The sequence below is a fragment of the Rhodanobacter koreensis genome (genome assembly GCF_054782855.1).
Genome location: NZ_BAAGRR010000001.1, coordinates 55,269 through 110,618 on the forward strand (window position 1 = coordinate 55,269; position 55,350 = coordinate 110,618).

The following is a 55,350-nucleotide window of genomic DNA, read 5'->3' on the forward strand; positions in this document are numbered from 1 at the left end:
AGCACGGCGGACTGCAGCAGGGCCAACAGCAGCAATATGCCGACCGTGATCTCAAGCGCCATCGCCACCCTCCTGTTGCAAGCGGCACAGTCGACGTATATCGAGCAAGGCGGCGAATTCACCCTTCCAGGCCAGCACGCCGCTCACCGGGTCATCGGGCCGGCTGGCACGTCCCGGCGGTGGCGGCGCGATTTCGCCACCGTCGATCCGCAGCAACTCGCCAATATCGTCTACCTGCAAACCAACCAGGTGACTGCCGTGCGACAGCATCACCACGCGAATCCGCTCCGGATCAGCGGCCGGCAATACCGGCAGTCCCAGGCGCAGGCAACCGTCCAGTACCGGCACGATGCGTCCACGCAACAGACGGATGCCCAGCAGGTCGGCGGCGGCACCCGGCACTGGCGTCAGTTCGCCGGGGCGGATGACTTCACTGACATCGGCCAACGGCGCCGCATACAGCTGGGCGCCGATGTGGAACGACAGCCAGTGCTGGTCCTTCGACACGGTCACTCCGGCAACGGCACTCATGCATCCGCTCCACGATCACTTGATATCGTCATGGGGTCCGCCCGGCGGGCGTGCTGCGTTGCGGCACATCGCCTGCATCCGAAACCGGTGCAGCGCGTGTGGCTGAGGCCGCCGCCTCCACGTCGGGCGAGGTGGCTGGCGACGCGACCGCCGTGATCACCGGCACGCTCGGCAAGCTTGCCGCTGCATCCACCCCGGCAGCACGTGGCGCGGTGACATGCACGGTCGGCATCTCGGGGGCGGTCGCGGCGGGCTCCTTGTCGGTTTCCGCTGTCGCATCGATGTGATCGGCATCCGTATAGAAGCGGCTCGGTGCCGTGCGATCGCTCAGCACGACGACCAGTACCCGGCGGTTGCGGTTACGACCTTCCGCGGTGGCATTGTCGGCAACCGGCCGCATCTCGCCCCACCCGATGATGCCAAGCCGGTCGGCGCTCACGCCATGTTCGGAAAAAAGCCGTGCCACGGTCGCTGCCCGTGCTGCCGAGAGCTCCCAGTTGGATGGGTATACCAGGGTGTTGATCGGCACATCGTCCGTATAACCCTCCACCCGCAGCGGGTTCGCGAACGGCGTGAGGATCGATGCCAGATTGCGCAGCACCGAGTCGGCAGGCGGAGCCAGCTGGGCCACGCCGCTGGGAAACAGGATGTCGGTGCGGATCTCGATTTCCAGCCAGTCCTTGGTACGCCGCACGACGACCTGCTGCTTGTCGATCAGCGGCTGCAACGCCTTGCGCACCTGACTTTCGATGCTTTTCAGGTTCTCCAGCTGGCTGGAGGGGTGGCCCGCATCACGCCCACGGCCTCCCTGCATCGGTACCGGGTGCGGCGGGATCGGTATGGCGATCGGCACGACCGACGAGCCGGGCTGGCCGGCCGGCGCAGCAATCGCCGGCTCGATGTTGTGTGGCCGTACCTTGGTCGGCGGCATCGGCGCAATCACATGGCTGGAACCGTTGAATGCCTCGATGATCGATTCGGACATCACCCGGAACTTGCCTTCGTTGACTACCGATACGGCATACATCACCACGAAGAACGCCAGCAGCAGCGTCATCAGATCGGCATAGGGAATCGCCCATGCCTCGTGGTTGAGATGTTCCTCGTGACGTTTCTTTCTCACGGCAGATAACCCTGCAACCGTGCCTCGATCTGCCGCGGGTTGTCGCCTTGGGCGATCGATACCAGTCCCTCGATCAGGATCTCGCGCATCTGCGACTGCTTGCCGATCAAGCCTTTCAGGCGCGCTGCCATCGGCAGCATGAACATGTTGGCCAGCGCCACGCCATAGATGGTCGCCACGAACGCCGCCGCGATGCCGTGACCGAGCTTGCTCGGATCGGCCAGGTTCTGCATCACCGCCATCAGCCCCATCACCGCGCCGATGATGCCCAGCGTGGGCGAGTAGATGCCGGCGTTCTCGTACACCTTGGCACCGGCCAGGTCGACCGCCTCGCGGGTGTCGAGATCGACTTCCAGCACGCTGCGGATTGCGTCCGGTTCGCCGCCGTCGACCAGCAGCTGCAGCCCCTTGCTGATGAACGTATCGGACTCGGACTCGATCTGCGGCTCCAGCCCGAGCAGGCCCTGGCGCCGCGAGATTTCGCTCCAGCCGACGATGCGGCTGATCAGGTCGGCGGGCTGGTGCCGGGGCGGCTTGTAGATCATCCCCAGCATCTTCAATGCATGCTTGAGCACCTTGCCCTGGTTCTGCACCAGCAAGGCAGCGGTCGTGCCGAAGAAAACGATCACGAACGCGGCCGGATTCCACAGCGCGCCGACCGTGGACCCCTTGAGTACGGTACCGAGGATGATGACCACGAAGGCCATGATGGTGCCGATGATGCTTATCCGATCCATACGTTCAGCCGGTTATCTGCAGTGAAGGAAGAAGTTGCCCGTCGCCATCGGCGAGGCCGGCCAGATCCAGCACCAGCGCCAGACGGCCGTCGCCGGTCACGGTGGCACCGGCAATCCCGGCGGCACCCTCGAACAGCGGACCGAGCGGCTTGACGATGACGTCCTCTCGACCAAGCACGGCATGCACCAGGCAGCCCAGTCGCATGTGGCCGATGTGCAGCACCACCACATGCCGTCCGGCGGCCATCGCCGCGCCGGCCCAGCCGGCCAGGTTGGCCAGCGGCAGCGCACGACCGCGGTGGCCGGCGACCAGCCGCCCGTCCAGCAGGCGGTCCTGGCCATCGGCCAGTTCGAACACCTCCTCGACATTGCTCAACGGCAACGCGAACAGACGCGCTCCGACACGCACCATCAGCACGCGCTGAATCGCCAGCGTCAGCGGCACGGTCAGCTCCAGCTCGCTGCCATGGCCGAGCTTCGAACGCACCTGCAAAGTGCCACCGAGCTCCGCCACGCGCGTCTTCACCACATCCATGCCGACACCGCGACCGGAGATATCGGAGATCGTCGCGGCGGTACTGAAACCCGGGCGGAAGATCAGTTCGTAGCATTCGGTTTCAGTCAGGTGCGCAGCCTGTGCCTGATCGATCACACCTTTCTCCAGCGCCTTGCGGCGCAGGATTTCCGGATCCATGCCGCGGCCATCGTCACTCACCGAGATCACGATGCGCTCGCCACGCTGACTGGCCGACAGACACACCCGCCCCTTGCGCGGTTTGTCGTTACGCTCGCGCTCGGCCGGCATCTCCACGCCATGGTCGATCGCGTTGCGCAGCAGGTGAACCAGCGGATCGGCCAGCGACTCGACCAGACTGCGATCGAGAGCGGTGCCCTCACCTTCCAGCACCAGCTCCACCTCCTTGCCGAGCTGGCGGGCCAGGTCGCGCACGATTCGCGGAAAGCGCTGGAACAACCGTCCCACCGGCTGCATGCGCATACCCAGCACAGCCGCCTGCAATTCGTCGGCGACCCGATCCAGTTCGCTGGCAGCGGTTAGCAGTGCCTCGTCACCATGACGTGCGGCCAGGCTGAGCAGGCGGTTGCGCACCAGCACCAGTTCGCCAGCGCGGTTGACCAGCACATCGAGCCGCGAGGTATCCACCCGCACGGTGGCCTCTGCCGTCGCCGGAGCGGCTGCCTGGCGTGCCGGTGCCGACACGGCAGGAACGATGGGCATGGCCGGAGCCGTGGCCGTACCGGGCTGGCCGCCCTTGCCATGCAAGGTATCCAGCAGTGCCTCGAACTCGTCGTCGATGGCGCTCGCCGCCAACGGCACGGCAACCGGCGTCGACACAGCCTCGACCAGGCCGGGTGCCCCCGCGCCGTAAAGGTTGTCGAGCAAGGCCTCGAATTCACTGTCATCGATGGCTGCGCCATCACCCGGCGCAACCATCGACGGCGGCGTGACCGACACTGCGGTGGCGGATGTGCCTGCAGCAACCGGCAACAAGCGTTGCAGCAACGCAGCCGGTGGCATCGCCAACGGCGCATCGTCTTCCAGCGCGGCCATCATCCCGCTGAGCAGGTCGAGCGCCTCGAGCAGCGCATCCATCTGCGCCGCGCCCAGCACCACGCTGCCGCTGCGCGCCTCGTTGAGCAGATCCTCGGCGTGATGGCACAGCAGCACCATCGGCTCGACTGCCAGAAAACCGGCGCCGCCCTTGACGGTGTGGAATGCGCGGAATACCGCATTCAACAACTCGCTGTCGTCCGGCGCAGCTTCCAGCCCGACCAGCTGCTCGCCCAGGCGCTCCACCAGTTCACCGGCCTCGACCAGGAAATCCTGGCGCAGTTCGTTGTCGAACTCCGCATTCACGGCAAATCCGCCCTCAAAACCCGAATTCGCTGAGCAGACGATCAGCGTCGTCCTGGCTTGATACCTTGACCACACTGGCCGGAGTCTCGCTGCCAGCCAGTGCACCGGTCAGCCGCACCAGCTCCAGCAGCGACGACTCCACACTCTCGATGAAGTTGACCACTTTCTTGATGCGCTGACCGGACAGGTCCTGCCACGATTGCGCCATCACCATGTCGGCAAGGCCGTCGCGGCAACTGATCGCGAAATCGCTGGCCTGATGCGCCAGCACGGCGGCCGGGTCGCTCTTGCTGTCGGTGAACGCCAGCACTTCGCCGGCGTTGTGCGCCAGCAGCTCGGCAGCGGGCCGCATGCGTTCGGCGAAATCGATACTGCGATGGGCCGCCTGCGAGCTCATCTCCAGCACATCGTTGAGATGCTTGCGCGCATCGGCAACGCTGTCCGGCACACCCTCGCTGGCCAGTTCACCGCCCAGCCGGCGCATCGCGTCATGCAGGTCGCGCGCAAGCTGGCCAAGGGCACGGAACAGGCGCTGTTCGCGGTCGCGCACCATCACGTCCAGCGCATGCTCGAAGGCCGGACCATCCGGGCTGTTCAGCAGGTCGCGCAACTCGGACGGCAGATGCTCTTCGTTGACGAGAGGCAGAATGGCGTTCATGCGCTGGCTCCACTGGCGGCAATCCGTTCGAATATCTTCCCGAGTTTTTCCTTCAGCGTGATCGCGGTGAATGGCTTGACGATGTAGCCGTTCACGCCGGCCTGGGCCGCGGCAATGATCTGGTCGCGGTTGTTCTCGGCCGTCACCATCAACACCGGCAGGCCCTTCAACGAGGGTTCGGCGCGGATTGCGCGCAACAGGTCGATGCCGGTCATGTTCGGCATGTTCCAGTCGGTCACGACCAGGTCGAACGGCAGATTCCGCAGCATCGTGATGGCACTCTCGCCATCATCGGCCTCCTGGATCAGCGGATTGCTGAAACCCAGCTCGACCAGCAGGTTGCGGACGATCCGCCGCATGGTGGAAAAGTCGTCCACCACCAGGATTTTCATGTTCTTGTCCAAACACCTTCTCCATTTGCACTGTACGGGCCAGTGCACAAAGCCCCGGGAACTCGAGGTACCGCTTCGTCAACCGCGCCAGTCGGCCAGTCGCGCGCGCAACCGGATGATCGCCTGCCCGTGGATCTGGCAGATCCGCGACTCGCTCACGCCAAGCACGGCGCCGATCTCCTTCAGATTCAACTCCTGCTCGTAGTACAGCGACATCACCAGCTGCTCTCGCTCCGGCAAGCCGCCAATCGCCTCGGCCAGCGCCTCGCGCATGCCGTCGCGCTCGATGCTGTCGTGCGGATTCGGGGCGCCCTCGTCCACGACATCCAGCACCGCACCATCCTCGTTGTCGTCCGACGCGGTCAGGCTGAGCAGGCGCACGCAGGCCGCATCGGCGAGTATCTGGTGATATTCCTCGGCACTGATGCCGAGCCGCCGGATGACTTCGGTATCGTCCGCCTCGGCACCGGTTTCGGTTTCGATCTGACGCACCACCTCGGCCACTTCGCGTGTCTTGCGATGTACCGAGCGCGGAGTCCAGTCCGTGCGGCGCAGTTCGTCCAGCATCGCGCCACGAATGCGGATCCCCGCATACGTTTCGAAACTGGCCCCTCGATCGAGGGTGTAATGGCGCGCCGCCTCCAGCAAACCGATCATCCCAGCCTGTACCAGATCGCCCACGTCGACACTGGCCGGCAATCGCCCCATCAGGTGATAGGCGATCCGCCGCACCAGCGGTGCATGCCGACGTACCAGTTCGTCGGCACTTTCGCGGGAATGTTGTAGATATTCCGAAGCCGCACTCATCTCAGTACCCTGCCGCCGGTGTCGCCCGGCCACCAAAGAAGGCGATCCGGTCGCGGCCCGCGCGTTCGGGTTCTGCCCATGTATCGACCACACCGGCCAATTGCTTGAATGCCAGCGCCGAACGGCTGGATGGCCACAGATCCACCACCGCGTTCTGCCTGCGAATGGCCTGGCGCAGCCGCTCGTCGTGCGGTACCCAGCCAGCGAAATCGATCACCACGTCGAGGAAACGGTCGCTGACACGCGAGAGTTTCCGGTGCAATTGCCGGGCCTCGCCCTCGTTTTGTGTCATGTTCGCGACCATGCGGAAGCGACGTACGCCAAAGTCGCGACTGAGCACCTTGGTCAAGGCATAGGCATCGGTCAGCGATGCCGGCTCGTCGCACACCATCAGCACCACGTCATCGGCGGCGGCGGCGAACATCGCCACGTTGTCGGACAGCCCGGCCGCGGTGTCGACCAGCAGGTATTGCGGCGGCTGTGCCAGTTCGTCGAACGCGCGGATGATCGCCGCATGCTCGCCGTTCTTCAGCTGCGCCAGCCGGCGCGCGCCGGAACCGGCGGGGATCACCCGCAACCCGCGCGGCGCGGTCAGCAGAAGGTCATCCAGTGTGCAGTCGCCATCGAGCAGGTGACCGATGTGACGCGACGGCGTAAGTCCGAGCAACACGTCGACGTTGGCCATGCCCAGGTCGGCATCCAGCAGGATCACGTCATGGCCGGCGACCGACAGCGCCATGCCGAGATTCACCGCGACCGTGCTTTTGCCGACACCACCCTTGCCGCCGGCTACCGCGATCGTGCGGCAACGACGCCGCGGCGCTGCAAAACCCGATAACAGGCTGCTGGCCTGATGGCTCGATGACGCGACCTCCGATTCGCCGTGGCCGACGATTGCCGAGAACATGCGCGTCAGACCCCAGGCCTGGTCCATGGCGAGTGCTCCATTCATGCGCTGGCCACCGCAAGACCGAAGCGCTCGGCCATCAGACTGTCATCCGGCGCATGGCCTTTCAGCGACTGCGCGGCACGGCACACCAGTACCCGCGCATCTGCCGTGGCAATATCCTCGGGCACGCGCTGGCCGTCGGTGGTGTAGTCCAGCGGCAGGCGATGGCGGATCAGCACCGACAGCGCACCGCCCAGGTTCGGCGCCTCGTCCAGCTTGGTCAGGATGCATGCGTTCGGCTGCAACGGCAGATAGGCGCGTACCGCTTCATCCAGCGATTGCGATTGCGCGTTCGCCGCCAGTACCAGGCACGCACGCAGCTCACCGGCATCGGACAGGATCTCCATCTGCTGTGCCAGCCGCGGATCATTGCCGGCCACGCCGGCCGTATCGATCAGCACGGTATGCCGGCCGCGCAGCAGCTCCAGTACCTTGCGCAGGCTTTCCGTGTCATAGGCCGGATACACCCGCACACCGAGCAGCCGGCCGTAATGCTCCAGCTGCGCAGCTGCGCCGATGCGGTAATGGTCGGTGCTGACCAGCGCAACCTGCCCGGCCCCGTGATGCAACACCGCGCGCGCAGCAAGCTTGGCGATGGTGGTGGTCTTGCCTACGCCGGTGGGACCGACCAGCGCGGTGATACCCCGGCCGTCGGACAGGCCGCGACCACTCACCGCCAGGCTGCGGCTGAGCATGCCAAGCGGCAGGTAGCGCGCCTGTTCGGCATTGATCTGCTCGGGTAGATCGACCATCAGCTGACGGGCGACATCGGCCTCGATACCCAACCGGGTCATCTCGCGCAGCACGCGTGCACGCAGCGGCTGGCGTCGCTCCAGGTCATTCCAGGCCAGGCTCGACAACTGCACTTCCAGCATCTCGCGCAGGTTGCCCAGTTCGGTGCGCATGCGTGCCGTATCCTGCACGGCACGTTCCATCAGCGGATGCATGACCGGCGGCTCGTTGGCCACCGGTGCAATCGGGGCAGGTACCGCGGCCAGCGGTGGCGGCATCGCCAGCGTGGTCCGGGGCGGCCGTGCCGATGGTGGCGTGGGCGCAACGACAGGTTCTGCCGCTGACGGTGTCTCGGTACCCGTCAGCGGAGCGCCATGTCGTGCGGCTTCACGCACCAGTGCCTCGTCGTAGTCGATCGCGGCAATCACCTCGATCCCTTCCGCAAGCCGGCGAGTGGACAGGATCACCGCCTCGGGTCCCTGCTCCTCGCGCACCTCGCGCATGGCCTGGCGCATGTCCGCTGCCACGAATCGCTTGATCTTCATGCCTGTCTGCTCCCGCAAGGAGTGCAGGCCCCGGCAACGAAAGCAAAGATACGGCCTGCTTTCGGGAGATGCCGCCACGCCGTCGGTTCAAGCTGACGCCGTCCCTGTTTGCCGCTTCCGATTTTCGACTTCCCATCCACCAGACCCACCTCGCTCATCGCCCCAGTGCCTGCACCAGACGCACCCGACGGTTGTCGGGCACCTCGTTGTAGGCAAGCACGTGCAGGTTCTGTGCCACATGGCGGGTGAAGCGCGCGAGCCATGGCCGCAACTGCGGCGCGACCAGCAAGACCGCCGGCTCGCCACTGACTTCCTGCCTGCGCGCGGCATCGGCCACACTCTGCTGCAGGCGCTCGGCCAGGCCCGGTTCCACCGCAGCGCCAGCCACGCCGCCGCCGGACAGCGAGTTCATCAGGATCTGCTCGAGCTCCGGCGCCAGCGTGATCACCGGCACCTCGGTACCCAGTCCGGTAATCTCCTGCACGATCTGGCGACCCAGCGCGACGCGCACGGCGGCGGTCAGAACGCCGGGATCCTGACTCTGCCCGGCGTGCTCCGCCAAGGATTCGACGATGCTGCGGATGTTGCGGATCGGCACGCGCTCGGCCAGCAGGTTCTGCAGCACCTTCACCACCACGCCCAGCGACAGCCGCTTGGGCACCAGGTCCTCGACCAGCTTCGGTGCGCCGGAAGCGAGCCGGTCGAGCAGCTGCTGCACATCCTGGTGGCTGAGCAGTTCGTGTGCGTGGTTCTGCAGGATGTTCGAAAGATGGGTGGCGATCACCGTGGCCGGATCGACCACGGTATAGCCGTAGCTTTGCGCCAGTTCACGCTGACCGCTCTCGATCCACACCGCTTCCAGACCGAAGGCCGGATCCTGCGTGGCGATGCCCTGCAAGGCGCCGTGTACCTGGCCGGGGTTGATCGCCATCAGCCGCTCGTTGTGCACCTCGGCCTCGCCCATCGGCACGCCCATCAGGGTGATGCGATAGGCGTTGGGCGCCAGATCGAGGTTGTCGCGGATATGCACCGCCGGCACCAGAAAGCCCAGCTCCTGCGAAAGCTTGCGGCGCACCGATTTGATGCGTCCCATCAGCTCGCCGCCCTGATGGGTGTCCACCAGCGGGATCAGCCGGTAGCCCACTTCCAGCCCCAGCGGATCGACACTGGCGACATCCTCCCAGCCGAGCTCCAGCCGCTCGGCCGGCACGGTGGTAGCCGGTGCTTCGACAGCCGCTTCGGCCAGCTTTGCGCGGGTTTCGTGGCTGCGCTTGTGCATCAGCCACGCAGCACCGCCGCAAATGCCACCCAGCAGCAGGAAGGCGATGTTCGGCATGCCGGGAATCACGCCCATCACGCCGAGCACGACACCAGCCACGGCCAGCGCCTTCGGCTGTCCGAACACCTGGGCGACGAGTTGCTGTCCCATGTCCTGCCGGCGCGTGGCACGGGTGACGATCACCGCCGCGGCAATGGACAGCATCAAGGCCGGCACCTGTGCCACCAGACCGTCGCCGATGGTCAGCAAGGTATAGGTCTTGGCGGCATCACTGGCCGACAGGCCGTGCTGCATCACGCCGACAAAAAAGCCGCCGACGATGTTGATGATCAGGATCAGGATGCCGGCGGTGGCGTCGCCGCGCACGAATTTTGACGCGCCGTCCATCGAGCCGTAGAAGTCCGCCTCCTCGCGCACTTCCTGGCGGCGGTCGCGGGCCTGTTCCTGCGTCAGCAATCCGGCGTTGAGGTCTGCGTCGATCGCCATCTGCTTGCCGGGCATCGCGTCCAGCGTGAAGCGCGCGGTCACTTCCGACACACGGGTGGCGCCCTTGGTGACCACCACGAAATTGATGATGGTGAGGATCGCGAACACCACCAGGCCCACGGCGAAGTTGCCGCCGATGACGAACTCGCCGAACGCCTCGATCACCTTGCCGGCCGCGCCGGGGCCATCGTGTCCGTGCAGCAGCACCACGCGGGTGGAGGCGATGTTCAACGCCAGCCGCAGCAGCGTCGCCATCAGCACCACCGTCGGGAAGGCGGCGAACTCCAGCGGCCGCATCACGTACACCACGGCCAGCAGGATCACCAGCGACAGCGCGATGTTGAAGCTGAAAAGCATGTCCAGCAGGAACGGCGGCAAGGGCAGCATCAGCATCGCCAGCATCACCAGCATGATCACTGGTGCACCTGCGCCGCGCCGGGCCATCTGGCCGACATTGCCGAATATGCTGGTGCCTGTCATCTGCATGGGTCCGTCATCGCTCGCGGTAAGGTCCCATCAGGTCAGGATCGACCTCGGGAGTGGGTACTGCCGGCGGTGTCTCGCCCTGCGCAGTCGCTTTTTTCAATTGGTAGACGTAGGCCAGTACCTGGGCCACCGCGACATACAGCGCGGCAGGAATTTCCCGACCTATCTCGGTGGTTGCATACAAGGCGCGTGCCAACGGCGGCGCCTCCACCAGCGGTATGCGGTGGCTGCCGGCAACCATGCGGATCTGCTGGGCCAGCAAGTCGACACCCTTGGCGATCACCCGCGGCGCACCCATGCGCCCGTCGTCGTAACGCAACGCCACCGCAAAGTGGGAGGGGTTGACCACCACCACGTCGGCCTTGGGCAGATCCTCCATCATGCGGCGACGCGCCTGCTGCTGTTGCACCTGACGGATACGCCCCTTCATCTCGGGATTGCCGTCGCTTTCCTTCATCTCGTCGCGGATTTCCTGCTTGCTCATGCGCAGGCGCTTGGCGTGATCGAACTTCTGGTAGAGGGCATCAATGCCGCCTATCAGAGCCAGGATGGAGCCGAACCACAGCGCCGCACGACCCAGCAGGCCGATCGATTGCGCAATCCCGGCCATCACCGAGCCACGCCCGGTCGCCTGCAGCTCGCCCTGCCAGTGACGCAACAACAACGCCAGCACGGCACCGATGAAAAGCAGCTTGAGCAAGGCCTTGCCGAGCTCGACCAGCCCACGCATGGCGAAGATGCGTCCCAGCCCCTTGATCGGGTCGAGCCGCTCGAACTTCGGTTGCAGCGCCTCCGCGCTGAAATTCAGGCCGCCCAGCAACAGCGGTGCAGCCAGCGTGGCCAGCATGGTCGACAGCGCCACCGGCCCGAACAGGCCCAGCGCCTCGTGCGTGGCCGCCTGCAGCACACGCCCCGGCAACGCATCGGAAGGCAGCGCCTCGCGCGGATAGGCCAGGCCCAGCGAAAAAATCCGCCGCGCATGCAGAAATGCCGCTTCGCCGCCGCTCATCAGCGCCGCTACGCCGGCCAGCACCACCATCGCCCCGGACAGATCGCGCGAACGGGGTAGTTCACCCTTCTCGCGTGATTCGCGCAGGCGTTTTTCGGTAGGTTGTTCGGTTTTTTCCTGCTCGCTTTCTTCCGACATCGCGTCAGCCCCCGACCAGATCGCGCATCAGCGACCAGGCATCGCCCTGCAGCGCTTCGAACGCGCCCGGCAGGCTGCGCAGCGACAACCACAGCGCAATGAAACCCAGCGAAATGGTGATCGGAAACCCCACCGCGAACAGATTCATCGATGGCGCCGCGCGGCTGATCGCGGCAAAACCGATATTCACCACCAGCAGGGACGTCATCGCCGGCAGCGCCACCCTGACCGCACCGGAAAACAGCTCCGCACCAAAGCTGACCACGGCGTGCAGACCATTCACATCGATCGCCACCGGACCCGGTGGCAGACTGTGGAAGCTGTCGGCGAGCAAGGCGATCAGACGCAGATGGCCGTCCATCACCAGAAACAGCAGGGTCACCAGCAACAGATAAAACTGGCTCAGCACGGTCGAACTGCCGCCTGCCTGCGGATTGACCGTCTCCGCAAAACCCAGGCTCATGCTCTGCGCCACCAGCTGGCCGCCAAACGACACCGCCTCGAACACCAGCCGCAACACAAACCCTATCGCTGCACCAATCAGTACCTGGCCGGCCATCGTCGCCACACCCTCGGCGGTCGACGGATCGATCGTCGTCGGCGCCAGCGGCGCCAGTACCAGCGTCAATACCATCACCAGGTTGATCCGCATCCGCGCCGACAGCACCATGTCGCTGAACACCGGTGCCACCAGGCACATGCCGCCTACCCGGCCCATCGCCCAGAACAGGCTGCCCAGCCACGTCGGCAGTTGCGCCAGATCAAGTGCCATCGCCGGCCCGCTCGTCATCTGACGGCACCGGGCAGGCTCTCGATCAGCTGGCGGGTGAACTGCACCAGCACACGCAGCATCCACGGCCCCGCTATCAAGGCCACCAGCGCCATCGCGATCAGCTTCGGGATGAAGCTCAAGGTCATCTCGTTGATCTGCGTGGCGGCCTGGATCACGCCGATGAGCAGACCGACCGCCAACGCGGTCAGCAGCAACGGCGCCGCGACCAGCATCGCCACATACAGCGCATGCTGGCCGAACTCCATGATGGATTCAGGCGTCATGCGAGCCTCCCGGTCGCACGCAGATTTGCAGTGCACTGCTTTTGATCTGGCTTTTCCGGAAGTGCGCGCAGGAAGCGCGCTGCTCTACCCGGGGCCCCTGTGCGGCGGTGGGGCGGGGACGACAGGCCCGCAGGGGGATCGACATGGATGTCGATCCTTTTTCGTCAGGACAGGAGTCCTGTCGAAAAACCCGGCCCCGCCTCACGCACTCGCCGGGCAGGATGCCCGGCGAGCGCCAAGCGGGGTGGCCTTTCTCTTTGGTTACTTTCTCTTTGGCCACGCAAAGAGAAAGTAACTCGGTCGCCAAAGGCGATCGAACGCTTTTCGCTTCGAACCACCCATCAATAGCAGCGAGCATCGCGACTGCAGTCGCTCCCGCGCGAGTGGTGCGCGGCGAGCCGCGGTGCACGAACGTGGGCGCCGCGTTCACGTGTAGAAACTCCCTGCCAGCGTGCCGAGCAGCAAGGTCCAGCCATCCACCAGCACGAACAGCATGATCTTGAACGGCAGCGAGATGATTGTCGGCGAGACCATCATCATGCCCATCGACATCAGCACGCTGGCCACGACCAGATCGATGATCAGGAACGGGATGAACAACAGGAAGCCCATCTGGAACGCCGTCTTCAGCTCGCTGGTGAGGAACGCCGGCATCGCCACCTGGAACGGAACGTCGGCCTTGCTGGCATAGGGCTTGTCTTTCGCCAAGCGGGTGAACAGCTGCAGATCGGCTTCACGCGTCTGGTCCAGCATGAAGCGCTTGAATGGTGCCGTGGCTGCAGGCAAGGCCTGCTCGGCTGCGATCTGGCCATCCATGTACGGCTTTACGCCATCGCTGTAGGCACGATTGAGCACCGGCGACATCACGAACAGGGTAAGAAACATCGCCAGCCCCAGCAGCACCTGATTCGGCGGTGTCGATTGCGTGCCGAGCGCCTGACGCAGGAACCCGAGCACGATGATGATGCGGGTGAACGAGGTCATCATCAGCGCGATCGCCGGCAACAGCGTCAACGCCGTCATCAGCGCCAGCACCTGCAGCGACAGCGTCCAGCTCTGACCGCCACCCGGCGCGCTCTGCACGTTCACCAGCGGAATGCCCGGGGGTGCCGCGAACGCTGCCAGCGGCAGCAACATCAGCAGTACGGCAAATATCCAGCGCCCGGTCTTCATGAACTGCGCTTCCAGCGCGCCAGCAGCTCGCCGAACGCGGGCAACGGTGACCTGACCGGCTCAACGGCAGCCACTGTTTCCACCGGCACGTCGTCATACACATGCAGGGTGCGCATACCGCCAGGGCCCATGCCGATCAGCAGTCGCTTGCCATCGGCATCCAGCAGCAGCAGGCGTTCGCGCGCACCCATGGCAAACGTTTCCACACAACGGATCCGGCGCCCCGCCATACCCGGGCGGTGTTGCAGCCGGCGGCTGAGCCAGCCGGCGACAAGGATCAACGCAATGATGCCGAGCAGGCTGAGCACGACCCGCACCAGTTCACCGCCGACATCGATGTCGGGTGTGGCAGCCGGTGCTGCCAGCATGAGGGCCAGCGTGATCATCAGCGCAACTTGCGCACGCGTTCGGCCGGGCTGATCACGTCAGTCAGGCGGATGCCGAACTTCTCGTTGATCACCACCACTTCGCCATGCGCCACCAGGGTTCCGTTGACGAAGACATCGAGCGGTTCGCCGGCGGCACGATCCAGTTCCACCACCGAGCCCTGGTTGAGCTGCAGCAGGTTGCGGATGCTGATGCGGGTACGTCCCACCTCCATCGCCAGGGTCACCGGCACATCCAGGATCATGTCGAGGTTGACCTCGCCACCCTCCGCGGCGGCACCCTGCAGGGAATCGAATTCGACGCGCTCGCCCGTATCGGCGAAAGCACCATTGGCAGACTGGTTCATGCTGGGTTCTTCTCTGTGGAATGATCGCCCGCCGAACGCCTTTCGCGTCGGCCGGCCTGGGCATGGAAGCGCACGGCGTTGCGCCCGTTGGACTGGCCGTAACGGCCACGGAACACCGGTACGTCCTCGGCATAGACCGTGGTCAGTTCAGGCAACTGCACCGGGATCACGTCGCCCGGGCGCAAATGCAGGAATTCACCGATGCTGACCCGCGCTTCGAGCAGCAGGGAGCTGAGTCCGACTTCGGCATCCAGCACTTCCTCATGCAGGAATTCGGCCCAGCGGTCATCGCGGTCGACGCGGTCGCTCTGCACACCGGCATCGAGCAGGGTGCGGATCGGCTCGACCATCGCATACGGCATCGTCAGATGGATCTCGCCGCCGCCGCCGTCGAGTTCGACATGGAAGCGCGACACCACCACGGTTTCCGTGGGGCTGACGATATTGGCGAACTGCGGGTTGATCTCCGAGTTCATGTATTCGAACTGCAGGCCCAGCACCGGTGCCCACGCCTCGGCCATCGCGCTGAAGAACTCGGCCAGCATGATCTGGATCACGCGGTTCTCGGTCGCGGTGAAATCGCGCCCCTCGATGCGTGCGTGATAGCGGCCGTCACCGCCGAAGAAATTGTCGATCACGGTGAACACCAGCCGCGGCTCGAACACCACCAGCGCGCTGCCACGCAGCGGCTTGATGCGCACCAGGTTCAGATTGCTTGGCACTGCCAGCCCATGCACGTACTCGGCAAACTTGACCATCTTCACGCCCAGCACCGAGACCTCGCAGGTCTTGCGCAGCACGCTGAAGACACCCGTGCGAAAGAACCGCGCGAAACGGTCGTTGACCATTTCCAGTGTCGGCAATCGCCCTCGCACGATGCGGTCCTGCTGCGTGAAGTCGTACGCAATCACCGCATCGGACGGCAACGGCTCGTCGTTGCCGGTCGCTACCGCACCGGCCTCGACGCCATTCAGCAGCGCATCGATTTCGTCCTGGGAAAGCAGATCACTCATGAACGCGATCTCCCCGTCACTGCATCACGAAGCTGGTGAAATACAAGGCGTCGATGCCGGGACGGCCAAGCCGCTTCTGGACGATCTCGCGCACCGCCGCCAGCGCCTGCTGCTGCAGCTTCTGACGACCGGCCGGATCGCTGATGATCGAGTAGTCCTTGCTGCTGAACAGCGAAACCAGCGCATCGCGGATCACCGGATCGGCATTCTTGGCCGCGGCGATCGCGTCGGGGTCATGCGACATCAAGGTGACGCCCACCTGCAGGTAGCGCAGCGAATCGTCGTCACGAAAATTCACCACAAAGGCCGGGTCCATCGGCAAGTAGAGCTCGTCCTTGACCAGCTTGACCGACTCAACCTTGGCCGCACTCTTGGCGCTGGCATGCCATGCCAGCCACGCATAAACAGACGCACCCAGCGCCAGCATCAGTGCCACGGCCAGACCGATCAGCAACCCCGGGCGACCCTGCCGGGCCACGGGAGTATTGGCGACTTCAACTTGCGCGGCCTCAGCCATGAAAACCTCAAATCTTGGATTGAATGGATTGCCCCGGGGCGGGGCCCAAGCCAGTCAAAGCAAGCTGCATGCCATCGTTTCAAGGCATTGTTTCAACGGGGCTCGCGGGCTATATGCCGGCTGCGCGCCGCTTTCTTGACGCCCGCCATGATCACGGCGCGACGTGATCTCGCCGGCACCAGGCAACGTTCCATTTAATGGCGGCATGAAACCGGCCTCACCCCGATCCGGGTGCGACATGGCGGACGAGACTGCATGCTCCGGTGTCGCCGACAAGCCGTGAAAATCCAGCCGGAATGCGGCTGGTGCGGATCTCAGGCAAATGCGTCGAGCAAGCCGACCGCACCTATCGACGTCTGCAGACCGGTGCCGTGAATCTCGGCGACGTCATCCTGGTCGGCAACGGCCGCCATGGCGCCGTTGCCCTGGTGGGTGCCCCGATCGTGCTGGCCGACCTCGGCATGCCCCAGTGACAATCCTTGCTGATTCAGCATCTGGCCCAGCTGGGACAGGCTTTGCTGCACAGCCGTGACCGCCGCCGGGTGCTGGGCATTGAACACCACGTCGACCCGGCCATGCATCACGCTGACTTTGACGTCGAGCGGGCCAAGATCTTCCGGGTTCAATCGAATGCGCGCCTGCTTGACGTCCTGACCACCGAGCCAGGCCACCTGCTGGCCCAGCTCGCTGGCAAAGTCCTGGCTGCCTACCGGCGGTTGCACCTGCAGTAGATGCGTTGTCGCCGGCAGAGCCGTGGTCGCCGGCATCGGCAACGCGAGTACCGATGTCAGATCACTGGAGGCGCCGCCCGCCTTGTCGACAGAAGGTGGTTTCACGTCGTTGCCCGTCGGCACCACGCCGATGTTCACCAGACTCGTCATAACCGTCGTGGTGGCAGTGCCTCCGTCCACGCCGTTTGCCTGCAAACCTGCGACGACACTGGCATCGGAAGTCACGCTCTTGCCGCCGTCGCTGCCTGCACGTGCCGATGAGCCCGCATCCGTCGCAGCGGCGGACGCACTCGTCGCAACGCCGGCAGATTGTTCGAGCAGCGCCAGCATGCTCCCGGCCAATCCCGAGGCGGCCTGGGTGCCGTCATCGTCGCCATCGCTATCCGTATCGGTCTGATTGCCGGTCGGCATCGATGCACCGTCCGGTCCCGGGCTCGTCAGCAATAACGGCGTGGCCAATGGCGTGCCTGACACGGTACCGTTGGAAGCAGCCGGCAGCGCATGCAACGGATCGCCTGCCTGCTTGCCCTTCGACTCACGCGACGACTTGTCCGTTGACCCATTCGCCGATTCGCGCACCGGCTTGTCGACCGGTGCATCCGAACGCCCCCGCGCTGATTGGCGCGACGCATGGCTCGATCCGTTCGTCGACTGCTGCTGCCGCGCGGCATGCAGCTGGCGATCGAACAGACCCGGGTCTGTCGACGGCTCGCGCGAACCCGATGTGGCCGTGGGAGCTGATGGGGCTGGCGCGGCGTTGGTGGGTACAACAGCAATGGCAGTCATCGCGGGAAGCCTCCGGCATGGTGTCGCGCGCATGCAGAACAGCGCAGAAAGATTCGGTCGTGCATTCGCGGGCTCATCATCGTTGGCGCCGGTATTGCGTGCGCTCGTCGCTGTCGGCCTGCTCGCGGCGGTCCTCGGCCTGGCGCTCCTGCTCGCGATAACGTTCGACCACGCTGCCCAGCGCACTTTCGCGGGCGTGTGCCTGATGCCAGCGTCCACGAACCTGTTCGAACTGGCGCTGTGCGCGGGCGGCCTCGACAACCTGTTGCGCGATAGCCTGGTCGATGCGCTCGACAAATTTCTGGCGGTTGAGCAGCGCTCCGACGCTCAAGGCGCCATCACCGGCCGCCGCATACTCCTGCCGATAGCGACGCAACTCATCCAGCTGCTGTTCGACCTTGGCCAGCCGCTGCTGCTGCTCGGCCAGTCGCACCAGTGCATCCTGGGTGTGCTGGCGTGCCTGCTCGACGGCCGGCTGCAATTGTTTTGCGCGCGAGTTCATTCGGTCACCTGGTCAGCGAGTCTGCCAAGCAGGTTGACTGCCTCGTCCAGCGGCATCGGCTCGTCCACCTCCTGCTGCAGGAATCCCCGCAACTGCGGCCACAGCTGGATTGCCTGGTCCACCTGCGGATCGGAGCCTTTCTGGTATGCGCCCACCGCAATCAGGTCGCGCTGCTGGCGATAGGCCGAATAGACCTGACGGAAACGCTGGGCCGCACGCAGATGTTCGCGCGCCACCACGGCCGGCATCACGCGGCTGATCGATGCCTCGATGTCGATCGCCGGATAATGCCCGGCCTCGGCGAGATCGCGCGACAGCACGATATGGCCGTCCAGGATCGCCCGCGCCGCATCGGCGATCGGGTCGTGCCGGTAATCATCGCCTTCGGTCAGCACGGTATAGAACGCCGTGATCGAACCGCGCCCGTCGGCATCGTTGCCGGCACGTTCGACCAGCGCCGGCATCATGGCGAACACCGATGGCGGATAGCCCTTGGTCGCCGGCGGTTCGCCGATCGCCAGCGCAATCTCGCGCTGCGCCTGGGCGTAGCGGGTCAACGAATCCATCAGCAGCAACACGCGCAGGCCGCGATCGCGGAACCACTCGGCGATCGCGGTGGCGTACTGTGCGCCACGCAATCGCTTCAGCGGCGGCGCATCGGCCGGTGCGGCAACGATCACCGCCCGGCGGCGTCCCTCTTCGCCCAGCGTGTGCTCGACGAACTCCTTCACCTCGCGACCGCGCTCGCCGATCAGCCCGACCACCACCACGTCGGCATTCGTATAGCGGGTCATCATGCCAAGCAGGGTCGACTTGCCGACGCCGGAACCGGCGAACAGGCCCAGGCGCTGGCCGCGCCCGACCGTAAGCAGGGCATTGATGGCGCGTACACCGACATCCAGTGGCGCATCGATCGGCTTGCGCGCCATCGGATTGATCGGCTCGCGCTTGAGCGCGGCATGATCGTCCACTTCCAGCGGACCCATATCGTCCAGCGGTACGCCATCGGCACCGATCACCCGACCCAGCAGGGCATTGCCGACCGGCAGTCCGCCGCTGCGTGCGCAAGGCCGTACCCGCGCATTGGGCAACACGCCATGCATGTCACCCACCGGCATCAGCAGCAGGCGTTCATCGGCAAAGCCAACCACCTCGGTATCCAGCTGTGCGCCGTCGGCGGTATCGACCAGACAGCGCGATCCCAATGCAGCCTCGCAACCCTCGGCCTCCAGCGTCAGTCCGACGACCCGACGCAGGCAACCTTCCACGACCAGCGTACGCACTGTTTCTGCGCGTGCACGGCGACGTGCCAGCTTCTGTCGCCAGAGTGCCTGACGCGCGGCGATGGCGACTTCGGCGCTCATGCACCGTCGGCCTTGCCGCTATCGGCATCGTCACCGAGTACGGCATCGATCACGGCAGCCAGACGGGTTTCCACTCGTGCATCCAGCCGCGAGCGCTCGCTTTCCAGCCGGCAGTCGCCGCGGACCAGGGCAGGATCGGCAAACAGTTGCCAATGGCTTTCGGCCGTGCCCAGTTCGCGCAGCAGGGCCAGATCATCCGGATGCACGTGCACACGCAATTCGCGAGCGGCGGCAGGGAGCGCCGTGGCCGCCTGACGCACGACCTGTGCGATCAGTCCGGGCGACGATTGCAGCTCGTGGGCGACTACCCGACTGGCGATCACCGTTGCCAGCCGCGCCAGCTCCTGTTCGGTCTGCTCGTCGAGTATCTGCAGCGGGCGTGCCGCCGCATCGTACAAGGCATCGAGTCGCGCCATGTGTTCGCGCAGCTGCTGCTGCGCCACGGCCAGCCCTTCGGCACGACCAGCGGCGTAACCCTCTTCGCGGGCCTGCTGTTCAAGCGCCTCGAGTTCGCGCACGGTCGGCTGCGCCGGGGCATTCACGGCCTTCGCAGACGACTGCTGCGTACCCACGTTCGGCAGTTCCCAACGCTGTACGTCCGGTGCCGCATGCGTGATCGCGGCCATCATCAGACGAACTCTTCACCGCCGGAGGAAAGATTCAGCTGTCCGGCATCGGCAAGCTTGCGAGCCGTCGCCAGCACCTCCTTCTGCGCCGCATCGACGTCGCTCAGGCGCACCGGACCCTTCACTTCGAGGTCGTCGCGCATCATGTCGGCAGCGCGCTTGGACATGTTGGCGAAGATCTTTTCGCGCACCTCCGGCTCGGCACCCTTGAGCGCGGTGACCAGAGTGCCCGACGGCACTTCGCGCAACAGCGTCTGCATGCCGCGATCGTCCAGATCGGCCAGATCCTCGAACACGAACATCAGATCCTCGATGCGTCCGCCCAGGGCCTCGTCCTGGCCACGGATCGCCGTCATCAGCTCGGCCTCGCGGCTGCTGTCCATGGCATTGAGAATGTCCGCCGCGGCCTTCAGGCCGCCGACGTTGGCGGATTTGAGTTTCTTGGTATTGCCGGAAAACTGGCGCTCCATGATCTCGTCCAGCTCGTTCAGCGCATGCGGCTGTACGCCATCGAGCGTGGCAATGCGCATCACCGCATCACTGCGTACGCGTGGCGGCAGATAGCCGATGACTTCGGCCGCCTGATCCGCGTCCAGGTGCGCCAGCACCAGCGCAATGATCTGCGGATGCTCCTGATGGATCATCTCGGCGATCGCCCGGCTTTCCATCCACTTGAGCGACTCCAGCCCCTTGCTGCTGCGGCCGAGCAGGATACGGTCGATCAGGCCACCGGCCTTGTTCTCGCCCAGTGCGTTGACCAGGATCTTGCGGATGTACTCCTCGGTACCCACGCCCAGTGACGTCTGCCGCGTCATGTCGTCGTTGAGCCTGTCGAGCACCGTCTCGACCTGCTCGCGCGACACGCCGGACAGCGCCGCCATGGCCGTGCCCACCGCTTGTACGTCACGCGCGCTGAGGTGCTTGAGCACTTCGGCCGCATCCTGCTCGCCCAATGTCAGCAGCAGGATGGCCGCGCGCTGCGCGCCGTTTATCTGCGAGTGATCAACCGCCATCTTCGCCCACCCAATTCTTCACGACCTGTGCCACCTGTTTGGAGTTGTCGCCGACCATTCGCCTGGCCAAACCGACGCGTTGTTCGTATGCAAGTATTGGCCCGGCGGCATTGAGTCGGGCCGGCTCTGCCGGCTGCGGGTCGTCGACCCGCACGGAAATCGTCGGCATTGGCGACGGCAACGCCTTGGCTTCGCTGCGCAACAGCCCCTTCAGCAGCGGCCGCAGCAGGCCGAACGCCACCAGCAGCGCGAGCAAGGCGCCCAGCCCCTGCTTGATCAGGTCCATGGCACCGGGACGCTGCCACAACGGTGTTTCGGGAAGTGCCTCGATACCGGGACCGCGCTGGAACGGCTGGTTGACCACACTGACGCTGTCACCACGTGCCGCATTGAAGCCCACCGCATTCTTGGTCAGGTCGGTCAGGTGCTCCAGCTCCTGAGCCGTGAACGGCACACTCTTGTCCGGCGTGGTGTCGCCAGCCGTGCCGCCGACCAGCTTGTTGTCCAGCGCCACCGCCACCGTCAGCCGGACCAGTCGGCCGGCCGGATCGCTGACGTGACTGATCGTGCGATCCAGCTCGTAGTTGCGGGTGGCACTGCTTGAATTTTCGCCGGGACTGGTTGCCGTCGCCGCGGTGGCGCCTGCAGCAGCGGTACCCGGCTGGCCGGCATTGGGCTTGGCTGCCGTAGGCTGTGCCACCACCGTCGGCGGCTGATTGCTGAGCGCGCCAGGCACCCCGCCGGAGGAAGCCGCAGAGCCATGCTGTTCGCTGCTGGTCTGCTCGCTGCGCAGCGCCGGATGTTCATGGTCGAAGGTTTCGGTGGCTTTCTCGGTCTGGCTGAAATCCAGATCGGCGTAGACCTGGGCACGCACCCTGCCGGCGCCAACCAGCGGCGTCAGCAGTTCCTCGATGCGCTGCGCATACGTATTCTCGATCCGGGTGGCCAGGCGCAGGCGGTTGTCGCCGATGGCCCCCGGGCTGTCCGGATCGGTGGTCAGCAACTGGCCTTGCTGGTCGATCACCGAAACCTGGCGCGGATCCAGATCCGGCACGCTGGCCGCCACCAGATGCACGATCGCCGCCACCTGGCCGGCATCCAGCTGGCGGCCCGGATAGAGCGTGACCAGTACCGATGCGCTGGCCGGCCGATTGTCGCGAATGAACGCCGACGGCTTCTGCAACGCCAGGTGCACCCGCGCGGCACGCACCGACTGCAGGCCGCCGATGGTATTGCCCAGGTCGGTCTCCAGCATCTGCTGGTAACGCGTGCGCTCGGCCAGATCGCTCATGCCGAAGGGCGAATCGCCGGCAGGGGCCAAGCTGCTGGCTGCACTTCCCTGCGGCAGTCCACGCGCAGCGAGCTTCAGCCGCAACGCTGCCAGATCCGCGGCCGGCGCCATGATCGACGAGCCGTCGCTGCTGAGCTGGTAAGGGGTCTGGGTCGACTGCAGCTCCTGCGTTATCGCGGCGGCGTCCTTCTGCTCCAGTCCGGCATACAGCAGCCCGTAGTTCGGGCCACGCGACCACAACACGACCGCCACACCCAGCGCCACTGCAGCCGCCACCGCGACCAGCAGCAGCATTTGCCGGGCCGCCGGATTGCGGGTGAGCTGCTTGAGGGGATCCAGGCGCGAACCGTTGTTCTCGGTGTTCGCGATGGCGTTGTCGGCCATGCTGCTGCTCGTTATCTAGGTGATGGAGGTGAAGATCGATGCAGGAAGCATCAGACCGGCATGTTCATGATGTCTTTGTAGGCATCCACCAGCTTGCTCTGCACGGCGACCATCGTGCGCAGTGACAAATCGGCCTTCTGCACCGCAACCATCGTGCGTCCCAGGTCCGCACCGGCATCGCCGCGCTCGAAACTCGCCGCCATGCGACCGGCTTCCAGCTGGGTCTGGCCCACCGCGGAAATCGACTGCTTGAGCAAGCTGGAGAAATCGCCCTGTCCGCCAGCCGGTGCTGCCGTGAATGCGGTTTCCGGCGGCCGCACCTGGGCGGTCATCTGGCGCATCTGGGAAAGCAGGTTGTTGACGTCGATCTGACTCATGACGGTTTTCCAGCACATGACGGGTCTGAAGGGAGTAGAAGCACGAGCCGTGCCATGCCTGATCAGCCGAAACTCGCCACTCCGCTGTCGATGGTTTCAGGCGGCCAGACTGTTCTGCAGTCCGTACTTGCGCAGCTTCTCCACTAGGGTGGTGCGCTGCATGCGCAGCAGCTTGGCGGCATGCGCCACCACGCCGCCGGTGGCGTCGAGCGCCTGACGGATCAGCCCCACTTCGATGTCGGCCAGATGGTCCTTCAGGTCCAGCCCTTCCTCGGGCAGCAAACCCAGCATGTCGCCGCCGGTGACCGGACCGGCACCGCCGTCCTGCACGGAGGCCTGTCCCTCCATCAATGCAAGCAGCGCCGCACCGCGCATTTCGTCGCCAACCTGATGGCCGCGATATTTTTCCGGCAGGTCGCTGCTGCGCACCTCGCCATGCGGAAAGAGAATGGCCATGCGTTCGACCAGGTTTGACAGTTCGCGCACGTTGCCCGGCCATGCATAGCCGCGCAACGCGTTCATCGCGCCGACACTGAAACGCACGACGCTCAGCCCGCGCCGGGCCAGTCGCTGGTTGAATTCGGCCATCAGCACCGGCAGATCGTCCAGCCGCTCGCGCAGCGACGGCAGCTCCAGCGGAAACACGCTGAGGCGGTAATAGAGATCTTCGCGGAACTGATCGTTGGCGATCGACTGCTCCAGGTTGCGGTGCGTTGCGGCGATGATGCGTACATCGCAACGCTGGGTGCGATTGCCGCCAACGCGCTCGTAGACGCGCTCCTGCAGCACGCGCAGCAACTTCACCTGCATCGGCAGGCTCATGTCGCCGATTTCGTCGAGAAACAGCGTGCCGCCCTCGGCCATCTCGAAACGGCCCTTGCGTGCGCTGATCGCGCCGGTGAACGCACCCTTTTCATGACCGAACAATTCGCTTTCCAGCAGCTCGGCGGGAATGGCACCGCAGTTGATCGCAATGAACGGCTTGTCGCGGCGCGGCGAGCTCTCGTGGATCGCGCGGGCCACCATTTCCTTGCCGGTACCCGATTCGCCAAGCACCAGCACGCTCGAATCGAACGGCGCCACCTGACGGATCAGGGCATTCACATGGGTCATGGATGTCGAATTGCCGACGAAGCGCAGTTTGCCGGACTGGCTTCCGAGCAGTCGTGCGTAGACACCACGCAGGGCTTCTGCCACCTGCTCGTAACGCAGCGGCACGTCCACGGCAACCACCCGGGCGGCAAACGGTGAAGACGAAACGCTGAAACGTTCGACCCACGCCGAGTCGCTGGCCAGCAGCACCGGGACATGTGCCGCCGCCGCACCGAGCAGGGCCAATTGCCGCTCTGCATCGGCGACATCGCCGACGCTGCCGATGTACACCGCACGCCATGCATGGGTGGATTCATCAACCGCGCGACAGGCTGCGCCGTGCTGCGGCCGATAGCCCAGAAAGTGCAGTGCTGAAAGAACCGAGTCTGTCCGCGCCGGATCGGACTCAATCACCAGGAAATCGAATTTTTGCATCACTTGCCCCTGTTACTTACTGCACTTCGACCAACACCCGCGTCCGTGGCGGGCTCGTTTTCATCGCGCCGACTTTCCGTCGCCGGCTCGATGAACAGTGAGCAATAAAGGGGCCAGATTTTTGCGGTCCGGGCGGCGGCAAATCGTCACCCAAGGGTTCGCCACCCGTAAAACACGTACATTCAAACCTTGAACATACGCAAAAGTCCGTCATAAGTTCATGACACTGCTTATTTTTGCCACAAAATATTGCGTGGCAGCCGGGTCGGGTGCCAGATGCGATACACGTCAAAAATTTTTCGTACAAAGTTGCGGTAATGTGAGACCTATCACATAAGCGGCGCTGACCCGCGCACGGATTCAGATCGTCAAATGCCGCGCCTCTGCCACTTTACGTCGGTGGTAACGAAAAACGAGTCGCTCAATTGCGTCACCCAGTGCCTCGCTCTGCCGCACAAACACCACAAAGACTCGACCATCGTCCAATTGACGCTCCACTCGCGCAGCCAGTTCCAGCGGCAGGCTGCGACATACGTCGAAACGCAGGCGCAGCAGCAACGATATGTCGTCCGCAGGCACCAACGCCGCAGGCAACACCGCACCGATCGCATTGAAACGAAGCAATTGGCGCGGCGGCAGATCACTGAGCGGCACCAGCAGGTGATTGACGACATCGACAAGCGCGGTGAGCTTCGCATCGATGCGCTGCAACTCCTGCATCACCGGGCTGTCGTCCTCGGTGTTGTCGGCATGGCGCTCTGAAAGTGCGGCGATGGTGGCCAGCGTGGCCGTATTGCGCTCGGCCAGGCGCTGCGCCATGGTATCAGGCAACGGCCACACCAAGGGCTCGCTGTCGACATGCCAACTGTCTTCGCAGCTCACCCGTTCCGAAAAAGCCTGCCAGGCATCGTCTTGCATGGAATATCCGTCCTGTATGGGGTCAACGCACCATCGGGGCAGACATCAGTTGCCGCGCCGATGCAGGCACGATAATGCGAATCACTGATACGGCCTATCCCTGCCCGATGTCCGCTCATCACCCGTCGCAGGAGATCAGGTAGGCGTTCAAGGCACGGTGATTGTGCCGGTGGCGACCCAGCTCGATGGCGATCGCTTCGCGCGCCTGGCCCGCCAATCCGGTCACGCTCACGTAATGTCGCTGCAGCTCCAGCAAGGCCGTACGCGTTGCGTCGTTCGCCGCATGATTGCACCTGAGCAACGCATCGCATTCCACCTGCAAGGCGGATACCTTCGTCCAGTCGCCGGCCTGCGCTGACAGGAACATCTGCGAGCTCAGCTCCAGAGCCTGCTCGAGGCTTCCATTGCGAATATCGTCCATCAACGTTCCCCGGCAGCCTGCCGGGTCGACAGATAGTCGTTGCGGATCGCCTGCCAGCCATCGCGGATCGGCGTAAGCAGGCGCACGGATTCGTCCAGCGCAGCCGTATCGTTGTTCAACTGCGCATAGAGCAGACGCCGCGTGACATATTCGTAGAGCGAGTCCAGCCGCTGGCTGAGGGTCGGATCCACCTTGTGGTCGAGCCCTTCGCGCAATTCACCGACGATGGCCACGGCACGCGAGATGCTGCTGCCCTTGGCTGCCACGTCGCCATGGATCATGCAGCCACGCGCCTGGCTGATGCGGTCGATGGCACCGTCGAGCAGCATGCCGATCAACTGGTGTGCATCGGCATCCTCGACACCGCCGCGGACGCTGTTCTGCTGATAGATCGCACTGGCATTGCGCATGTGTCCGTAGCTCATGGGGCTCCCCGGAATCAATTACTGGTCTTGGTGTAGGTAGCTTCCAACTGCGCCAGGGCACTGGTCAGATAGCTGCTGGTGTTGTTGAGCGAGGACATCAGCGTGTCGAGCGCCGTGTACTGGCTGCGCAGCTGGGTCTCGTACACGGTCATCCGCGCATCCAGCTGGGTCTGCTGCGTGTTGAGCTTGGTCAGGCTGTCGTTGAGGCTCTGCTGGCGGGTGGCGATCACGCCGCTGCTGGAGGTGAACGCATCCAGTGACGTGTTCAGCCGCGTGGCATAGCCGTTGGGACCGGCGAAAAGATCCTGCACCGCGGTGGGATTGCTCTGCAGCGTGGAGGCCAGCTTGCCGCTGTCCAGCGACATCGTGCCGTCGGCGGCACGCGTGATGCCCAGCGCGGCCAGCGAGCCGATGCTGTTGCCAGGCACCTTGCTGCTCAGCAGGCTGGATATCTGCCGCTGCACCGAGGTCAGCGTGGTGTCGCCCAGCAGGATGCCCGCCGTGCCCGTGGAGACATCGTAGCTGGACAGCGTGGCAACCGAGCTGGCATAGCTGTTGTAGGCATCGACGAAACCCTGGATCGCCGTTGTGGCCGCACTGCTGTCCTGGCTCACCGTCATCTGGGTGCTGCCGGTCTTGGCCAGGTTGATGGTGACGCCGTCGATCGCGCCGCTGACGCTGTTGCTGGCACTGCTGATGCTGATGCCGTCCAGGGTCAGCTTGGCGTCCTGTGCCTCGCTGCTGCCGGCGGTGCCCAGTTTGGAGGCCAGTGCACTCAGGCCGCCACTGCTGGTGGCATCGGCACTGACCGTGAAACCGTTGGCCACGCCGGTCTTGCTGGAGCTGAGCAGCAGCTGCGCGCCACCGGCGCCGTAGACGACGGTGGCCGTGACGCCGGGATTGTTCGAGGCACTGTTGATGTTCGCCGCAATGTCCGACAGCGTGTCGGTGGCCGATACGCTGAGGTTGAGGCTGCTGGTACCCACACCGATCGTCAGTGTGCCGCTGCCGATCGCCGCACTCTTGTCGTAGGCGTCGCTGCTGCGCTTCTGCGCCGTGGCCAGCTGGGTCACATCGAGTGCATAGCTGCCCGGCTTGGCATTGCTCAGGGTGCTGGTGGTGCCGATGGTGGTATCGGCCAGCACCGCGTTGTAGCTGCTGAAGGTACTGGTCTGGGTCAGGGCGGAAAGCGCGCTTTGCAGCGAGGTCAGCGCCGAGTTCAGCGAGGCCAGACCCGTCAGCGTCGTATTGGTCTGCGTCGCCTTGTTGGTGATCTGCGCCTGCGGCCCCGCCTTCTTGGCATTGACCAATGCGGTGACGATGGAGTCCACGTCCAGTCCGGAGCCGATGCCGGCGGAACTGAGCACCGCGGTCGTGCTCCCGGTACCGGAGCTGGTACCGGTAGTGGTGCCCGTACCGGTGGTCGACGTTGTCGCGTTGCTCGCCGCCGTGTTGAGCATGCTGCTCAGGCTGCTGCCGGAAGTGACGCTGGGGGTGGTCATGGCGATCCTCGTGGTTTCCGTTCGGCCGCACATAGAACGCGGGGTGACGAGTCGCTTGCAAAAAGCTCGCCATCGGCAAGGCCTTTGCAGGCGGCTCCTGTGAGAACGGCGGCATCGATCGATCACGATGCCGCCGTCCAGGTTCAAACCCGTCATGGCCGCTCGCCGCACAGGAAGGCGGCGGGCGATCCGGCAACGGTTACTGCAACAGCTTCAGCACCTGCTGCGGGTTGGAGTTGGCCTGTGCCAGCACCGAGATACCGGCCTGCTGCAGCACCTGGGCCTTGCTCAGGTTGGCCGTTTCCGCCGCGAAATCCGCGTCCTGGATGGTGGACTGCGAAGCCTGCAGGTTGGTGGTCTGCGCGCTCAGGGTCGAGATGGTGGACTGGAAGCGGTTCTGCACCGCACCCAGGTTGGCCGCGAAATTGGCCACCGAGCTCAGCGCCACGTCGATGCGCGAGATCAGGTCGTTGGCGCCGTCGACGGTCTTGACGTTGCCCGTTGCCAGATCACCGCTCGTCGCGATGGCCGCCGTGGTGTTATCGGCACCCGCACCGGAGAACTTCAACGCGTTCGTTGCTGTGGAGGCCGAATCCGCGGCTGCGCCGTAGACGGTCAGAGCCACGTTCGAGTAGAGGTTCAGGCCATTGCCGGCGGCATTCACGGCGGCGCTGACGCCGGTAACGTTGGCCGCGTTGATCGCATCGGAAAGATCCTGCACGCTGTTGAACGTACCTTTGATGTCCGTACCGTTGATGTTCAGGTCGCCGGCGCCAAGGGTCAGGCCCGAGCTGGTGCTGGCCGGTGCCGCGACAGCCGCCGCCACGCCCGTGCTATCGGCCGTCGTCGGCGTAACGGTACCGTCGGCAAGCGCCGTGCTGGCGCTGCCGAACAGTGCGGCAGCCTTGGTGCCCGTCACCGTGGTTGCGGCACCGGCATTCGACAAGTGCAATTCACCGCTGACCACGGAGGCGGTTACATTCGTGGTCCCGGTCTGGGCATTGATTGCCGTAGCCAGGCTGGCGGCATCGGTGAAGGTACCCGTGATGTCGGTGCCACCGATCTTCAGGTCGCCGGCGGCAAGGGTCAGGCCAGCGGGAGTCGTGCTTTTGAAATCGCCGCTGATATCGCCGGTGGAGCTGGTGGCGATCGCGCCCATGTCGCTGGCCTTGACGCTCGTGCCCAGACTCACGCTGACTGTCTGGCCGACGTTGGCACCGATCTGGAAGCTCTGCGACTGCAGCGAGCCGTCCAGCACCTTCTTGCCGTTGAACGTGGTCTGGTTGGCGATACGGGTGACTTCCTGCAGACGCTGCTGCACTTCGGAGTCGATGGTGGCGCGGTCATCGGCGCTGTAGGTGCCGTTGGCCGACTGCGCGGCCAGGTCACGGATGGCCTGCAGGTTGGCAGTGACCTGGTCCAGCGCGGAACCGGCGGTCTGCGCCAGGTTGATCGCATCGCTGGCGTTCGCGCTGGCCTGGGCCAGGCCGCCGATCTGGGTGGTGTAGCGCTGCGAGATCGCGAAGCCGGCGGCGTTGTCGGCCGCGCTGTTGATCTTCAGGCCCGAGGACAGGCGCTGGGTGGCCTTGGACAGGGCGCTCTGCGACTTGCTCAGGTTGTTCTGCGTGTTCAGCGAATTGATGTTGGTGTTGATTACGAGTGACATGGCTATCTCCTACGGGAACCAAAGGCCGGTTTGTTTGGACGTTCTGCATCCCGGCGGCACGATTCCAACGCTGGAATGCCATCCGCCTCAGAGAGTTTTTCGGCACTCGCGAAAAATACTTGAGTGTCTGGCCATGGCTATTTTCGACAGGGGAAATCGAGTTGCCTTGCGAATGCGGATAACCCGAAACCTGCGCCGTACCGGCCTCTGCTTGCCGCGGATTGACCTCCGCCCCGTAAATCTCTGCCCACGTCACTCGATGCACTGCATATCGCAGCACATCGATCAAGGCATCACTTGATGTAGTTGAACAGGCTCATCGACTTGACCTGGGCGAATACCTGCTGCGATGCCTGCAAGGCAGTCGATTGCAATGAAAGATTGCTTATGGCCGTATAGACGTCCACATTCTGCGTATCTGACAACGCACCCTGATAGGTCACACTCAGATCGGCATAGGCACTCTGCTGCTGCTGCAGCGTATTCATGCGCCCGCCGATCGCCACCATGGCATTGCTCGCACTGCCCAGCGCCTGATCGAGCGACTCGATCTGCCGATTGAGGCCATTGGCCACATCGGTATCACTGCCGCCGCCCTGCAATACCGCGATCATGTTGTTGAGCGTGCTGAAGACATCCTGGCTGCCGCCGGATTTGACGGCAACGGTATCTCCGGCAGCCGGCGTGCCGCTGAGCGTGACGGACATGCCGTCGAAGCTGATGCTGCCGCCGTCCTGATAGGTGCCGCCTACGGGGTTGCCGCTGCTGTCGAGAACCGGGTTGCCGTGGGCATCGCTCGCCGTCCAGCTGCCGCCAGCGTCAAAACTGATGGTGTAACCGCCACCGCTCGCCGCGCTGGCGCTGTTCCATTCGACCGGGTCGCTCACGGCGTTTTCCCCCACCACCAGCGTGCCGGTATTGCTGCCGCCCGCACTGGCCGTGAAGCTGCCGTTGCCGGCAGGAATGCTCATGAACAATGCACTGCCGGCATCGCCGGTGTAGATCTGCAAGCCCGAGCCAATCGATGTCATCAGCTGTGCATCGTTGCCGGTATAGCTCACCGTGCCGTCCGCGCCCTTCACGAATGGCGCCTTGCTCGTGCTGGTGCCGGCAAAGAGGGCATCGCCATTGCTGTCCGTGGTGTTGGCCAGCTGGATGAGCTGGTCACGAAGTTGCGAGAGCTGTGTCGCCATGTCCTTGCGATCGCTGCTGGAGAGCGTGCCGTTGATGCCTTGCACCGCCATCGAACGCGCGCTGTCGAGCAGGTTGGTCACCGAGGTCAACGCCGTCTGCTCCGTGGAAAGCCGGGTATTGGCGCTGTCGATATTGCTCGAATACTGCGTATTGGCTGCCAGGATGTGGCTGAGGCTGATCACCTTGCCGGCACCGACAGGGTCGTCCGATGCCACGTTGATGCGCTGGCCCGTACTCACCTGGTTCTGGGTCGCCGCGAGCGCACTCTGCTGGCTGAGCATGGTGTCCAGCGACTGCTGATACATCCAACTGGTGGAAAGGCGCATATCGTTTACCCCTGCTCGGTTTACTGGATGGCTGACAGCAGGCTGCTGAAGATGGACTGGGCCGTGGAGATGATCTGCGCCGAGGCTTGATAGGCCTGCTGATACTTGACCAGGTTCGCGGCCTCTTCATCCAGATTGACGCCTGACACGCTCTGCTGCGCCGACACCGCCTGGTTGTAAAGGCTGGTCTGCGTGGTCAGCGTGGTGGCAGCCTGGCTTCCTGCGCTGCCAACCTGGGTGGTGAGGTTGGCGTACGTGTCGAGCACCGAAGTGGCACCCCCGCCAAGCACACCGGCATCGGCCAGTCCGGCCAGTACCAGCGCATTGCTGTTGTCGTTGAGGCCATTCGTGTTGGCCGAAACCTGGAAGCTGTCGCCAGCTGCCGGCGTACCGGATAGCGTCAGGCTCCAGCCATTGGCCGTGATCGGCTGTCCCGAAACATAGGTTCCACTGGCCAGTACATTGCCGCCGGCGTCGGTGACCTGATAGGTGTCCGGTGCGCTGAAACTCACCTTCGTCGTGCCAAGCAGCGCGGCGTTGGAGGCATCGGTCACGCCGACCGAACCGACTGTGGCGGTACCCGTATTGCTGCTGGCGGCGCTGCTCGTGAGTGCTGCCGCGGCGGCAATCCCGCTCGGGTCGGTCATGCTTACCGCCAGCCCCGTCGCCGCATTGCGGGTCGGCTGGATCTGGTAGCTGTCACCGGCCTGTGCCGTGCCCGATACGTTGAAGGTCAGTCCATCTGCCGACAGGCTGCCATCGGTGTTGGTCGTGAGCGCGACGTTCTGCCCGGCGGTAGTGCGCAGGTTCCACTGACTGCCGTCGTAACTGAGCACGTAGTCGGATGCGGTCAGCTGGGAGACATCGCTGATCTTCGCGGTCACACCTGCACTGCCCTGGTTGGCGCTGGAGCCAAGTACCGTCGGCGCTGGCGTGCTGAAGATGGCGGCGCCCTGCTTGCCATTGAGATCAAGTCCCTTGGCCTGCTGCGCATTGACGCTGGAGGCCAGCGCCAGTGCCGCCTGACCCAGCTGGTTCTGCGTCGGGTCGAGTACGTTCGTCCGGTAGTCCAGCAATGCACCAAGCGAGCCGCCACTCAGGCGCGTCGTGATGTTGTTGCCTGAGCTGTCGAAGATATCGCTGCGGGTAGCGTCGTAGGCATTGCCGCCGGTGGACAGTGCATAGGCATTGCTGCCGCTGACCAGGCTTTGCCCGCTGCTCGTGTAGACGCTCATCGTGCCATCGCTCTCGGTCACGGCAGATATGCCCACGTAGCCGGAAAGCGTCTTGACCAGGGCATCGCGCTGATCGAGCAGGGCATTCGGCTGACCCGTGGCGCTGGCCTGGCGGATCTGCTTGTTGAGGTCGGCGATATTGCTGACGACGCTGTTGATGCTGTCGACCGTGCTGCCGATCTGGTTGTTGATCTGGCTTTGCTGCAAGCTCAGCTGCTGACCGAGTGTGTTGAACACGGTGGCCGTCGAGCTGGCACTGCCCAGCAAGGCTTGCCGGCCGGATGTACTGCTGGGCGCATTGGCCACGGTGCTGAAGGCGCCATAGAAGGCATCCAGCGCCCCCTGCAGATCGCCGCTGCCGCTGAACACGCTGTTGAGTGTGCTGGTCAGGTCGTTGAAGGTGCTCGCACGCTGAAGGCTGGCGTTGCTGCTCCACACCGCATTGGTGAGGAACTGGCTGTAGGCGCGCTGGACCGATATCACATCGACACCGCCCCCGATGGTGTAACGCCCATTGGACTGGGTTACGGCCGAAGTCTGCTGGACCAGCTGTCGGCTGTAGCCATCGGTATTGGTGTTGCTGATGTTGTTGCTGACCGTACTGAGCGCCACCTGGGCAGCATTGAGACCGGAAATGCCGGTACTGAGCATATTAGCCATGGATAATTCCCGGACGCATCATTCTGAGGGTGTCGGCGTAACGGCGACATTCTTGAGTGTGGCCAGCGCTTGGCGCATGGCCGGGCTGTTGGCGATGGCGGCAATCTTCGAGGCATAGGCGGGGTCGGTGGCATAGCCGCCGCTGACCAGTCCACGCGCAAAACCAAGCACGTCGTCGCCCTTGCCCAGTGCCTCGGCATAACGGGGGTTGCCGCTTACCAGCCGGGCGTAATCCGCAAATGACTCGGCCGGCGAGGCGTAGGCGCGGAACTGCGCCTTCCGCCTGACTCCGACGCCATCTTCAAACTCAAGGGTCGGGACATTGACGCGCTCGCCGTCCCAGCTTCCACCGGCCTTCATGCCGAACAGGTTGTTGCTGCTGCTGCCATCGCCACGCGCAGGCATGCGCGTTCCCCACTGCGTTTCCAGCGCGGCCTGGGACAGCACCGCGCGCAATGAGACACCGAGCTTCCTGGCAACCTGGATCGCGTGGGGGGCCAGTTCGCGAACGAATTCCTGTGCATCGCCCGGCACCCAGCTGGATACGGCACGTCCGGCCGAGCGTGCCACGCCGGCCACCGACGCCAGGCGTTTCTGCCACTCGTTCTTCAGCGCGGTTGTCACCGGCTGATCCGGGAGTGCTGCATCGCCCGGCTGGGTCGACGCATCCGGCGATGCATCCTTCCCGCCCAGCTGACGTATCAGCAACTCGGCAATACCCAGCCCGTGACCCTGACTGGAAAGGTTCACCGACAGCTGCTGGTCGAACAGCCCCTGCCAGGCATCGCCCGCCTGACTGTCGAACAGCGGGTCGCCGTAATTGGCGTCGCGCATCGACTTCAGCATCATCTGGGTGAAGATCGACTCGAACTGCCTGGCGACGATGGGCAGCGCAGCCTTGCTGTCGGCCTGCGCACTCTCCCGCAGTGCGTTGAACCCGGACAGATCGGTCCAGGTGTTGACGCTCTGCAGGGTGCTGTCGCCGCCGACCATCAGATCACGACCAGTTCCGCGTGCAATGCACCGGCCTGCTTCAACGCCTGCAGGATCGAGATGAGATCGCTCGGCGCGGCACCCACCTGGTTGACCGCCCGCACGATCGCATCCAGGCTCACGCCCGGCCCGAACTTGAACATGTGCGCGCCGTCCTCGCTGATCTGCACGTTGCTGCTCGGCACGATGGCGGTCTGCCCGCCAGAGAATGCGGCCGGCTGGCTGACCATCGGCTGTTCGCTGATCGTCACCTGGATCGCGCCGTGCGCCACGGCTGCCGCGCTCACCCGCACATCCGCACCGATCACCACGGTGCCGGTACGTGAATTGACCACCACGCGCGCCGGCGCATCGCCAGGTGTCACGTCCAGCTCCTGGATCGCACCGAGCCACGCCACCTTCTGCGAAGGATCGAGCGGACCGCGCACCGAGACCGAGCCGCCGTCCACCGCCTGCGCGGTGCCGGCGCCGTAAACCTGGTTCACCGCCTTGGCGATGCGTGCTGCCGTGACGAAGTCCGGCGTGTTGAGGTTGAGCATCAGGTCGCTGCCGTTACCGAACGACGAGGCAACGCTGCGCTCGACCGAGGCACCGTTGGGAATGCGTCCGCTGGCGGAGATATTCACCTGCACGCTGGAACCGCTCTTGCCTTTGGCGCTGACGCCACCGACCACCACGCTGCCCTGGGCAATCGCGTAGACATTGCCGTCGGCGCCACGCAACGGCGCCATCAGCAACTCGCCACCGCGAATGCTCTTGGCATTGCCGATCGAGGCCACCGTGACGTCGATGGTCTGGCCCGGCTTGGCGAACGGCGGCAATTCCGCGGTAATCGTCACCGCGGCCGCATTCTTCAACTGCGGGCGCGCACTGGCCGGCACGGTGATGCCGAACTGCTGAAGCATGTTTTCCAGGCTCTGCGTGGTGAACGGCGCCTGCGTGGTCTGATCACCGCTGCCGTCCAGACCCACCACCAGTCCGTAGCCAATCAACTGGTTGCTGCGTACGCCGGCCACCTGCGCCAGATCGCGGATCTTATCGGCATGCGCCGGCACCGGCGTCAGCAGCAGGGTGACAAGGCACAGCAGCAGCGTCGTGCCGAATGCGTGCCGGCGCGATGCCGCCGGACGAATCCCTGCTGTCGAACTGGCCGCGCGATTTGCCGCACGGCATTCGGCACGCTCATTACCGGATTGCCGTGGCACGAGCTTGATGCACTGCGTCTTCATCAGAACGGCATCCACTTGGAATTGAAGAAGCGCGACAGCCAGCCCTGCGTATTGGCATCGGCGAGCGTGCCGCGACCGGTGTAGCTGATGCGTGCATCGGCCACGCGGGTCGAAGCGACCGTGTTGTCCTGGCCGATGTCCTGCGGGCGCACGATGCCGGAGATGCGTACCAGTTCCTGGCCCTGGTTGATGGTCAGCCACTTCTCGCCGCGCACCATCAGGTTGCCGTTGGACTGCCGCTGCGCGACGGTCACCGTGATCTGGCCGGTCAGTTGATTGCTCTGGCTGCTCGAACCGTCGCCGGCAAAGCTGCGGTCGCCATTGGTGCTGATGCTGGCGGCCTTGCCGCCGATGCTCAGGCCCTGGCCAAGGATCGTGGGCGCGTCGATCGCCGTCTTGTCGGTCTTGCTGGTGCTGGTGGTGGCCTTCTTGCTGGCCTGCGTGCTCTCGACCAGCACGATGGTGAGAATGTCGCCGACACGATGCGCGCGCGGATCGGCGAACAGCTCCATGTTTCGTACATCATGATAGATCGCGCCATCCGCCGGTGGCGGGGTTTCGGGTGCCACCGGCTCGGTGGCCGCCCACTGCTGACTGTCGTTGCGCGCGGATGGTGTGGCACAACCGGCCACGACAAGACAGCCGGCGCAAACAAGCATGCGCAGCAATGAAGTGATCGATGCCATGAGCCTGCTCACATCTTGTCCGTGAGATCCTGCAGCATCTGATCGGTGCTGCTGATCGCCTTGGAATTCATCTCGTAGGTACGCTGCGTCTCGATCATGTTGACCATCTCCTCCACCACGTTGACATTGGAGGATTCGAGCGAGCCCTGCTGCAGCGTGCCCATGCCATTCAGGCCCGGCTGCCCGGTTTGCGGCGTGCCGCTGGATGCGGTTTCCAGATAGAGGTTGCTGCCTTGCGGCTGCAGGCCGGCCGGATTGACGAAGTCGGCCAGCTGCAACGTACCCACCTGCACCGCCGTCGCCGAGCCCGCGGTGGTGGCCGAAACCGTGCCGTCGGTGCCGATCGTGATGCTCTGCACATTGCTCGGCAGAGTCACCGCGGGATCCAGCGCATAACCGTCAGCAGTCACCAGCTGGCCGTTCGGATCGGTATGCAACGAACCGTCACGGGTATACGCGATACTGCCATCGGGCATGCTCACCTGCAGGAAGCCGTTGCCCTGGATCGCCACATCCAGCGAGTTGCCGGTCTGCGAGATATTGCCCTGGGTGAACAGCTTTTCGCTGCCCACCACGCGCACGCCGGTACCCAGCATCAGTCCCGAAGGCGACTGCGTCTGCTCGGTGGTCTGGCCACCGGGCTGACTCTTGTTCTGGTAGATCAGATCCTGGAACGACGCACGCGAGCTCTTGAAACCGGTCGTGTTTGCGTTGGCCAGGTTGTTGGATATGACGTCCATGCGCGTCTGCTGCGCATCGAGGCCGGTCTTGGCGATCCAGAGGGAAGAAAGCATGGGTCACTCCAGTGAATGATGGCAGCCGCGTATCAGCTGGACTGCAGAAGTTTGGTGGCGGCCGCGGCGTTGTCGTCGGCACTCTTGATCGACTTCACCTGCATGTCGTACTGCCGTGACAGTGCGATCATCTTCACCAGTTCCGTCGACGCGTTGACGTTGCTGCCCTCGAGCGTTCCGGGGGTGACGCGGATATCGGTATCCGCATCGGCCTGGCTGCCATCAGCCATGTGCATCAATCCATCACTGCCCTGCACCAACTGGCTTGAATCGGGATTGACGAGCCGGATGCGGTCCAGTGCCGTCACCGCGTTCGGCCCTTCCCCGATGGGCACCGTGGAAATCGTGCCGTCGTTACCGATGCTGATCTGGGCACTGTCGGGCACGCTGATCGGACCGGAGTTGCCGATGACCGGATTGCCCCGTGCATCCGTCAGCTGACCGTCGGCGGTCAACTGCAGGTCGCCGGCACGCGTATAGCCTTCCGAACCATCGGGAGCCTGCACCGCGATCCAGCCACTGCCGTGCACGGCCACATCCAGCGAACGCCCGGTGCTCAGCGACGAACCCTGGGTGAAGTCCTGACCGAGACCTTGCGCGACGGCATTGACTCGCGTGGCCTGCCCGTCGCCAAGCACGGCCTGGCTCTGGAATGCACTCAACTCGCTCTTGAAGCCTACCGTGGAGGCATTGGCCAGGTTGTGGCTCACGGCGTCCTGGGCGCGCATGATCTGCGCCGCCCCGGTCATTGCCACATAGATCGAGCGATCCATGGCGATCGATTACCTGGAAACCGCGTTGAACAGCGAGGAAGCCAGCGTGTTGTCGGTGGACAGCACCTGCGCGTTGGCCTGGTAGTTGCGCTGCGCCTTGATCATGTTGACGAGCTGCGCCGTGGTATCGGAGGTGTTGGAATCTTCCAGCGCACCCGACTGGATCGCACCGAACTGGCCGGTACTTGCTGATCCCATCACGGCGGCGCCGGAATCGCCGCTGGCCGCCCAGGTGGTGTTGCCGGTCTGGCGCAGCCCCTGCAGGTTGGCGAAATTGGCCATCGCCAGCTGGCCGATCTGGCTGCTCTGGTTGTTCGAGTAGTACGCCGTCACCACGCCTTTGCTGTCGATGTCGATGTTCGACAAGGTGCCGGCCTCGTAACCGTCCTGGCCGATCGTGCCGGCGGAGAAGTCGGTGCCGAACTGGGTCGTGTTGGTGACGTTGACTGTCAGCGCCAGGGCATTGGAGCCATTGCCCAGGTTCACCGGGTTGAAAGCCAGGTTGCCGTTGGCCGGCGTGGTCAGCTTGCCGGTCGTGTCGAAGGTCATCGCCTGCGTGCCGGCGTCGTTGCCGTCCACGTACAAGTGGGCGTCCCAGGTGTTGGTACCGGTCTTGACGTAGTACACCGTGCCCTGATGCGAGCCGCCCTGCGAATCGTAGACCGTGACTGGCGAGGCGTTGTTGTAGCTGGTCGAGTCGGTGGTGCTGAACGCCGTCGTGGGCACCGCGGCGCTCGCCGGCAGGTTCGAGGTCATCGTCACCGTTGCGGTGGCCTTGGCATTGCTTTGCGCCGTCACCAGCTTCAGGTCGGTCAGCGTGCTGGTATCGAAACCACCGGCGCCGTTGCTCGGATAGACCTGCAGCCTGGCACCGCTGCTGGTGACGACATAGCCGTTGGGGTCCTTCTGGAAATCGCCGGCACGTGTGTAGCTGACGCCATTCCCGTCATTGACGACGAAGAAGCCGTTGCCGCTGATCGCCAGATCGAGGCTGTTGTTGGTGGTCTCGATGTCGCCCTGGGCGAATTGCTGCGCCACATCCTGCAGGCGCGTGCCGCTGCCGGTGGCCGTGGAGTTCAGATTGAGCCCGGTCACCGCGAATACGTCCGAGAACTCCGCACGCGACCCCTTGAAGCCGGTCGTGTTGGCGTTCGAGATGTTGTTGGCGATGACGTTGAGATCCGACTGGGCCGCATTGATTCCGCTGAGCGCTGTATTCAGAGCCATGGTGTATTCCTCGAATGAGTAAGTGCGTGAAACACGTCGTCAGAGAATCTGTGCCACCTGGCTGAGCGCGACGCCGCCCACACCAGCCACCTGCAGATAAGTGCCAAGGTTTGTGCCGCCATAGCCGACCGAGGTCACCGTGCCGGCGACATACGTATCCAGCGAACTGCCATTGCTGGTCGCCGCCATGGTGTAGGCGCCTTGCGCCACCGGATTGCCGCTGTCGTCATTGCCATCCCAGGTGAATTGCGAAAGACCACTGCTCTGGCTGCCCAGATTCATGGTGCGCACGACCTTTCCGGTGGCATCGACGATGTTCACGGTGACGTTGCCGGCGGTGCCGACATTCGCGGCACCGGTGACGGCGCTGCCGCTGTAGTTGATCGTGCTCGACGGCACCAGCACCTGGCGGTTGAGCAGGTTCGACGAGCCAAGCACCTGCGAAGTCTGCAAGGCGCCGCTGACGGTGCTGCTCAGCGTGTTCACCGACGTCAGCAGGTCCTGCGTCGCCGAGAGCTGGCTGAACTGCGCCATCTGGGACACGAACTGGGAGTTGTCGACCGGGTTGGTGGGATCCTGGGCCTGCAACTGGGTCGTCATCAGCTTCAGGAAATCGCTCTGGCTCAGGCCGCCGGCGAGCGCCGCCGTGGTGGATGAACTCGTAGCCGCCTGGCTGCTGCCAGTCGTGGTGCTATTCGTGTTGATGGTCATGCGCTGCTCCGTCCGAATTACTTGCCGAGGTCGAGGGTCTTCACCAGCAACTGCTTGGTGGTGTTCATGACCTCTACGTTGTTCTGGTACGAGCGTGAGGCCGAAATCATGTTGACCAGCTCGTCGATCGGGTTGACGTTGCTGGCATAGACATAGCCGTCGCCATCGGCCAGCGGATTACCCGGTTCGTAACGGCTGGGAATGGCGGACTGGCTCTGGGTGACGCCAAGCACCTTGACGCCTTCACCGCTGGCATCGCTGCTGCCGAGCTGCTCCTGCACGGCCGCAAACAACGGCTGGCGCGAGCGGTAGGCCGCCTCGGGCGTACTGGCCACGCTGTCCGCATTGGCCAGATTGCTGGCTACCGTGTTCAGCCGCAGCGACTGCGCGGCCATGCCGGAACCGGCCACGTTGAAAATCGAGAACAGCGACATCAGCTCTGCCCCCCGGTAATCGCGGTACGCAGCATGTGAACCTGCGCCGTGATGAAGGCCAGGCTGGCCTGGTAGTGCACGCCGTTGGCAGCGAAGTTGGCCTGCTCCACCTGTTCGTCGACGGTGTTGCCGTCCATGCTCGGTTGGGTCGGGTTGCGATAAGCCAGTGCCTGCGTCGATTGCGCCGCCGGGTCGATCTGGCCCGGTGTCGGCGCACTCAACGGCAAGCTCCCCTGTTGATCACCGGCCGTGGAGAGCGCCTTGCGGAAATCGATATCGCGGGCCAGATAGTTGGGCGTGTCCGTATTGGCCAAATTGTTGGCCAGCACCTCGCTGCGGCGCTGCCAGAGATCCAGCGCCTGGGTGTGCATGCCGAACAGGTTGTCAGGGGTCAGGCTCATCGCTTTGCTCCGCGTGGCAGTTGCCGCACGGAGACTGTCAGCAAATTGCATGCCACGGCCGGCAAACCCGTGCTGTAGCTGGGTTTGCGCGACAGTCGGCGATGCGCCACGAGCGTGGCACCGCCGCAAAGACGGATTGTTGACGCTACCCGCGACGCGGCTCAGGCCGCCGGTATTTCCGCCGACTCGGGCAACAGGTCCAGCACCACCTGCGCCAGCAGATCCGGCTGGAACTTGGCGACGAAACGGTCCGCACTGACTTCCTGCACCATCGCCTCGTTGAACACTCCGCTCAGCGAACTGTGCAGCACGATCTTGAGACGGCGCAGCGTCGGCGCCTCACGGATGGCGCGGGTCAGCGCATAACCGTCCAGGCGCGGCATCTCGATATCGGACACCACCAGCTTTATCTTCTCGTCGGGCTCCGCCTGCGCCAGCTCCAGCAGCCGATCGAGCGCTTCACGCCCATCCCGGGCCACCACGCATTCGATATTCATCTGCTTGAACAGGTTCACCAGCCGGCGCCGCGCAATCACCGAGTCGTCCACCACCATGATCCGCCGCGGACTCAACCTGCGCGCGCCAGCGACCCGCTGCATCTGGAGTGACAGCTCGGCTGGCGCGCCGTCGATGCTGGCCAGTACATGCTCGACATCGATCACGGCCAGCAAGGCGCCATCGATGCGGGTTACCGCATTGACCCGCGCACCAAACCCGAGCGTACCGGGTGGCGCCACCAGCGCCTCGCCCTCGCAATGCACCATGCGCTGCAGATCAGCGACCAGGAAACCCTGCACCGAGCGACTGAATTCGGTCACCATCAGATGCGCCGATTCCACCTCGCGCAGGGGTTCGTAACCCAGTGCCGCAGCCAGATCGATGACCGGAATGGTCTGACCGCGGTAGTCGCAAGTACCCGCCAGCAATCCGTGCATGCCCGGCATGCGCTCCAGCGGCGGACGCCGCAACACCTCGCGTACCTTGAACACGTTGATGCCGAACAGCTGTTCGTCGCCGAGCCGGAACAGCAGCATCGCGACGCGATTGTGCCCGGCCAGCCGGGTCTGCCGTTCCACCTTCTCCAGTAACGTGCCGCCCATGCGGACTCCTCAAGCATTGCCATATCGCCGCAGCGGCCTACCAGGGACATATCGACCGGAACACAGCCGGCTTGAGCACCATCGCTCCGTGCGGTTGCCGCAAACAATGGCATGCGACTTGCTTCCTCAAGTTTTGAAAATTTCTGACGATGCATTCATTCAGCACTCCTGCCACCCAAGGTAACGCCCGCCTCATGAGCTTGATCTGGAACCGGCATCTGACCGCTTTGGTACAGGCCGCTGTCGCCGGCAATGACGCACAGATCGCCGAGCTGAGGCGCAAATACCCGCGCGCCGCGCGGGCGATCGCTCCGCTGCTCGCCTGTGTCGTCACCCGGCCACCCGCCGCTGTGGCGCTGCAGACCATGGAGCAGCAGAGTCTGGTGCTGGGCGCGGTGCAGCAGCTGTCGCGCGAACAGGCTGCGCTGGAGCGGGCGGCGCTTGAAAGCCGCGGCAGCGTCGATCGCTTGACGGACGGCAGTGCCGGAATCTCGACGGCGCTGCAGCAGGTCGCTAGCGACCTGGACCAGGCCGGTCGTGCCGGACTCGCCGGCGCAGACAGCGTCAGCGAACTGGATGGCCAGTTGCGTCTGCTGCGCAGCGCGCTGTCGACGATGAACCGCAACCAGAGCAGGCTCGCCGAACAGGCGGCACAGATCCGCAAACTCACCGGCGTGGTACAGGAAATTGCCCATCAGACCAATCTGGTGGCCCTGAATGCCGCGATCGAAGCCGCGCGGGCAGGCGAAGCGGGCCGCGGTTTTGCAGTAGTCGCCGACGAGGTCAAGCAGCTCGCCGAAAAAACCACGCTGACAACGACCGAGATCGAGACCGTCACCGGTTCGATCGGCGATTTCTCGTTGCAGCTGGACGGTGACGTACAGCATGGCCTGCAACAGCTGGAGCGGGCGCAGAACGGTATCGGCCTCACCGGAAGCGCCCTGCAGCAGGGCAGCGAGGCCTTGCGCACGGCAAGCGGGCGTATCCATGGCCTGCGGCAGAATCACGACGTACAGCACGCGCGCGCCACCGCGACCCAGGCTGCGCTCGGCGCGCTGCAAAGGCGCGGCACCGAAACACGGCGCCAGGCCGAATCACTGAATCGCGCCGCGCTGCTGGCGCACCGACTTGGCCTGGACTGGCTGGAAAGCGAAAGCGGCAGCGACCCGGCGAGCCTCAGCCTGACCGTACGCGAAACCGCATTGAGTCTGCGTCAGGCGATGGAGCTGGCCATGCTGGATCCGGGCGCACTGGATCGACGCTGGTTCGATACGCATGCGCTGAACCGCACGATCACACGACTGGCCGCACTGCACCACGGTCAGCCCGTCAGTGCCGGCCTGAACGAGGCCGGTGCCCGACTGTGCGAGCAGAGCAGCCGCTTTGTCAGCCTGCTGTGCGATGGCCAGCTCGAGCAGGCTGCGCAGTTGTCACAGCAGCTGGAATCCGGTCGCGAAGCGCTGCTGGGGCAACTCGGCAACTTGCTGGCGGACGCATGAAAAACCTGTGGCCGGCACGCCACATCCTGGTCCTGGCCGGTTGGGCGGGGGCGTTGCTGCCCGCTACCGCAGCCATCTCCGCACCGGCAGCGGCCACACAATCGCTGGCCACTGTACGCGCGGCTGCCGAGCAGGCGTTGCGCCAGCATTACGCGCTGCCCGGCAACCGCGTCGAAGTCAAATCCACCGTGTTCGATCCGCACCTGCGGCTGGCCGATTGCCGGGAACCTTTGCGCGCCACGGTAGCCGAACACGCGGCAACCGCATCGCGCATGACCGTGCGGGTGCAATGCGGGCAATCCGGCTGGATCGTGCGTGTGCCCGTCCAGCTGCAGCTATTCCGCAAGGTACTGGTGACCAGCCACCCGCTGCTGCGTGGCGACGGATTGAGTGCCGGCGATGTGCGCGCCGAAGACCGCGATGTCACCAGGCTCGGTTACGGCTACATCGAAAGCCTGGATCAGCTGGCTGGTCGCTCGCTGTCCCGCTCGTTGGCTGCCGGCGCGGTACTCACTCCCGCTGCGCTCGGCGGGCGACGGCTGGTAAGTGCCGGTGACCACGTGCAGATGGTGGCCCAGCTGGACGGTATCGAAGTACGTACTGCAGGCGTGGCGCTGGGCAGCGGCGACAGTGGCGCCCGCCTGCGCGTGCGCAACGACAGCTCCGGCAAAGTGGTCGATGCGATGGTCAGTGCCCCCGGCAAGGTCATCGCGTTGCCATGAAGGCGGGCGCACCGGCAGCGCTGTTCACCAGGATTTCCGCATTAAAGTTTCCGCGATATCGGCCGATCTGATAGATACAGGGCCAACACCGCAGCGAGAACGGACCTCATGAATACCACCATTTCAAATAACGGCTTGCCGAAATTCACGCAGGCGACCGGCAGCTCGGGCAATGGCCCGGCGCCGGCCACCACTCCTGCAGGCTCGGCCAGTGCCGCATCGCAGCCGGACGATCAGCTCAAGCTGACCGATTCGGCCCGTGCATTGCAGCAGGCCGCCCGCCCCGACGATGCCGCCACGGTCGATCCGCAACGGGTGGAACGCGCGCGCCAGGCATTGGCCGACGGCAGCTACAAGATCAATCCTGGCCGCATCGCCGACAACATGTTGTCGCTGGAGCGGCAAATCGGCGGCACGAGCAAGGCATGAGCCGCCTGTTGCAGGACGAACTGGACAGCGCGCTCACCGCCGTGCTCGACGACATGCAGCAGGCTGTCGGGCAACTGGTGCAGGTGCTCGAGGCTGAGCGCTCGGCGCTTGGCGCCAACAGCAGCGAGGCACTGGACCAGGCTGGTGCGCGCAAGCAGGCGCTCATGCAGCAGTTGGAACAGCTCGATGCCGAACGCCTGCAGCTGAGTCGCGAATTGCCTGCTGTCGCCACCAGACTGGAACCGGCCTGGGCAGACATCGTTCAATCGCTGCGCGCCTGCCAGCAACTCAACCAGCGCAATGGCAATGCAGTCAGCCGGCGGCTGGGACAGATTCGCCAGGCGCTGTCGATACTCACCGGGCATGTTGGCGAGAGCGAGCTCTACGGTCGTACCGGTGAACTGCGCACCGGCCTGCGTTCACAGGTCCTGACACAGGCATGAGCGATGACGGCGCCGCTGTCGGCCTGCCCATGTGGCATTCCCACTGACTGCGAAGCGCGCCATGGCCCGCATTCGCATTATTGCGATCATTGACTATGAGCAACCTCACCGCTTCAGCATCACCCGATATCAGCATTCCGACGATGCCGGTACCTCTGCCGGTGCTGCGTGTGCCCATGCTGGATTGCAATCGCCTGCTGTTTGCCTACGAGATCATGTTTCATCGCGAACCCGGCGATGAGCAGACCCTGCTGCAACGTGTGCTGTCCACCATCACTGATGGTGCATTGACCCGGCTTGTGCGTGGCAATCGTGCATTCCTGAACCTGCCTGCCGATCTGCTGCCCGAGGATTTCGATGCCCTGCTTCACCAGCCACGTCTGGGCGTACTGCTGCAACCGGAGGTAGCCACCGACGCGGCGCTGATGAAGCGCCTGCAGCAGATGGCCCAGCGCGGCTGTCAGCTCATGCTCGATGCATCCGGCCTCGACCTGGACGGCAGCGTGACCATCGAGGCATTGCTGCACATAGTGCAGTTCGTGCGCCTCAACGCCAGTCAGATGTCGCTCGAAGCCTTGCGCGAGCGCGCCGAACAGCTGAACGCCCGCGGCATCTGGGTGATCATCGGTGAAGTGAACGACCACACCACCTACCAGCGCTGCCTGGAATTGCCGCTGCAGGCCATCCAGGGGCGCTATCTGCTGATACCCCAACCGGAAGCGGTGCCGGTGCTGACCGCCAACCGGTTGAGCATGCTGCGACTGATGCGCGCCCTGCAGGAAACCAACCAGGGCCCGGTCGAGCTGGGCAACATCATCCGCGACGACGCGGTGCTCAGCTACAAGCTGCTCAGCTGCGTCAACTCGGCCTACTTCGCGCTGCCGAGGCAGCTGAAGTCGGTGCAGCAGGCAGCGATCTTCTTCGGCGTTACGCGCATGCGCAACTGGATCGACACCATGTCACTGTGCGGCATGGACGACCGGCCGCCGGAATTGCTGCGCGCTGCGCTGATCCGCGCCCATATGTGCGAGAAGCTGGCCAGCGGCATGCCCAACGGCCATCAGGAAATGGCCTTCACCGTCGGCCTGTTCTCGCTGCTCGATACCTTGATGTGCGCACCGATGGAATTCCTGCTGACCCATTTGCGGCTGATGCCGGAAATCAGCCAGGCATTGACCGGTCGAGGCGGCCCGTTCGGCCCCCTGCTGGAGCAGATCCTCGCCTGGGAGGCTGGCAAGCTGACCAGCCAGCACGCGCAGCCACAACGCATCCAGCGGATGGCCACCATCTACCTGGAAGCCACGCAATGGGCCGATCAGGTCTATGCCAATGCGAACGGAAACGTGCCTAGCTGAGCATCCGTCTAGTTCGACCCCGTGGATCCGGAACCGGGCGGGCGACGGTCAACGCGTGCGCTGCAGGCGCCAGATCGCGCAAGCCAGACCGGACAATGCAACTGCCGCCCATACGCACAACATGAGCGCGTCCCGCCCCAGCCAAAGCATGCTGGCCACCGTGCCCACAGCCAGCGCACCCGATGCCAGCGCCAGCAGCACGTCACCGCGCATGCGATGCGTCACCAGCAACAGGAAAGCACCGAGCGCAGCCAGCAGCACGGCCAGGATCTGTTCGCTCACGACGTGCGCCGGCGGCACGGGCAGATCGGGAAACACATCGAGCAAAGGCACGTTGCCGACCTCCACGTCATAACCTTTGCCGTCGGCGGCATCGGCAGCGGCGACAAGCCTGTCGCCGTCGATGCGCGCGACGATCGTCATCTCCTGTAGCGGCACCGCGTCCCAGCTCACTCGCAAATCGCCCAGCCGGGGGTCGCCCGGGTGCGTGCTGGTCACCAGGTAATCCTGATACGCCGTGAAACTGGCGGCGAGGTTCTCCGGCAGCAGTTTCGGATCCGGTGCAACCAGCTGCGAACCGGGCAGCGCGTGCAGCAGCTGCGGCGACAGCTTGAATCCGTTCAGTTGCACCAGCCCGGCATCGAACTGCTTGCCGCTGAGCGGGAAGCTGGCCGGGTTGGCGTGTCCGGCCGGCTCCTTGAAGTGGCTGGCGTCGAGTGGCCGGTCCACCCAGTCCAGTTCGTAGTGCACGCTGTCGCCGATGCGGATCTCGCGCCACTGGAACATTTCCACGTGACGCACCAGCACCGGCGTATTGACCTGCAGGTTGAAATCCGGATCGTGCGGCGCCTCCACCACCCGCGGCGTTCCGACCAGCCGCACCATGGCACCGTGCTGGCCTGCCTGCGGGCCAGCGTCGCCGGCGAGACTGGTCACTTCGCCGCCATGCCGTTCGACAGCTGCCAGATAGTTGAGCTGGCCACGTACCGTCATCGCGATCAGTCCGACACCGGCAAGCAGCAGCAGGGCACCAGCAACATTGCACGCCAGGCCACGTACCGACATGGCGCCGGCCAGTTTCATCAGGCGACTCCCATCATGGCCGGCAGCGCACCACACAGCTCGAGTTGTTCGTCGGCCGTACCGAAACGACCACGCTCGTCACGGGTCACCCGCGCCAGCGCGCAATCATGGTCATGCGTGAAGAACAGCCGCACCTGGCGCGCCAGCTTGTCGTCCAGGAACGTGCGCTTCTCGTCGATCAGTTTTTCCGGAAAGCGGTCGTAACCCATGGTGATCGGCAGATGCACCCAGAAGCGGCCTGGAATGAGATCCGCACAGAACACCACGCCGGCGACCTCGGCCAGCATCAGGCCTGGCGTATGGCCGTCCGAATAACTGAAGCGCACCATTTCGCCCAGCATCTGCGAATACTCGCCCTCGACCAGCTCCAGCCGCCCACTGGCCTGCAGCAACGGCTGCAGTTCGGGCACGAACGAGGCGCGGTCGCGCGGATGCGGCTTGAGTGCCCGCCGCCAGTGCTCCGCACCCACCACGAAGCGCGCGTTCGGGAACAGCAGTCGCGGTGACTGGCCTTCCTCCCATGCCGCCAGCAGGCCACCGGCATGATCGAAATGCAGATGCGACAGCACCACCACATTGATGTCTTCGTGGGTCAAGCCCGCCCCTGCCAGGGAATCCAGCAGCACATGCTGCGGCTCGACCACGCCGTAACGCTCGCGCAGCGCCGGCTCGAAAAACGCACCGATGCCTGTCTCGAACAGCACGTTCCGCCCGTCCAGATCCTTCACCAGCAGACAGCGGCAGGCCAGCGGAATGCGGTTCTCGGCATCCGGCACAATCCAGCGCGACCACAGCGCCTTCGGAGCATTGCCAAACATGGCGCCGCCATCGAGTTGCTGTGAGTTACCCAGAAGCGAGAACAGTTCCATGACGAATCAATACTCCATTGCCACGGATTCGTCAGGAACGAATCCGGACGCCGCAGGCGGCCCCGCGCGCAGCGCGGGGTGAGACCCATGGATGGGTCGAGCAAACATGGCGCCGCCATCGAGCTGCTGTGAGTTGCCCAGAAGCGAGAACAGTTCCATGCCCCGACCTTACTGCACCTTGCCCAGGCCCGACGGCCGACGCGGATCGCTGGCCGCGTCGAGCTGGTTGGTCTTGCGGTCCCAGGTCACCACATTCATGAAGCCCCACGATTCGCGTTGCTTCAACATGTAGCCCATCTTCGTCAGCGCGTCGCTGGTGGCCGGGTCGAACGTGCCATCTTCGACCATCACCTCATCGGGCAGGTACTGGTGGTGGAAGCGCTTGTGCGCGGTGATCTGCTGCGCGCTCTCGCCGTCGATGAAATGCAGGATGCCTTCCAACACCTGGGTGATGATGGTCGAGCCGCCGGGCGAACCGATCACCGCGGTGCGGTCGGCGCCGATCACAATGCTGGGCGACATCGACGACAGCATGCGCTTGCCGCCTTCCGGCGCGTTTGCCACGCTGCCGAGCAGGCCATAGACGTTCGGCTTGTTCGGCACCAGCGCGAAATCGTCCATCTCGTCATTCAGCAGCACGCCGGTGCCCGCCGCGACGAAGGTAGAGCCCATGACGTAGTTCACCGTCGAGGTGACCGCTGCCATGTTGCCGTCGGCATCGATGATCGAGAAGTGGGTGGTGTGCATGCCCGGCTCGGGTGCTTCGGCCCGCGGCAGCATCGACGACGGCGTCGCCCTGTCCGGCAGGATGCCCTGACGCAGGCCGTCGGCGTAGTACGGTGACAGCAGCATGTCCAGCGGCATCTTCACGAAATCCGGGTCGCCCAGATAATCGTTGTGGTCGCGGAACGCGCGGCGCATCGCCTCGACGATGGTATGCACGCGATGCGCCTGGTCCATCTTCGACAGGTCGAAACCGGACAGGATATTGAGGATCTCGGCAATCGCCACGCCACCGGAAGACGGCGGCGGTGCGGTGACGATGCGATAGCCGCGATAGTTCACCACGATCGGCGTGCGCTCCTTCGCCTGGTAGCCGGCCAGGTCGGCCAGTGTCCAGTTGCCGCCGGCCGCACGCACGGCGTCCACCAGTTTCTGCGCGGTCTCGCCATGATAGAAGCCGTCGTCGCCATGCGCGGCAATCAGTTCCCAGGTGCGTGCCTGATCCGGGTCGCGCCAGGTCGCACCTTCGACAGGCGGCTTGCCGTCCGGCAGATACTTGGCAACCGAAGCCGGCCAGCGCCGGATATCCTTCTGCTCCCCGGCGATCGAGCCGCGCAGGCGCGCATCCGGCTGGAAACCGTCGCGGGCAAGCCGGATCGCCGGAGCCAGCGACTGCTGCAAGGGCAACCTGCCGTAGCGCTTCGCGATCAGCACCAGGCCGGCCGGTTCTCCGGGTATGCCGGCGGAGAGCGGACCCTTCAGGGCCGCATCGCGGTTCGGACTGCCATCGGGGTTTAGGTAATCCTTGGGGTTCACCGCGGCCGGTGCCGTCTCGCGAGCGTCGATGAACACATCGTGGCCGTCCTTCGCCCGATGCAGCACGGCCATGAAACCGCCGCCGATGCCGGAGCTCTCCGGCTCCACCACCGACAGTGCGGATGCGACCGCGACCGCCGCGTCGAACGCATTGCCGCCCTTGGCCAGCACTTCGAGGCCGGCGTTGGTGGCCAGATAATTGGCGCTGGCAACCGCCGCATGCCCCGGACGCTGCTGCAGCTGCGCCGGCTGCATCGGTACGGAATGGACCGGTGCGGTTTTCGGCGAGCCATCGGCCGCAAACGCCGCGCCACCAGTCAGCAACAGACTCAGGGCCAACACTCGCCCATGCAGGGAAACGCTCATGCAGCAGACTCCTTGGCCATCAGGTGGCGGTATTTGAGATCGAGTTGTTCATGCGACTCGACGTGCGCGGGGTCGACGATGATGCACTCGACCGGGCACACCTCCACACATTGCGGTTCGTCATGGTGACCGATGCACTCGGTGCACAGCGCCGGGTCGATCACGTAGAACTCCTCACCCAGCGAGATCGCCTTGTTCGGACAAACCGGTTCGCAGACATCGCAGTTGACGCAGGTGTCGAGGATTTTCAGGGACATGGCAGTCGATACTACAGGTCGGGCGGTGTGTGGCCCGTGACACACGAACAGGCAGGGCATCTCCGATGCAGTTCCACGCGAGGGCAGCCCCTCACCCTGCCCTCTCCCCGGCGGGGAGAGGGTTGTCGGGAGCGGCCGCGCCAGGCGCGGCCATCAGCCTGCTTACATCGCAACGAAGCGGATGGTCGCGCCGGTCGGCTTCAGGGCATCCGCGACGCGCTGTTCGTCGGCCTTGTCGCCGATGAACAGGATGATCACGTCCTTGAACGAACCGGGCTTGGCATCCTTGAAGGCGGCCACGATCAGGTCGGCGGTGGTGGCGGAAACCGGACCGCCGAAGGCCAGCATGTTGCCCGGCAGCACACCGCGGGCGACGGTGTCCTGCACGCTCTGCAGCTGGCGATCGTTCTGCGCCTTGGCGTCGTCGGTGGTACCCGCGGTCACCATGTAGGCGTACGGCTGATTGGCCGTCATGCCCTGCATGTTCTTCTGCACGATCTGGCCGAGGTAGTTGTTCCACCCCTTGGAATCGTTGGGATCGGTCGGCTTCGGTGCCTGTTGAACCTGTTGCTGGGTATCCTGCTGGTCAGCCTGCTTGTTGCAGGCGCTCAGGCTCAGGCTGGCGGTCAGCGCGACGGCGGCAATGAGAGCGATTTTACGCATGGTTATCACCTTCTGTTTCGGGTTGCTTGTTGAAGCCGGGGCGGCTTTTCTGCCAGCGCTGACGCATGGCCTGTTGTACTGCCGGATGCACGAAACCGGAGATATCACCGCCTAGGCGACCGATCTCGCGCACCAGCGACGAGGAAATGAAACTGTATTGTTCCGCCGGTGTCAGGAACAGCGTCTCGGCCCGCGGAATCAGATGCCGGTTCATGCTGGCCAGCTGGAATTCGTATTCGAAATCCGACACCGCGCGCAGGCCGCGGATGATTACCCCGGCTCCGACTTCCTCGATGAAGCTGGCCAGCAGGCAGTCGAAACCGCGCACCTCCACGTTCGGCAGGTCGGCCAGGGCCAGCCGGGCCAGGGTGATGCGCTCGCTGATGCTGAAGCCGGGCCCCTTGCTGGAACTGTCGGCCACCGCCACGATCACTCGCTCGAACAATGGCGCGGCACGCGTCACCAGATCGGTATGACCGTTGGTGATCGGATCGAAGGTGCCCGGATAGACGGCCAGGCGCGGATTGCCCAATGGTTTGCTCACGAGACTGAAGGGAGGCAGCTGAATTGACCCTAGCTTAACGGAAGCGCGCGCCGATAGAGCGCAAAACGCACCTCGCCGGCATGACCTTCGCGATGCAATTGCCAGCTCGGCGGCAGCGCCGGCGCGCCGTTGCGCGGCGATTCCACGTAGATCCAGGCCTGCGCCGTCAGCCAGCCACGCGCCTCCAGCTGCTGTGCCAGTGCTGCCCACAATCCCAGCGCGAACGGCGGATCCAGGAATACCAGGTCGTACGGCTGCGGCGTGCCCTGCAGGAACGTCCCCGCCTCTGCCACGGTTACCTGGCCGGCGCCGGCCTTGAGCCGCTCGAGGTTGCCGCGCAATGCCTGCGCCGCCCGCGCATCGGGCTCGACGAACTGCACGCTGGCTGCGCCGCGCGACAACGCCTCGATCCCCAGCGCGCCGGTGCCGGCGCACAGATCCAGGCAACAGGCGCCCTCCACCACGGGCGCCAGCCAGTTGAACAGGGTCTCGCGCACCCGCTCGGCGGTGGGCCGCAGGCCCGGCAGATCCGGCACGTCGAGCCGCGAATTGCGCAGGCTGCCGCCGATGATGCGGATCCGCCCCGGTGCGGCGTTGCGCCCGCGGTTCAAGACACCGGGCCCTCAGCGGCCAGTACGGATGGGGGTGTTAGCATGCCGCCCATTGTCTTTGAATCACGGCCGCAATGCTCAAGTTCTGGAAGAAAAAGCCCACCGAGACGACCGCGGAGCCACCCGCCGCCAAGATGCCTGCCGACGCCGACGTGCCGGAAAGTGATGCTCCGCCGTTGCACGAGGCGTTGGCGGAAATCGCCGCACCCGCCGAAACCCAGCCCGACACCGGGCGTTTCGTGGCGCCAGCCGGCGAACCCGCGCCAACCGCCGAGGCACCTGCCAGACGCAGCTGGCGTGAGCGCCTGTCCGGCAATGCATTCGCACGCGGCCTCAGCTCGCTGTTCGTGCGCCATCCGAAGCTCGACGACGACCTGCTGGACGAGCTGGAAACCACCCTGATCACCGCCGACGTCGGCATCGAGGCCAGCACGGAGCTGGTCGAGAGCCTGCGCAAGCGCATGCACAAGCGCGAATTCGCCGATGCGCCCGCCCTGCTGGCTGCTCTGCGCGAGGCGCTGGTCGCCCTGCTCAAGCCAGTCGAGCAACCGCTGGACATACGCGGCAAGCAGCCCTTCGTCGTGCTCACCGTCGGCATCAACGGCGCCGGCAAGACCACGACCATTGGCAAATTGGCCCGCCGGTGGCGCGACGAACGCCACGCCGTGATGCTGGCCGCCGGCGACACCTTCCGCGCCGCCGCGGTGGAGCAGCTCAAGACCTGGGGCGAACGCAACCAGGTGCCGGTGATCTCGCAAGGCCAGGATGCCGATGCCGCCAGCGTGATCTTCGATGCGCTGCAGGCGGCGCGCTCGCGCGGCATCGACGTGCTGATCGCCGACACCGCCGGCCGCCTGCACACCCAGGGCGGCCTGATGGACGAACTGGGCAAGATCGCGCGCGTGCTGAAGAAGCTCGATGCCGACGCGCCGCACGAGGTGCTGATGGTGATCGACGGCACTACCGGCCAGAACGCGGTGAACCAGGTACGCCAGTTCCGCCAGATCGTCGGCGTCACCGGCCTGGTCGTCACCAAGCTGGACGGCACCGCCAAGGGTGGGGTGGTGTTTGCGCTGGCGCGCGAGTTCGGCCTGCCGATCCGGTACGTCGGCCTTGGCGAAACCGCCACCGACCTGCGTGTGTTCGAGGCCGAGGCCTTCGTCGACGGCCTGCTGCCCGCCAGCCTCGGCAGCGGACATGACCATGACTGAAGTGAAGGACTAAGTCTGATGTCACGCCAGTTGCGGCTGATCCTGCTGGTGCTTGGCGGTCTCGTGCTGGCTGCCGCGCTCGCCGTGGTCATCGCCGTCTACCTGCTGCTGCAACCGGAGCGCTTCACCGCGATGCTGCAGACTCAGGCGCGCGGCGTCGGGCTGGAACTGAACCTGGCCAGCCCGGCCAGCCCCACCCTGTTTCCGCGCCCGGCGCTGGTGCTGTCCGGCATCACGCTCAACGCGCAGGGCGACAATGCGCCGATCCTGCTTGCTTCGCGTGGCCGGCTGGCATTGCCCTGGCAGACCCTGCTCGGCGGCCCGCCGGTGATCACCCAGCTGGAGATCGACTCTCCGCGCGTCGACCTGGATGCGCTGCAACACTGGGTGAGCGCGCTGCCTGCGCGGCCGGCCGGCACCCCACCGAACATCCCGCGCATCGATACCGGCATCAGCATCAGCCGCGGCAGCGTGGTGCGTGGTGACCAGTTGCTGCTCGGCGATGTCGCGCTCGAAGCCGGCAGCCTGAACTCGGGCCGGCCGTTTCCCGTCAGCATGTCCGCCACCACCGCAGCGCGGACACGATTGCGGCTGCGCCTGTCCGCCACACCGCGCATCCAGGGCAATACGCTGCAGCTGGACAACATCGAGCTGCATCTGTCGCAAGGCAGTGTGCTGACCCTGGTGCTGAATGGCAGCGCGCACTGGCATGGTGCAGCCGACGCTGCCGCCAGTCTCGCCGGCAAGCTGGATCATGCAGACAGCGGGCAGTACGACATCTCGCTGCACCTGACCCCGGCCAACCAGGACAACCCGCTGCTGCTCGCACTGAAACTGGACGGGCCCGACAATCACGCCGACCTGCGCCTGCCTCCGCTGGAACTGGCGCACTGGTGGAGCCAGCTCGGCAACGAGCATGGTCCGCAACTGACCATGCCGCCCGTCAACGGCCATGCGGAAATCGCCAGGTTCGAGGCTGGCGGCATCAGCATCGAAGGACTGACCCTTCAGGCTGGCGACGACGTGCCCGCCTCCGCTGCCAGTACAACCGCGCCGGCCAGACCGGCCGCCCGCAAGCAGCCATGACGGCAACCTTCGCCACACGCCTGCTGCGCTGGTTCGACCAGCACGGCCGCAAGGATCTGCCCTGGCAACACCCTCGCGATGCCTACCGCGTGTGGCTGTCCGAGGTGATGCTGCAGCAGACCCAGGTCGCCACCGTGGTCGGTTACTTCGAGCGCTTCGTCAACGCGCTGCCCACCCTGCGCGACCTCGCTGCCGCGGACGAGGACACCGTGCTGGCGCTGTGGTCGGGGCTTGGCTACTACCGCCGCGCGCGCTTCCTGCATCGCGCCGCGCAGATCTGTGTCGAGCAGCATGGTGGCGAACTGCCGCGTGACCTTGCCGCCCTGTGTACCCTGCCCGGCATCGGCCGCTCCACCGCCGGCGCGATCCTGGCGCAGGCGCACGGACTGCGCTTCCCGATCCTCGACGGCAACGTCAAGCGCGTACTTACCCGCTACCACGGCATCCACGGCCACCCCGGCGAAAGCGCGGTGGAGAAGGAGCTGTGGCAGCACGCCGAAACCCACACACCGGACACACGTGTCGCCGACTACACCCAGGCGATCATGGATCTGGGCGCCACGCTCTGCGTGCGCTCGCGTCCACGCTGCGAGGCCTGCCCGCTGGCCGATGACTGCATTGCCCGTCGCGATGACCTGACCGCGCAATTGCCCAGCCGCAAACCGACCCGATCCATTCCCACCCGCGCCACGGTGATGCTGGTCCTGCGCGATCGCCAGGGCCGCGTGCTGCTGGAACGACGCGGCCCGCAAGGCGTGTGGTCGGGCCTGTGGAGCCTGCCCGAAGCGGCCGACCCGGACGGCGCCTGGCGCATCGCGCAGCGACATGCGCAGATCGACGACGCACAGGCGCTCACGCCATTCACCCACGTGTTCAGCCACTACCGGCTGGACATCGAGCCGCTGCTGTTCGATCGCGCGACAGCACAGAACGGCGTGGCCGATAATCCGCAACTGCGCTGGTGCAGCGCCGATGAACTCACCGCGCTTGGATTACCGGCTCCCGTACGTACCCTGTTGCTGGACATCGCCATCCATCCGTAGGAGCGCACCGGGTGCACTCCTGCAATCCGAGGAAGAAACCATGAGCCGTACCATCCACTGCACCAAGCTCGGCATCGACGCCGAAGGCCTCGAT

Annotated in this window: 60 protein-coding genes (2 of these 60 running past the window's edge); 9 read left to right on the forward strand and 51 right to left on the reverse strand. The window is 64.8% G+C overall.

All coding sequences use genetic code 11. The features are described from left to right. From ACYVKM_RS00305 to ACYVKM_RS00520, 44 genes are all read right to left on the reverse strand, one after another. Positions 1 to 62, reverse strand: the start of a protein-coding gene (locus ACYVKM_RS00305; protein ID WP_460874992.1) for a DUF2802 domain-containing protein. 298 nt of this gene lie to the left of the window's left edge; only the first 62 of its 360 coding nucleotides appear in the window; its start codon is at positions 60 to 62; its stop codon lies beyond the left edge, outside the window. Then, positions 52 to 531 carry a chemotaxis protein CheW gene (locus ACYVKM_RS00310; RefSeq protein ID WP_460874993.1) on the reverse strand — a complete coding sequence of 160 codons (480 nt, stop codon included), beginning with the start codon at positions 529 to 531 and terminating at the stop codon, positions 52 to 54. Before ACYVKM_RS00310 ends, ACYVKM_RS00305 begins: the two co-directional genes overlap by 11 nt. A gap of 28 nt (positions 532 to 559) precedes the next feature. Then, entirely contained in the window at positions 560 to 1,654 is a 1,095-nt protein-coding gene (motD, locus tag ACYVKM_RS00315) for a flagellar motor protein MotD (RefSeq protein WP_460874994.1), read from the reverse strand. Then, complete coding sequence (locus ACYVKM_RS00320; RefSeq protein ID WP_460874995.1) at positions 1,651 to 2,391, reverse strand: flagellar motor protein; 741 nt, start codon at positions 2,389 to 2,391, stop codon at positions 1,651 to 1,653. The genes motD and ACYVKM_RS00320 overlap by 4 nt, the downstream gene beginning before the upstream one ends. 4 nt (positions 2,392 to 2,395) lie before the next feature. Further along, entirely contained in the window at positions 2,396 to 4,267 is a 1,872-nt protein-coding gene (locus tag ACYVKM_RS00325; RefSeq protein ID WP_460874996.1) for a chemotaxis protein CheA, read from the reverse strand. Between the two features lie 13 nt (positions 4,268 to 4,280). Further along, positions 4,281 to 4,925, reverse strand: a complete 645-nt coding sequence (locus ACYVKM_RS00330) for a protein phosphatase CheZ (protein ID WP_460874997.1) — start codon at positions 4,923 to 4,925, stop codon at positions 4,281 to 4,283. Continuing rightward, entirely contained in the window at positions 4,922 to 5,329 is a 408-nt protein-coding gene (locus tag ACYVKM_RS00335; RefSeq protein ID WP_460874998.1) for a chemotaxis response regulator CheY, read from the reverse strand. The genes ACYVKM_RS00330 and ACYVKM_RS00335 overlap by 4 nt, the downstream gene beginning before the upstream one ends. Positions 5,330 to 5,395: 66 nt before the next feature. Next, entirely contained in the window at positions 5,396 to 6,124 is a 729-nt protein-coding gene (locus ACYVKM_RS00340; RefSeq protein WP_460874999.1) for an RNA polymerase sigma factor FliA, read from the reverse strand. A 1-nt stretch (position 6,125) separates the two neighbouring features. After that, positions 6,126 to 7,058: a MinD/ParA family protein gene (locus ACYVKM_RS00345; RefSeq protein WP_460875000.1), complete on the reverse strand. Its 933-nt coding sequence runs from the start codon at positions 7,056 to 7,058 to the stop codon at positions 6,126 to 6,128. A gap of 14 nt (positions 7,059 to 7,072) precedes the next feature. Next, positions 7,073 to 8,350 carry a flagellar biosynthesis protein FlhF gene (gene flhF, locus ACYVKM_RS00350; RefSeq protein WP_460875001.1) on the reverse strand — a complete coding sequence of 426 codons (1,278 nt, stop codon included), beginning with the start codon at positions 8,348 to 8,350 and terminating at the stop codon, positions 7,073 to 7,075. 154 nt (positions 8,351 to 8,504) lie between these two features. Next, positions 8,505 to 10,595, reverse strand: coding sequence for a flagellar biosynthesis protein FlhA (gene flhA / locus ACYVKM_RS00355; protein ID WP_460875002.1), 2,091 nt, complete (start codon positions 10,593 to 10,595; stop codon positions 8,505 to 8,507). 13 nt (positions 10,596 to 10,608) lie between these two features. Then, entirely contained in the window at positions 10,609 to 11,748 is a 1,140-nt protein-coding gene (gene flhB, locus ACYVKM_RS00360; protein WP_460875003.1) for a flagellar biosynthesis protein FlhB, read from the reverse strand. Positions 11,749 to 11,752: 4 nt separating this feature from the next. Then, positions 11,753 to 12,520 carry a flagellar biosynthetic protein FliR gene (gene fliR, locus ACYVKM_RS00365; protein ID WP_460875004.1) on the reverse strand — a complete coding sequence of 256 codons (768 nt, stop codon included), beginning with the start codon at positions 12,518 to 12,520 and terminating at the stop codon, positions 11,753 to 11,755. A gap of 14 nt (positions 12,521 to 12,534) precedes the next feature. Next, positions 12,535 to 12,804, reverse strand: a complete 270-nt coding sequence (fliQ, locus tag ACYVKM_RS00370) for a flagellar biosynthesis protein FliQ (RefSeq protein ID WP_460875005.1) — start codon at positions 12,802 to 12,804, stop codon at positions 12,535 to 12,537. Between the two features lie 426 nt (positions 12,805 to 13,230). Next, positions 13,231 to 13,977, reverse strand: coding sequence for a flagellar type III secretion system pore protein FliP (gene fliP, locus ACYVKM_RS00375; protein WP_460875006.1), 747 nt, complete (start codon positions 13,975 to 13,977; stop codon positions 13,231 to 13,233). Further along, positions 13,974 to 14,363, reverse strand: a complete 390-nt coding sequence (locus ACYVKM_RS00380) for a FliO/MopB family protein (RefSeq protein WP_460875007.1) — start codon at positions 14,361 to 14,363, stop codon at positions 13,974 to 13,976. Before ACYVKM_RS00380 ends, fliP begins: the two co-directional genes overlap by 4 nt. Then, entirely contained in the window at positions 14,363 to 14,710 is a 348-nt protein-coding gene (gene fliN / locus ACYVKM_RS00385) for a flagellar motor switch protein FliN (RefSeq protein ID WP_460875008.1), read from the reverse strand. The genes ACYVKM_RS00380 and fliN overlap by 1 nt, the downstream gene beginning before the upstream one ends. Beyond that, on the reverse strand, positions 14,707 to 15,723 hold the full coding sequence (fliM, locus tag ACYVKM_RS00390) for a flagellar motor switch protein FliM (RefSeq protein ID WP_460875009.1): 1,017 nt from the start codon (positions 15,721 to 15,723) through the stop codon (positions 14,707 to 14,709). Before fliM ends, fliN begins: the two co-directional genes overlap by 4 nt. A 16-nt stretch (positions 15,724 to 15,739) precedes the next feature. After that, on the reverse strand, positions 15,740 to 16,240 hold the full coding sequence (locus ACYVKM_RS00395; RefSeq protein ID WP_460875010.1) for a flagellar basal body-associated FliL family protein: 501 nt from the start codon (positions 16,238 to 16,240) through the stop codon (positions 15,740 to 15,742). Between the two features lie 314 nt (positions 16,241 to 16,554). Then, a complete protein-coding gene (locus tag ACYVKM_RS00400) occupies positions 16,555 to 17,757 on the reverse strand; it encodes a flagellar hook-length control protein FliK (RefSeq protein ID WP_460875011.1) in 1,203 nt (400 codons plus the stop codon). A gap of 76 nt (positions 17,758 to 17,833) precedes the next feature. Further along, positions 17,834 to 18,259, reverse strand: coding sequence for a flagellar export protein FliJ (fliJ, locus tag ACYVKM_RS00405; protein ID WP_460875012.1), 426 nt, complete (start codon positions 18,257 to 18,259; stop codon positions 17,834 to 17,836). Then, complete coding sequence (gene fliI, locus ACYVKM_RS00410) at positions 18,256 to 19,623, reverse strand: flagellar protein export ATPase FliI (protein ID WP_460875013.1); 1,368 nt, start codon at positions 19,621 to 19,623, stop codon at positions 18,256 to 18,258. Before fliI ends, fliJ begins: the two co-directional genes overlap by 4 nt. Further along, positions 19,620 to 20,252, reverse strand: coding sequence for a FliH/SctL family protein (locus tag ACYVKM_RS00415; protein ID WP_460875014.1), 633 nt, complete (start codon positions 20,250 to 20,252; stop codon positions 19,620 to 19,622). Before ACYVKM_RS00415 ends, fliI begins: the two co-directional genes overlap by 4 nt. Next, positions 20,252 to 21,241, reverse strand: a complete 990-nt coding sequence (gene fliG, locus ACYVKM_RS00420) for a flagellar motor switch protein FliG (protein ID WP_460876469.1) — start codon at positions 21,239 to 21,241, stop codon at positions 20,252 to 20,254. The genes ACYVKM_RS00415 and fliG overlap by 1 nt, the downstream gene beginning before the upstream one ends. A gap of 10 nt (positions 21,242 to 21,251) precedes the next feature. Next, positions 21,252 to 22,937, reverse strand: coding sequence for a flagellar basal-body MS-ring/collar protein FliF (gene fliF, locus ACYVKM_RS00425; protein WP_460875015.1), 1,686 nt, complete (start codon positions 22,935 to 22,937; stop codon positions 21,252 to 21,254). A 50-nt stretch (positions 22,938 to 22,987) separates the two neighbouring features. Continuing rightward, entirely contained in the window at positions 22,988 to 23,314 is a 327-nt protein-coding gene (gene fliE / locus ACYVKM_RS00430) for a flagellar hook-basal body complex protein FliE (RefSeq protein ID WP_460875016.1), read from the reverse strand. 96 nt (positions 23,315 to 23,410) lie between these two features. Continuing rightward, positions 23,411 to 24,841, reverse strand: coding sequence for a sigma-54 dependent transcriptional regulator (locus tag ACYVKM_RS00435; protein ID WP_460875017.1), 1,431 nt, complete (start codon positions 24,839 to 24,841; stop codon positions 23,411 to 23,413). Positions 24,842 to 25,201: 360 nt separating this feature from the next. Beyond that, the gene (locus ACYVKM_RS00440; protein ID WP_460875018.1) at positions 25,202 to 25,759 is read right to left on the reverse strand and encodes a PilZ domain-containing protein; all 558 of its coding nucleotides are present in this window, start codon (positions 25,757 to 25,759) and stop codon (positions 25,202 to 25,204) included. A gap of 118 nt (positions 25,760 to 25,877) precedes the next feature. Further along, on the reverse strand, positions 25,878 to 26,180 hold the full coding sequence (locus ACYVKM_RS00445) for a hypothetical protein (RefSeq protein ID WP_460875019.1): 303 nt from the start codon (positions 26,178 to 26,180) through the stop codon (positions 25,878 to 25,880). Next, complete coding sequence (gene fliS / locus ACYVKM_RS00450; RefSeq protein WP_460875020.1) at positions 26,180 to 26,605, reverse strand: flagellar export chaperone FliS; 426 nt, start codon at positions 26,603 to 26,605, stop codon at positions 26,180 to 26,182. Before fliS ends, ACYVKM_RS00445 begins: the two co-directional genes overlap by 1 nt. A 14-nt stretch (positions 26,606 to 26,619) precedes the next feature. Continuing rightward, positions 26,620 to 28,107 carry a flagellar filament capping protein FliD gene (fliD, locus tag ACYVKM_RS00455; protein ID WP_460875021.1) on the reverse strand — a complete coding sequence of 496 codons (1,488 nt, stop codon included), beginning with the start codon at positions 28,105 to 28,107 and terminating at the stop codon, positions 26,620 to 26,622. Between the two features lie 199 nt (positions 28,108 to 28,306). Further along, entirely contained in the window at positions 28,307 to 29,773 is a 1,467-nt protein-coding gene (locus ACYVKM_RS00460; protein ID WP_460875022.1) for a flagellin N-terminal helical domain-containing protein, read from the reverse strand. A 293-nt stretch (positions 29,774 to 30,066) separates the two neighbouring features. After that, a complete protein-coding gene (gene flgL, locus ACYVKM_RS00465; RefSeq protein ID WP_460875023.1) occupies positions 30,067 to 31,293 on the reverse strand; it encodes a flagellar hook-associated protein FlgL in 1,227 nt (408 codons plus the stop codon). Between the two features lie 20 nt (positions 31,294 to 31,313). Next, positions 31,314 to 33,188 (reverse strand): flagellar hook-associated protein FlgK, encoded by a 1,875-nt coding sequence (flgK, locus tag ACYVKM_RS00470; RefSeq protein WP_460875024.1) that lies wholly within the window; start codon positions 33,186 to 33,188, stop codon positions 31,314 to 31,316. A gap of 18 nt (positions 33,189 to 33,206) precedes the next feature. Then, on the reverse strand, positions 33,207 to 34,181 hold the full coding sequence (flgJ, locus tag ACYVKM_RS00475; protein WP_460875025.1) for a flagellar assembly peptidoglycan hydrolase FlgJ: 975 nt from the start codon (positions 34,179 to 34,181) through the stop codon (positions 33,207 to 33,209). After that, entirely contained in the window at positions 34,181 to 35,410 is a 1,230-nt protein-coding gene (locus ACYVKM_RS00480) for a flagellar basal body P-ring protein FlgI (protein WP_460875026.1), read from the reverse strand. The genes flgJ and ACYVKM_RS00480 overlap by 1 nt, the downstream gene beginning before the upstream one ends. Further along, on the reverse strand, positions 35,410 to 36,096 hold the full coding sequence (flgH, locus tag ACYVKM_RS00485; RefSeq protein ID WP_460875027.1) for a flagellar basal body L-ring protein FlgH: 687 nt from the start codon (positions 36,094 to 36,096) through the stop codon (positions 35,410 to 35,412). Before flgH ends, ACYVKM_RS00480 begins: the two co-directional genes overlap by 1 nt. An 8-nt stretch (positions 36,097 to 36,104) precedes the next feature. Further along, on the reverse strand, positions 36,105 to 36,890 hold the full coding sequence (gene flgG, locus ACYVKM_RS00490; protein WP_460875028.1) for a flagellar basal-body rod protein FlgG: 786 nt from the start codon (positions 36,888 to 36,890) through the stop codon (positions 36,105 to 36,107). Positions 36,891 to 36,922: 32 nt separating this feature from the next. After that, positions 36,923 to 37,663 carry a flagellar basal-body rod protein FlgF gene (gene flgF, locus ACYVKM_RS00495; RefSeq protein WP_460875029.1) on the reverse strand — a complete coding sequence of 247 codons (741 nt, stop codon included), beginning with the start codon at positions 37,661 to 37,663 and terminating at the stop codon, positions 36,923 to 36,925. A 9-nt stretch (positions 37,664 to 37,672) separates the two neighbouring features. After that, entirely contained in the window at positions 37,673 to 38,890 is a 1,218-nt protein-coding gene (gene flgE / locus ACYVKM_RS00500; RefSeq protein ID WP_460875030.1) for a flagellar hook protein FlgE, read from the reverse strand. A 39-nt stretch (positions 38,891 to 38,929) separates the two neighbouring features. After that, positions 38,930 to 39,601 carry a flagellar hook assembly protein FlgD gene (locus tag ACYVKM_RS00505; protein ID WP_460875031.1) on the reverse strand — a complete coding sequence of 224 codons (672 nt, stop codon included), beginning with the start codon at positions 39,599 to 39,601 and terminating at the stop codon, positions 38,930 to 38,932. A gap of 17 nt (positions 39,602 to 39,618) precedes the next feature. Next, a complete protein-coding gene (gene flgC / locus ACYVKM_RS00510; protein WP_460875032.1) occupies positions 39,619 to 40,035 on the reverse strand; it encodes a flagellar basal body rod protein FlgC in 417 nt (138 codons plus the stop codon). Then, positions 40,035 to 40,436 carry a flagellar basal body rod protein FlgB gene (flgB, locus tag ACYVKM_RS00515; protein WP_460875033.1) on the reverse strand — a complete coding sequence of 134 codons (402 nt, stop codon included), beginning with the start codon at positions 40,434 to 40,436 and terminating at the stop codon, positions 40,035 to 40,037. Before flgB ends, flgC begins: the two co-directional genes overlap by 1 nt. A 161-nt stretch (positions 40,437 to 40,597) precedes the next feature. After that, positions 40,598 to 41,536: a chemotaxis protein gene (locus ACYVKM_RS00520; protein WP_460875034.1), complete on the reverse strand. Its 939-nt coding sequence runs from the start codon at positions 41,534 to 41,536 to the stop codon at positions 40,598 to 40,600. A gap of 194 nt (positions 41,537 to 41,730) precedes the next feature. On the opposite strand from ACYVKM_RS00520, the gene ACYVKM_RS00525 reads away from it, so the two are divergent. The 5 genes from ACYVKM_RS00525 (at position 41,731) to ACYVKM_RS00545 (ending at position 45,984) form a co-directional block, all read left to right on the forward strand. Beyond that, positions 41,731 to 43,035: a methyl-accepting chemotaxis protein gene (locus ACYVKM_RS00525; protein ID WP_460875035.1), complete on the forward strand. Its 1,305-nt coding sequence runs from the start codon at positions 41,731 to 41,733 to the stop codon at positions 43,033 to 43,035. Next, complete coding sequence (gene flgA / locus ACYVKM_RS00530; RefSeq protein ID WP_460875036.1) at positions 43,032 to 43,757, forward strand: flagellar basal body P-ring formation chaperone FlgA; 726 nt, start codon at positions 43,032 to 43,034, stop codon at positions 43,755 to 43,757. The genes ACYVKM_RS00525 and flgA overlap by 4 nt, the downstream gene beginning before the upstream one ends. Before the next feature lie 108 nt (positions 43,758 to 43,865). Beyond that, entirely contained in the window at positions 43,866 to 44,186 is a 321-nt protein-coding gene (gene flgM, locus ACYVKM_RS00535; RefSeq protein WP_460875037.1) for a flagellar biosynthesis anti-sigma factor FlgM, read from the forward strand. Next, positions 44,183 to 44,629, forward strand: a complete 447-nt coding sequence (locus ACYVKM_RS00540) for a flagella synthesis protein FlgN (protein ID WP_460875038.1) — start codon at positions 44,183 to 44,185, stop codon at positions 44,627 to 44,629. Before flgM ends, ACYVKM_RS00540 begins: the two co-directional genes overlap by 4 nt. A gap of 143 nt (positions 44,630 to 44,772) precedes the next feature. After that, on the forward strand, positions 44,773 to 45,984 hold the full coding sequence (locus tag ACYVKM_RS00545; RefSeq protein ID WP_460875039.1) for an EAL and HDOD domain-containing protein: 1,212 nt from the start codon (positions 44,773 to 44,775) through the stop codon (positions 45,982 to 45,984). 48 nt (positions 45,985 to 46,032) lie between these two features. On the opposite strand, the gene ACYVKM_RS00550 is transcribed toward ACYVKM_RS00545, so the two are convergent. From ACYVKM_RS00550 to rsmD, 7 genes are all read right to left on the reverse strand, one after another. After that, the gene (locus ACYVKM_RS00550; protein ID WP_460875040.1) at positions 46,033 to 47,067 is read right to left on the reverse strand and encodes a TMEM43 family protein; all 1,035 of its coding nucleotides are present in this window, start codon (positions 47,065 to 47,067) and stop codon (positions 46,033 to 46,035) included. Beyond that, positions 47,067 to 47,936, reverse strand: coding sequence for an MBL fold metallo-hydrolase (locus ACYVKM_RS00555; protein ID WP_460875041.1), 870 nt, complete (start codon positions 47,934 to 47,936; stop codon positions 47,067 to 47,069). Before ACYVKM_RS00555 ends, ACYVKM_RS00550 begins: the two co-directional genes overlap by 1 nt. A 168-nt stretch (positions 47,937 to 48,104) precedes the next feature. Further along, positions 48,105 to 49,841, reverse strand: a complete 1,737-nt coding sequence (gene ggt, locus ACYVKM_RS00560) for a gamma-glutamyltransferase (protein ID WP_460875042.1) — start codon at positions 49,839 to 49,841, stop codon at positions 48,105 to 48,107. Beyond that, positions 49,838 to 50,098, reverse strand: coding sequence for a YfhL family 4Fe-4S dicluster ferredoxin (locus ACYVKM_RS00565; protein WP_460875043.1), 261 nt, complete (start codon positions 50,096 to 50,098; stop codon positions 49,838 to 49,840). Before ACYVKM_RS00565 ends, ggt begins: the two co-directional genes overlap by 4 nt. Positions 50,099 to 50,260: 162 nt before the next feature. Next, on the reverse strand, positions 50,261 to 50,761 hold the full coding sequence (locus ACYVKM_RS00570) for a hypothetical protein (RefSeq protein ID WP_460875044.1): 501 nt from the start codon (positions 50,759 to 50,761) through the stop codon (positions 50,261 to 50,263). Then, positions 50,754 to 51,293 (reverse strand): pantetheine-phosphate adenylyltransferase, encoded by a 540-nt coding sequence (gene coaD / locus ACYVKM_RS00575; RefSeq protein ID WP_460876470.1) that lies wholly within the window; start codon positions 51,291 to 51,293, stop codon positions 50,754 to 50,756. Before coaD ends, ACYVKM_RS00570 begins: the two co-directional genes overlap by 8 nt. Before the next feature lie 41 nt (positions 51,294 to 51,334). Then, complete coding sequence (rsmD, locus tag ACYVKM_RS00580; RefSeq protein ID WP_460875045.1) at positions 51,335 to 51,916, reverse strand: 16S rRNA (guanine(966)-N(2))-methyltransferase RsmD; 582 nt, start codon at positions 51,914 to 51,916, stop codon at positions 51,335 to 51,337. Positions 51,917 to 51,990: 74 nt separating this feature from the next. Between rsmD and ftsY the strand changes: the two genes are divergently transcribed. The 4 genes in view from ftsY to ACYVKM_RS00600 are tightly spaced (at most 40 nt apart) and all read left to right on the forward strand, a layout consistent with a single transcriptional unit that may run on beyond the window. Beyond that, positions 51,991 to 53,127, forward strand: coding sequence for a signal recognition particle-docking protein FtsY (gene ftsY, locus ACYVKM_RS00585; RefSeq protein WP_460875046.1), 1,137 nt, complete (start codon positions 51,991 to 51,993; stop codon positions 53,125 to 53,127). An 18-nt stretch (positions 53,128 to 53,145) separates the two neighbouring features. Continuing rightward, entirely contained in the window at positions 53,146 to 54,213 is a 1,068-nt protein-coding gene (locus ACYVKM_RS00590; RefSeq protein WP_460875047.1) for an AsmA family protein, read from the forward strand. Then, positions 54,210 to 55,256, forward strand: coding sequence for an A/G-specific adenine glycosylase (mutY, locus tag ACYVKM_RS00595; protein WP_460875048.1), 1,047 nt, complete (start codon positions 54,210 to 54,212; stop codon positions 55,254 to 55,256). The genes ACYVKM_RS00590 and mutY overlap by 4 nt, the downstream gene beginning before the upstream one ends. Positions 55,257 to 55,296: 40 nt before the next feature. Beyond that, on the forward strand, positions 55,297 to 55,350 hold the start of the coding sequence (locus ACYVKM_RS00600) for an oxidative damage protection protein (RefSeq protein WP_460875049.1). The gene runs 225 nt beyond the window's last position; the window shows 54 of its 279 coding nt (coding positions 1-54); the start codon lies at positions 55,297 to 55,299; its stop codon lies off the right edge, out of view.

What these genes read in the sequence shown, in the direction of transcription:
- ACYVKM_RS00310 (WP_460874993.1), bottom strand. Translation starts at nt 531, where the DNA reads ATGAGTGCCGTTGCCGGAGTGACCGTGTCGAAGGACCAGCACTGGCTG.
- ACYVKM_RS00320 (WP_460874995.1), bottom strand. Translation starts at nt 2,391, where the DNA reads ATGGATCGGATAAGCATCATCGGCACCATCATGGCCTTCGTGGTCATC.
- ACYVKM_RS00330 (WP_460874997.1), bottom strand. Translation starts at nt 4,925, where the DNA reads ATGAACGCCATTCTGCCTCTCGTCAACGAAGAGCATCTGCCGTCCGAG.
- ACYVKM_RS00340 (WP_460874999.1), bottom strand. Translation starts at nt 6,124, where the DNA reads ATGAGTGCGGCTTCGGAATATCTACAACATTCCCGCGAAAGTGCCGAC.
- ACYVKM_RS00345 (WP_460875000.1), bottom strand. Translation starts at nt 7,058, where the DNA reads ATGGACCAGGCCTGGGGTCTGACGCGCATGTTCTCGGCAATCGTCGGC.
- flhF (WP_460875001.1), bottom strand. Translation starts at nt 8,350, where the DNA reads ATGAAGATCAAGCGATTCGTGGCAGCGGACATGCGCCAGGCCATGCGC.
- flhA (WP_460875002.1), bottom strand. Translation starts at nt 10,595, where the DNA reads ATGACAGGCACCAGCATATTCGGCAATGTCGGCCAGATGGCCCGGCGC.
- flhB (WP_460875003.1), bottom strand. Translation starts at nt 11,748, where the DNA reads ATGTCGGAAGAAAGCGAGCAGGAAAAAACCGAACAACCTACCGAAAAA.
- fliR (WP_460875004.1), bottom strand. Translation starts at nt 12,520, where the DNA reads ATGGCACTTGATCTGGCGCAACTGCCGACGTGGCTGGGCAGCCTGTTC.
- fliQ (WP_460875005.1), bottom strand. Translation starts at nt 12,804, where the DNA reads ATGACGCCTGAATCCATCATGGAGTTCGGCCAGCATGCGCTGTATGTG.
- fliP (WP_460875006.1), bottom strand. Translation starts at nt 13,977, where the DNA reads ATGAAGACCGGGCGCTGGATATTTGCCGTACTGCTGATGTTGCTGCCG.
- ACYVKM_RS00380 (WP_460875007.1), bottom strand. Translation starts at nt 14,363, where the DNA reads ATGATCACGCTGGCCCTCATGCTGGCAGCACCGGCTGCCACACCCGAC.
- fliN (WP_460875008.1), bottom strand. Translation starts at nt 14,710, where the DNA reads ATGAACCAGTCTGCCAATGGTGCTTTCGCCGATACGGGCGAGCGCGTC.
- fliM (WP_460875009.1), bottom strand. Translation starts at nt 15,723, where the DNA reads ATGAGTGATCTGCTTTCCCAGGACGAAATCGATGCGCTGCTGAATGGC.
- ACYVKM_RS00395 (WP_460875010.1), bottom strand. Translation starts at nt 16,240, where the DNA reads ATGGCTGAGGCCGCGCAAGTTGAAGTCGCCAATACTCCCGTGGCCCGG.
- ACYVKM_RS00400 (WP_460875011.1), bottom strand. Translation starts at nt 17,757, where the DNA reads ATGACTGCCATTGCTGTTGTACCCACCAACGCCGCGCCAGCCCCATCA.
- fliJ (WP_460875012.1), bottom strand. Translation starts at nt 18,259, where the DNA reads ATGAACTCGCGCGCAAAACAATTGCAGCCGGCCGTCGAGCAGGCACGC.
- fliI (WP_460875013.1), bottom strand. Translation starts at nt 19,623, where the DNA reads ATGAGCGCCGAAGTCGCCATCGCCGCGCGTCAGGCACTCTGGCGACAG.
- ACYVKM_RS00415 (WP_460875014.1), bottom strand. Translation starts at nt 20,252, where the DNA reads ATGATGGCCGCGATCACGCATGCGGCACCGGACGTACAGCGTTGGGAA.
- fliF (WP_460875015.1), bottom strand. Translation starts at nt 22,937, where the DNA reads ATGGCCGACAACGCCATCGCGAACACCGAGAACAACGGTTCGCGCCTG.
- fliE (WP_460875016.1), bottom strand. Translation starts at nt 23,314, where the DNA reads ATGAGTCAGATCGACGTCAACAACCTGCTTTCCCAGATGCGCCAGATG.
- ACYVKM_RS00435 (WP_460875017.1), bottom strand. Translation starts at nt 24,841, where the DNA reads ATGCAAAAATTCGATTTCCTGGTGATTGAGTCCGATCCGGCGCGGACA.
- ACYVKM_RS00440 (WP_460875018.1), bottom strand. Translation starts at nt 25,759, where the DNA reads ATGCAAGACGATGCCTGGCAGGCTTTTTCGGAACGGGTGAGCTGCGAA.
- ACYVKM_RS00445 (WP_460875019.1), bottom strand. Translation starts at nt 26,180, where the DNA reads ATGGACGATATTCGCAATGGAAGCCTCGAGCAGGCTCTGGAGCTGAGC.
- fliS (WP_460875020.1), bottom strand. Translation starts at nt 26,605, where the DNA reads ATGAGCTACGGACACATGCGCAATGCCAGTGCGATCTATCAGCAGAAC.
- fliD (WP_460875021.1), bottom strand. Translation starts at nt 28,107, where the DNA reads ATGACCACCCCCAGCGTCACTTCCGGCAGCAGCCTGAGCAGCATGCTC.
- ACYVKM_RS00460 (WP_460875022.1), bottom strand. Translation starts at nt 29,773, where the DNA reads ATGTCACTCGTAATCAACACCAACATCAATTCGCTGAACACGCAGAAC.
- flgL (WP_460875023.1), bottom strand. Translation starts at nt 31,293, where the DNA reads ATGCGCCTTTCCACCAGTTGGATGTATCAGCAGTCGCTGGACACCATG.
- flgK (WP_460875024.1), bottom strand. Translation starts at nt 33,188, where the DNA reads ATGGCTAATATGCTCAGTACCGGCATTTCCGGTCTCAATGCTGCCCAG.
- flgJ (WP_460875025.1), bottom strand. Translation starts at nt 34,181, where the DNA reads ATGGTCGGCGGCGACAGCACCCTGCAGAGCGTCAACACCTGGACCGAT.
- ACYVKM_RS00480 (WP_460875026.1), bottom strand. Translation starts at nt 35,410, where the DNA reads ATGAAGACGCAGTGCATCAAGCTCGTGCCACGGCAATCCGGTAATGAG.
- flgH (WP_460875027.1), bottom strand. Translation starts at nt 36,096, where the DNA reads ATGGCATCGATCACTTCATTGCTGCGCATGCTTGTTTGCGCCGGCTGT.
- flgG (WP_460875028.1), bottom strand. Translation starts at nt 36,890, where the DNA reads ATGCTTTCTTCCCTCTGGATCGCCAAGACCGGCCTCGATGCGCAGCAG.
- flgF (WP_460875029.1), bottom strand. Translation starts at nt 37,663, where the DNA reads ATGGATCGCTCGATCTATGTGGCAATGACCGGGGCGGCGCAGATCATG.
- flgE (WP_460875030.1), bottom strand. Translation starts at nt 38,890, where the DNA reads ATGGCTCTGAATACAGCGCTCAGCGGAATCAATGCGGCCCAGTCGGAT.
- ACYVKM_RS00505 (WP_460875031.1), bottom strand. Translation starts at nt 39,601, where the DNA reads ATGACCATCAACACGAATAGCACCACGACTGGCAGCAGCCAGGCGGCT.
- flgC (WP_460875032.1), bottom strand. Translation starts at nt 40,035, where the DNA reads ATGTCGCTGTTCTCGATTTTCAACGTGGCCGGTTCCGGCATGGCCGCG.
- flgB (WP_460875033.1), bottom strand. Translation starts at nt 40,436, where the DNA reads ATGAGCCTGACCCCTGACAACCTGTTCGGCATGCACACCCAGGCGCTG.
- ACYVKM_RS00520 (WP_460875034.1), bottom strand. Translation starts at nt 41,536, where the DNA reads ATGGGCGGCACGTTACTGGAGAAGGTGGAACGGCAGACCCGGCTGGCC.
- ACYVKM_RS00525 (WP_460875035.1), top strand. Translation starts at nt 41,731, where the DNA reads ATGAGCTTGATCTGGAACCGGCATCTGACCGCTTTGGTACAGGCCGCT.
- flgA (WP_460875036.1), top strand. Translation starts at nt 43,032, where the DNA reads ATGAAAAACCTGTGGCCGGCACGCCACATCCTGGTCCTGGCCGGTTGG.
- flgM (WP_460875037.1), top strand. Translation starts at nt 43,866, where the DNA reads ATGAATACCACCATTTCAAATAACGGCTTGCCGAAATTCACGCAGGCG.
- ACYVKM_RS00540 (WP_460875038.1), top strand. Translation starts at nt 44,183, where the DNA reads ATGAGCCGCCTGTTGCAGGACGAACTGGACAGCGCGCTCACCGCCGTG.
- ACYVKM_RS00545 (WP_460875039.1), top strand. Translation starts at nt 44,773, where the DNA reads ATGCCGGTACCTCTGCCGGTGCTGCGTGTGCCCATGCTGGATTGCAAT.
- ACYVKM_RS00550 (WP_460875040.1), bottom strand. Translation starts at nt 47,067, where the DNA reads ATGAAACTGGCCGGCGCCATGTCGGTACGTGGCCTGGCGTGCAATGTT.
- ACYVKM_RS00555 (WP_460875041.1), bottom strand. Translation starts at nt 47,936, where the DNA reads ATGGAACTGTTCTCGCTTCTGGGTAACTCACAGCAACTCGATGGCGGC.
- ggt (WP_460875042.1), bottom strand. Translation starts at nt 49,841, where the DNA reads ATGAGCGTTTCCCTGCATGGGCGAGTGTTGGCCCTGAGTCTGTTGCTG.
- ACYVKM_RS00565 (WP_460875043.1), bottom strand. Translation starts at nt 50,098, where the DNA reads ATGTCCCTGAAAATCCTCGACACCTGCGTCAACTGCGATGTCTGCGAA.
- ACYVKM_RS00570 (WP_460875044.1), bottom strand. Translation starts at nt 50,761, where the DNA reads ATGCGTAAAATCGCTCTCATTGCCGCCGTCGCGCTGACCGCCAGCCTG.
- ftsY (WP_460875046.1), top strand. Translation starts at nt 51,991, where the DNA reads ATGCTCAAGTTCTGGAAGAAAAAGCCCACCGAGACGACCGCGGAGCCA.
- ACYVKM_RS00590 (WP_460875047.1), top strand. Translation starts at nt 53,146, where the DNA reads ATGTCACGCCAGTTGCGGCTGATCCTGCTGGTGCTTGGCGGTCTCGTG.
- mutY (WP_460875048.1), top strand. Translation starts at nt 54,210, where the DNA reads ATGACGGCAACCTTCGCCACACGCCTGCTGCGCTGGTTCGACCAGCAC.